We start from the raw sequence: 57,284 nt of genomic DNA on the forward strand, positions 1-57,284 counted from the left end.
TTATTGTTCATAAAAAGTGCAACCGCTCATACCACCGTCATGACGATTTCTTATGATGGAAAATGGCCGCCTTATAGCTATCAGCTAAACTCAGGCAAGACCAAAGGCATACTCGTTGATATTGTCCGTATCGCTTTATCTCAGGCTGACTTACAAAGCGAAGCCGTTAGTTTTCCAGCAGAGCAAGCCGAAGCGCTTGTCAAGGGGAAAATTATTAGTGCGCTGGCTACAGTCCCTAACCAAAAACAACGTGAAGAAATGGTCGCCTCAGACCCTATATTCACAATTCATTCAAACGCATTTGTTTTTAAAAAAAATAAAAAGCTAGCTGACCTTAAAGAAATAGCATCATTAAATAGTCTTAAAAAGTTCAAAGTGTGTGATTACAAAAATAATGCATGGGCAAGGCAACAATTTAAAATACATAAGATAAAAGCACTATTTACACAAGATCAAACCGAGTGCTTACGCCAAATTGCGCTAGGGCGTTATGATTTGACCATCAGCCCCAAAGAAATTGGCGATCAATTATTAATGGCGATGGGATTGAGAAAGCACTTTATTGCTTTGCCATACAACTATCGCTCTTTAGCTGTTGTTCTCCTTGTCGATAAACACTCTGAGCTTGCCGAAAGCCTCCCTAAATTTAATCAAGCCATTAAAGAGATGCGCAAAAATGGCACCATTAAAAAAGTAATCGACTCCTACATTCAATAGTCGTTATGCTGTAATATTAGCCCCGTTCTAGACGCTCATAGATAATTGGATTACCCTGTCTCAATTAGTAGTAATTTCGATTAAATTTATGAGATTGTTTATCTATGAATATCAACCTTAAAATCGCAGAAGAACTCAAAGTCAAAGAATGGCAAGTCACCGCAGCAATCAATTTACTCGATGAAGGTGCCACGGTCCCCTTCATTGCCCGCTACCGTAAAGAAGTCACTGGTACTCTCGATGACTCTGAGCTACGTACTTTAGAAGAGCGTTTGCGTTATCTTCGTGAGCTTGAAGAGCGCCGCGAAACTATCTTGAAAAGCATTAGCGAGCAAGAAAAACTCACTCCTGAGCTAAAAGCAAAGATTCTTGAAGCAGAGACCAAACACCAGCTTGAAGACCTTTACTTACCCTTCAAGCCCAAACGTCGCACTAAAGGCCAAATTGCAATCGAAGCCGGACTCGAGCCATTAGCTGATGCCCTCTTTAATGACCCAAGCTTACCCCCAGAAGTCGAAGCTGAAAAATATATCAATAAAGATCAGTCCATTACTGATATCAAAAAAGCATTGGAAGGCGCTCGCTATATTCTCATGGAGCGTTTTGCAGAAGATGCAACGCTTATTGAGAAAGTGCGTCAACTCTTACAAAACTCCGCTGAAATTCAATCAACAGTCATCAACGGCCAAGAAGAGGCCGGTGCTAAATTTAAAGATTATTTCGAGTTCTCAGAAAAAATTACCAAAATTCCCTCTCACCGTGCATTAGCATTATTTCGCGGGCGCAGTGAAGGGGTTTTAAATCTACAACTATTACCCGAACCTGCGCCAACAGAAACAGGATCAGCTCAAAGTGAAATACTCATTGCCGATCACTTAAACTTTAAACACCAAAGTCGCCCAGCAGACTCATGGCTACAAGAAACCATCCGCTGGACTTGGCGCATTAAACTACTCACACGCCTAGAATCAGAATTTTTTACGCTTATTCGTGAGCGCGCTGAAGAAGAAGCAATTAAAGTTTTTGCAACAAATTTAAAAGATTTGCTCCTTGCTGCTCCGGCAGGTGCTCGCCCAACTCTAGGCCTGGACCCAGGCCTGCGTACAGGCGTTAAGGTTGTTGCCGTCGATGCTATCGGCAAACTCGTCGAATATACGACTATCTTCCCTCATGCCCCCAAAAAGCAATGGGATCAATCCATTCACATCATCGCCGAACTCATCAAAAAACATAGTATTGAGCTGGTCAGCATTGGCAATGGCACCGCATCCCGCGAGACCGATCAACTTGTTTTGGCGGTTAAAAAACAATTTCCAGAACTAAAATTCACACAAATTATGGTTTCAGAAGCTGGCGCTTCGGTCTACTCAGCCTCAGAGCTTGCAGCTCAAGAGTTTCCAGAACTCGATGTCTCTTTTCGTGGCGCAGTCTCTATTGCTCGCCGCCTACAAGACCCACTTGCAGAGCTTGTAAAAATCGAACCTAAAGCCATCGGTGTCGGCCAGTACCAACATGATGTCAATCAAGTTCAACTCGCTCGCTCATTGGATGGTGTTGTCGAAGATTGTGTGAATAGCATCGGTGTTGACGTCAACATGGCTTCAGCGCCACTGCTAACTCGCATTGCCGGCTTAAATAACACGATTGCCCAAAATATTGTCAATTACCGTAATGAGCAAGGGCCTTTTAAAAACCGCACCGCTCTTAAAAAAGTCCCACGCTTAGGCGCGAAAACCTTCGAGCAGGCCGCAGGCTTCTTGCGCATCAATCATGGCGATAACCCTCTGGATGCCTCTGCTGTTCACCCTGAAACCTATGCCGTTGTAAAGGACATTGCCGCCAAGAACGACCAAAATATTGCAGGACTCATCGGTAACCATAACTTTCTTAGTCAACTCAAAGCGCATGATTACATCAATGATCAATTCGGTGAACCCACCATTAAGGATATTATCAACGAACTCGATAAACCAGGTCGCGACCCTCGCCCAGAGTTTAAAACGGCCACCTTTAAAGAGAATGTTCATGAGATCAAAGACCTCACAGAGAACATGATTTTAGAAGGTGTCGTGACGAATGTGACAAATTTTGGTGCCTTTGTCGACATCGGTGTTCATCAAGATGGCTTAGTCCATATTTCCGTACTGGCTGATCGTTTTGTCAGCGACCCCCGTGAAATTGTTAAAGCCGGCGATATTGTCAAAGTAAAAGTCGTTGATATCGATATTCCTCGTCGCCGCATCGGCCTATCGATGAGGCTCAATGACTCAGCCACTCAATCAAGTACTAGCAGCAATAAGGGGCAAAAAAGTACAGAGAGCAAAGCGAAAACTGGCCCATATCACAAACCAGTAAAACAGCAACCGGCACAAGGTGAATCTGCTATGGCAGCCGCATTTGCCAAACTCAACTTAAAAAATCGTTAAATAAACAGTACGTGCCTTGGAGTTTCAACAATCCGGGGCACATTGCAAATAGTAATGAATACGCTCCTTAATAAAATCTGGGTTCTTTTTTATAAAACTTTCAAAGGCGCTCTTAAAACGGTTTTTAGCTTCAATATCAGTTTGAAGATTCATGGCAAAATAGACTTTTCTGGAAATCAGTTTTTTAAAGACACGAAACTCGTTTAATTTAAATCCTGATTGCTTCAGCAACCAACTTCCTGCGTAAAAGCCGTAAGCAAAACCGTCGGTTCGGTTATTTTTCACCTGACTCACCATATTTTTAAAATCATAGCTGTAATGAATATTGGCAATAGGTACACCCAAACTCAACAATCGAGAAACCGAAGCATCATCTTTGATGGCGGAGTACTGATAACTATTTGCTTTATTTGGATCTAATGTGCGGCTACTTTTGATAAAAATGGCACCAGGAGAGTCAGTAATAGGCCCAACCCAATAGAAAAAAGGTTCGCGCTGGTCGACTCTTGCTGCAGAAAACACAACAGAACCCGGCATATGTAAAGCTATGTTATAGGCACGCGTCCAATTGACATGATTTATTTCATATTCACTTTGCTGATAACTTCCCTCTTTAAGCACTGCTTTCAACAAGTCGACGGACGCACCTGTCAGCTCACCTTGTTGATTTTTAAAGTTAAAGGGCGGGAAACTCTCTGTGTAAAAAGTTAATTTTTCTGCTGCAATCACAGTGACAGATATAATTGGCAATATGATAAAGCTCAAACAACTTACAAATCTCATCATCTCTAGCACACATGCAATTTTTAATTCTGGCTATTTACAGCTTAACAAAGCAATACGAGTTGCGCCTCTTCGCTAATTTTTTCAATTTATTCCTTAAAGCTGACAAATAGAGTGACTTTTGATAGAATCCGTTAGCAATTCTGTAACATTATGGGAAAACGTTGACGCTGCAAAGCAACATCACCCCATTTATAAAGTGAGCTGCAACATGATTGAATCCGTTCTCCACGGAGTCCTAGGGCTTCTTGGCTTTTGCCTACTTGCCCTTATTTTTAGTGAAAACAAACGTGCGATCAAATGGAAACCCGTCTGTTATGGATTAATCGCCCAAGTTGTTGTCGCCTTAATTCTCTTTTATATTCCACTGTTTAGCCTCTTTTTTGCCAAGATGAATGAAGTGATCATCGCCCTACAACAATCGGTGATAGAAGCCACCTCAACCGTCTTTGGCTACATAGGTGGCGGCTCTACACCCTTTGAGGTCAAGCCCGGCGGTAATACCTTTATTCTCGCGCTACAAGCACTGCCCATGGTCATTGTCATCGGTGCAATCGGTGCAATATTGACTTATTGGGGGGTGATTCCTTTTATCATTCGTCATATTTCTAAATTCTTACATCGCTTCGCCGGCATCGGCGGCGCACTTGGAACCGTACTTTCCGCCAATATATTTTTAGGCTACCCAGAAGCACAATTAACGATTCGCAGCTACCTCAAGCACTTAACACGCAGCGAAGTCTTTACCATGATGACCATGGGTCTTGCTGCCGTTGCAGGGACAGTAATGGGACTCTATGTGATCTTCTTGCAACCTATCTTTCCAAAAGGCGTGATCGGTTATGTCATCACTTCTGTCATCATGGGGATCCCCGCAGTCATCACCATCTCAAAAATCATGGTGCCTGAGACTGAAGAAACAACCACCAATCAAGCTGATTTAAAGCATGAACGTGCTTCAAGTGCGATGGATGCATTAACACAGGGAATCTTCGAGGGTGGTAAGACCTTGATGGCAATCATCATCATGATGTTAGCCGCTCTTGCACTCGTTAGCTTTATCAACCATGGCCTTGCTTTATTACCTAAAATTCACGGTCATGTAGTCAGCGTTCAACTATTATTGAGCTATATCCTAACGCCCTTTATGTGGCTAATGGGCATCCCTTGGGAACATGCTCAAATGGCAGCAGAATTGATGGCCACCAAGCTTGCAACCAATGAGCTGATTGCTTATAGCCAACTTGCAACCATGCACCACCTTGACCCTCGTATCCAGATTATGATGGTCTTTGCCATGTGTGGTTTTGCTAACTTCGGTAGTGTCGGTAGCATGCTCGGCAGTTTCACCAGCCTGATGCCAGAAAAGCGTAAAGCCATCGTTAACTTTGGCTTTAAGGCCATGCTTGCAGGAACCATCGTCACCTGCATGAATGGAACAGTTGTCGGTGCGCTATACAGTTTGGGTGTCCCCATTATTCACAGCTAATAAAAATGGCGAGTATACTCGCCATTTCTCTGCTTCAACGTGCATTTATTTCAACTTAGAAAGTCAATTACATAGCTTACTTATTATTGTCATCACTCTTTACTAATTCATGATAACGCGCCCAAAGCGTTTCCTCATTTTCAGGGTTATCCGGGTCAATAATAATACAATCCACCGGACAAACCTCAACACATTGTTGCGTTTCAAAATGCCCCAAGCAATGCGTGCACTTTGTTGGGTCTATCTCATAAATATCTTCGCCCTGATAAATCGCCTCATTTGGGCATTCAGGCTCGCAGACATCACAATTAATACATTCATCAAAAATCTTTAACGCCATGACTTTATACTACTTCTTAGCTACAGTAATCTAATTTTTCTTAGATAATAACTTTTCTGAAAACTTATGCTTTAATGCTTCAGCCACATTTGCAGGCACAAAGGCGGAAACATCCCCCCCTAAACTGGACACCTCTCGCACCAACGTCGATGAGATAAACGAATATTTCTCAGAAGGCGTTAAAAACATCGTTTCCACGTCCGGTGCGAGCTGGCGGTTCATCGCCGCAAGCTGAAATTCATACTCAAAATCAGAAACTGCGCGCAAACCTCGAATTAAGAGGTGGACTTTCTTCTTTTGCACATAATCAGCCAATAAACCTTCAAAAGCACAAATTTCAACATTTTCCAAATGTCTCAATGCGCCGGCTGCCAGATTCACCCGCTCATCAACGGTAAATAGCGGTGTCTTCGTCGGGTGTGTTACATGAGCAACAGCAACCACAACCTTTGAAAACAATCGTGCAGCACGCTCAACCAAATCCGCATGGCCGTTGGTAATTGGGTCAAACGTTCCAGGATAAATAGCCGTTACCTTCATCACACCCTCAATACTACAATAACAACAAAAAATGTGGCATTACCGCCGCGTATAAACACCGCGAAGATCATACCACATTTATCAATTATTATATCAAAGTTCAAAATAAAGCCTGAATTACATCGCTTCACTTCTCACCCTAGCTTTTATTTTAGCTTTTGGATTCAGCCAACATTTTCTCTTCAAGCAATACTGTATCTGCAGCAAAACGACGAATACCCTCAGCCAACTTCTCCTCAGCCATCGGGTTTTGGTTCATCGCCCAGCGAAAATCAGCTTCGGTGATTTTTTCAGGTTCACCATTCACTTCTTGTTGTACTAGAGCTTTTTCAAAGCCTGCTGTTTTTTTCTTGTAATTGACCTAATACTTTTGGTGGAATCGTTAAACGATCACAGCCAGAAAGCGCTAAAACCTCATCACTGCTGCGAAAGCTCGCCGCCATCACAACCGTGTTAAAATTAGCCGATTTAAAGCAATTATGGATATCACGCACTAAATCGATTCCCGGATGGCCTTCATAGGCAATGTTTTTCGCTTTATACCAATCCAGGACGCGACCAACAAAGGGGGAAATTAGATAAGCGCCGGCTTGAGCGCAAGTAATCGCCTGTTCTTTAGAAAAAATCAAGGTCATATTACAATGGATACCTTCTTGCTCTAGTACTCGAGCTGCTTCTATACCTTCCCAAGTGCTGGCAATTTTAATCAAGATACGATCTTTAGGGATACCATAATCGCTGTATAAGCCGATCAAGCGATGCGCTCGCTCGATCATCGCATCAGTATCAAACGATAAGCGCGCATCAATCTCTGTTGAGACTACACCAGGAATCAGCTGCAATAGCTCACGGCCGATGGTCACAGCTAATATATCCAAGCAAAGGCCTAAATCAAACCCTATGGGTGTTGTCGCACGATCAATCGCTTCTTTAATCAAAGGCGCATATTCTGGCTTTTCTGCAGCTTGATAAAGTAATGAAGGGTTCGTCGTCACATCTTTAGGTTGATAAGTGACAAAACTGGCGACATCTCCTGTATCTGCGACCACTTCTGAAAGCTGGCGCAGTTGCTCGAGCTGGTTAAGCTGTTGTTTTGATTCTGTGCTTTGAGCACACCCTTCGGTCATTCGATTCTCCTAACATAAAAAAACCCATTGACAATACTTCATTTCCTGTATACTACGGCATTGTAGTTTGTTGAGAGAGAAATGTAGATGTCAGATCAAAATAAAGTGCCCGCGGTTGTCATATTTCAACGTGCTTGGGGGTTATATAAACATGCCTTTACTCGGCTATTCCCAATTGCGTTCGCAACATTCGCGCTGATGGCACTTTACAAGTACACTATCATGACACAGTTCGCAAGCTCAAGTTCCGTGAAAAAAGCGATTACTGCAATCGTCATCTCGCAACTCGTATTTATCTGCATCCTTGCTTTTAGCCAAAACGCTCAGCTCTTTACATTAAAAGAGCGCTATATGAACGCTGACACGCCATTTAGTGCCATTGCTAAAAACTCAGCAGCACGCTTTATCTCTATGCTTGTGCTCACACTGATTTTATTTGTTGTCATCCAGCTTATCGCAGGTTTTGCAGCTCGCCTCGTTGCAGCCGTACTCCCCTCTGCAATAATTTTAATTTATTTACTTATTGTTCTTATCAGCGTTAGCTTTGTCTTTTTTGCGCCTTGCATTTTATTGTTTGAAAAACAAAGTATTATTAAAAGTATCCTCTTAAGTATCCAACGCTCCAAACCCATCTGGCGTAGTAATTTCTTTCTTTTACTGCCGCCCTTACTCGCTTATATGCTGTTAACGAGCATACTCACTAACATTAATCTATCGGTAGAAAGCCTCTCAGCCGCTGGCCTAGGCGTTGAGGAAGTGATTACTATTTTTGCCGATGCGGCGATCTTCCCATTTTTAATGACGTTAATCTTCACCCAATACACCCATTACTTACCCAAAACGAAGTCGACACAAGAAGAACAAAATAACAACGATGACCCACTTGCTTAACAAACTCAGCGTTAATTTAGCATAATAAAACCCTGCGAATAATTAATTTAAACAAAGGCCCTAACTTCAATGAATCAGCCTCAACAGCGTTCTAAACTAGAGCGCATACTCCCCAAAGGCAGTGGTTCGCTGTTTTTTATTCAAGTGTTTGCAACCTTGGGGTTTGCCGTTCTCTATTCAACGCTGGTCCTTTACATGACCGACAAACTTAAGTTTAGCGCTGTAGCTGCTGCCGGCATCATGGGCAGCTTTACCGCCTTTAATTATGCTCTTCACCTTTTAGGCGGCTACTGTGGTGGACGCTTACTCAGTAACCGTAATCTATTTACAATCGGCATGCTTTTACAGGTCATTGGCTGCTGGACGCTCGCCTCTGCAACAGCCAGTCACCTCTATTGGGGCCTCGCATTCTTCTTAACCGGATCTGGCTTAAATGTCACCTGCATCAATATGATGCTAACTCAACGCTATGCCCCGGAAGACAAAGCCCGTGAAAGCGCTTTTTTATGGAATTATAGCGGTATGAATATTGGCTTTATGATCGGTTTTATTGTCGCCGGCCACTTTCAGCTCACTCATGACTACCATTCACTATTTTTACTCACCAGCCTAGGTAATGCCATTACCCTGGTTATTCTCTTTTTCAATTGGCAGGGGGTTGCTGATCGCACCACTCAACTTAAAGAAGCAACACGCACAGAATTTACGCGCCGCTCGCTCGCTGGCCTTACTCTGATCATTATTCTCATCCCAATCATCAAAACCTTTTTAACTCACTCAAAGTTCAGCCACAGCCTGGTGCTCATTGTAGGTTCGATCATGGTCCTTGTGATCGCTTTCTTAGCAATACGCCAGCCTAACCTAGTTTCACGCAACAAGGTCTTTGCTTACCTCATTTTTTCTTTAGCCAGTTTAATTTTCTGGGTCCAAGCACTACTCGCCCCCATGGCATTGACTATCTTTGCTGAACACAATGTAAACCTCCATTTATTCGGCATACAAATTGCCCCTCAATGGCTACTTAATGTCAATACCGTTGTCATTATTATCGGCGGCCCATTATTAACCTTTTTGTTTAACTATCTGCGTGATAAAAACATTCATATCTCGCTTGCCACTCAATTTGCCTGCTCTTTATTACTCGCCGGTGCTGGAATTGCCCTACTGCCTATCGGCATTCATTTCGCAAGCACAAGCGGCTATGTCAGCGTTGTTTGGGTATTACTCAGTTACGGCCTACAGTCTGCTGGGGAGCTTTTTATGGGCCCGATTGGTTATGCCATGATCGGTCAACTCGCACCTAAAAACCTACAAGGCGTCATGATGGGAACCTGGATGATGGTCTCCGGTGTCGCAGGCGTTTTAGCAGCGCAGGTTTCAGCCCTTGCAGTCGGCTCACATACAAATACCACAAACCCTCTCATCACCAACCCTGACTATAGCCATACTTTCAATATGCTGGGTTGGGCATCAATTCTTATCGGTATATTGCTGCTTTTTGCTGTACCAAAAATTAAAAAATCTCACCCAAGAGCATTTGGCTTCAAAAGTCAGTTAAAGTAAGCTGTATCTCAAGCTATCCAACAATGTTTATTTCAAAAAGTAGAAAAGATAGAGATAACTATGAAAACTGCCATTGATTCTCCCATTGGCCCGCTGGCTATTACTACCGATCAAGAGGTGCTCACTGAACTGCGCTTTGCCAACCCAGCTGAGCTAAAAAAGCAAAAATAAAAACTCTATTCCAACAACCCATAAAAAGATTATTGCTGAGCTAAAACAATATTTTAAAAATTCAGATGCACAATTTTCAATTCCGCTTAAACTCGAAGGCACAGAATTTCAAAGGCGTGTCTGGCAAGCTTTGCAAGAAATTCCACGCGGACAGACTTTAACCTATGGCGAGCTGGCCAAAAAACTTCAAACAGGCCCACGTGCTATCGGTGCAGCATGCAGAACCAATCCTATTCCGGTGATTATTCCATGTCATCGCATTGTCTCTAAACAAGGCATGGGTGGTTTTCATGGCAAAACCTCAGGCAAATTTTTAACTATTAAGGAGTGGCTGCTGCAACACGAAGGTGCTTTGTAATAAAATCGACATTGATATGTCGAGCCACTTGCTCAACTGAAAAAGGCTGTAAGTATGGAATTGTTGCAACTAAAGGAATGGGTAAAAGTGCTTGAAGTGTTTTAATATTTTCAGACAAATAAAGCATATTTTGATCTAAAATATTCGCCACCCAGCCTAAACAAGGAATATTTTCATGCTTCAGTGCTTTCATGCTCAATAAAGTATGATTTAAACACCCCAAGCGTAAGCCAACGACAAAAATAACCGGCCAACCTAAAACTTTTATAACATCTAAAAAAGTTTCTTTGTCATTTAGAGGCTGCATTAAGCCACCGGCCCCTTCTAAGATAACTATATCCTTGTGATCAACCAAGCTGCTTTTAGTTGCTGCAACTAAACGCTGTACGGATAAAGATTCACCCAATTCATTAGCAGCCAGGTGAGGCGAAATAGGCGGCTCGTAACAAATCGGGTTTATTTTTTCATAAGGGATACTCCCTTGCACTAACCTCTCATACGCCTCGGCATCTTCATTCTTAAAAACACCATTGACTTCTCGCCCACCAGCGGCAATCAGCTTCAACGGCTGAACGTCGAGGCCCGCTGTAAGCAAGCGATATACTAGACCTGTGCCAAAACAAGTTTTGCCGATCTCAGTATCTGTACCAACAATAATCACCCCTTGCATGCTGTTTTCCTTATTACTTTTTCTTTCTTAAACTTTCAAGTGAAACTAAAACCTCACCCGAATTTAGCTGCTGTTTTTGCTCAGGAACCCAAGCATGACCATAAATCACCTCAAAAGTCGCTGGTAATACGCCCTCGCTATTACGATATTGCTCATAGGATTTTTTCATCAGCTCCAGTGCACTACGACTCATTAAGCCACGACGCTTATGCTGAGCATGATTATTCGCCCCAATAGTTTTTAAGTCTTTCATCAAGCCCATCACATCCGAGTAAGTCATTTGAATATATTCCATATCCATAACAGGGTCAGAAAAGCCTTGTTTTAGCAACATATCGCCAATATCATGCATATCAATAAATTCATTGACATGTGGATAATGATCTACCGCGCTAAAACTTGCTTTTAATTCTTTTAAAGTATCAGGACCAAAGCTTGTGAAAGTAAATAAACTGCCTGGTTTTAACACTCGCCAAACTTCACTGAACACTTTGGGCAAATCGCTCACCCAATGCAAACAGCTACTGCTCGTCACTAAATCTAGACTTTCACTAACAAAAGGTAATTGCTCGATATCTGCGGCTAACCAGTTATTTTTTTTAAATAATTTATCCTGAGCACGCGCTTGTTTTAACATTTTTTCAGCTAAATCAAGGCCGATCACCTGCGCTTTAGTAAAACGGGACTTCATATGGCGCGTCAGTACACCCGTTCCTGAGCCTAAATCAACGACTTTTTCAGGGCTTAAGTGAACAAAATCCAAACGTTCATCCAAACGCTTAGCAATTTCTAACTGTAAAATTGCTGCATCTTGATAGTGATTTGCCGCCTGATTAAAGGCGTTACAAATTTCCTGCTTATTAAATTGTTGCTTTATCATAACTATACATTCTCACTTGAGCCACCAGCTCATGCAGATGAGATAATAACGGTAAATGAGCCGCTCCCATTATTATCTGATAATTCAAACCTGTCTTTTGATAGTAAGACGCAGTAAATGGCGCAATCCTATCACAATCGCCATAAAGGTGCAGTTGTGGTTGTTCAAAGTCCGCTTCAACCCCTCTAAAATCAGCCGTCCTCAAAACCTCCAGGCCTTGACTTAACGCCTCAACACTCACATTATCTTGAATAAAATGCTTAGACCATAGACCAAAATCACTAGGCTTTTTGCTGCCTTGAATTTGTAAGGCGCAAAACCGTTGCTTAACTCGCCGAACATTTTCAACCAAAGCTTGTTTAAACGCTAATAATTGCTCAGGCGCTAAACCATTCCAACTATCACTTTTCACAAAACAAGGCGGACTCGCAATCGTTATCAATGCCTGCACTTTATCCGGAGCAATCATTGCCAATTGCCGTGCAATTAACCCTCCTAAAGACCAACCAATAACAAGACTACTCTCAGGAATATCATTAAATAAGCTTGTAACTACTTGCTCTATCGTTCCAAAAGAGTGGTTTTGCGCCTTGCCATAACCAGGTAAATCAATAGGATAAAAATTAAAATCAGCCGATAACTCAGCAATAAGGGGCTGCCACACCCAAGAAGATGCTCCCCAGCCATGAATTAAAACCACATTTCTTTTTTTCATCATGATTTTAACTCTTGCAAACGTGCTAAAACTTCAACTAAACCTTGAATATCGGCCTTGCGATGCGCAGCCGTGATAGTAATGCGCAAACGCGAGGCCCCTTCTGCCACCGAAGGCGGTCGCATCACGGCCACCCAAAAGCCATGCTTTTTTAATGCTTGCTGCCAGTCTAAGACTCCCTGCTCAGTCTTTAAAATAATCGCCTGAATAGGCGAACGTGAGCCTTGATGATAAATAACGCCCAATTGGTTACAGTATCGATGAAAAAGCCCGATATTCTCCTTTAATTTTCCACGCAGCTCATCACCTTGTTCCGCACGAATCAAAGCTAAACTCGCTCGAGCCGCCGCGGCAAGTGCAGGAGGCTGGGCGGTTGTATAGATTGCACTTCTTGAAAATTGCGTTAAGTAATCAATTAAATTTCTTGAACCTGCAACAACCCCTCCCATAACACCAAAGGCCTTCCCTAAACCGGCAGTTAATAAATAATCTTCTGGCATTTTTTCTAGATTCACATCACGAGCATAAGCTTGAATCAGCCCTTGGCCTTTTGATCCTATAATGCCCAGACTATGGGTTTCATCAAGCAATAAATTCAGCTGAAATTGCTTTATTATTTCAACTAGCGCATTTATCGGCACGGTATAGCCATCCATACTAAACAGTGCTTCACTCACGACCCAAAGGTGTCTTGCCTTAGCCTTTTCAAGTAAACGAGCAAGTTCTAGCATATTGTTATGAGCAAAGCGCTGAATACGTGCATGAGCCTGCAAACTACCATCTAAAAGCGATGCATGATTGTCTTTATCATGAACCACTAATTGCTTGCGTGACAATAGCGCAGTTAACGCACCAACATTTGCCAGATAACCCGACGAGTAAAGCAATACAGCATCCACCCCCAACCATTCAGCAAACTCTTCTTGTAAAGCTTCATGTTCTGGATGAAAACCACTAACTTGTGCTGATGAGCCACTACCCACGCCATATTGATTAATCGCCCGTGTTGCAGCCCGCTTAAGTGCATCATGCTGGCTTAGCCCAAGATAATCATTGCTAGCGAAATTCACATAATGCTTATTATCAATCTGGCAGCTTGCATGTTCTAATTGCACCATGCTCTGACGTACACGCAGGCGCCGTTTTTCTTTATGAACAGCCAGTTGCAAATCAAGTTCTGCATCTAAAGCCATTAGGCAGACTCTAACTCAACTTCCTTTTTGTTAATACCAAGCTTGTCGAATAAGGCATAATCTTGCTCATAATGACGAGAGGGAACCGTTAATAGCTTTTCTCCTGAGTGGATCGAATTCGCCCCGGCAAAAAACACTAGACTATGCATTTCATCGTTCATCAAATGACGGCCTGCGGTGAGTCGAATCATTGATTCAGGTAACATAATCCGTGCGACAGCTACGGTACGAATCACCTCAAAAGAGTCAATAATTTCCCTATTTTCTAGCGGTGTGCCTTTAATCGGAATTAACACATTAATCGGTACACTCTTAGGTTGCTCTGACATATTCGCAAGCTCCATCAGTAAGCTTTCACGATCATGCCGTGCTTCACCTAAACCGACAATGCCACCACTACAGACATTAATCCCAGCATTACGCACATGAGCAATCGTCTCTAAACGATCATCAAAAGTACGCGTTTTAATAATCTCGGGGTAATATTCACGTGATGTATCTAGGTTATGATTATAATAATCTAAGCCGGCATCTTTCAGTTTAGCGGCCTGATCTGCTGAAAGCATACCCAACGTCACACAGGCTTCCATGCCCAGCTCTTTAACTTCTTTGACCATATCAACTACAGCATCAAGCTGCTTCTCTGGTGGACAACGCCAACCCGCGCCCATACAAAAACGCGTCGCTCCTGCCGCTTTCGCTTTCTTTGCTTCTTCTTTTACCTTCTCAAGTGATAATAACTTTTCACGCTCCAAGCTTGTTTTATAGTGGCCACTTTGGGCACAATATTTACAATCCTCCGGGCATGCTCCTGTTTTTATGCTGAGCAACGTGCTCACTTGAACTTCATTAGGATCAAAAAACTGACGATGAACAGTATGGGCACGAAACAGCAAATCATTCAGCGGCAAATTAAACAAGCTAGCAACTTCGCTTTGTTGCCAATCGTGACGTATAGAAGACTTCATAAAACACCCCAAATTTCATCAAAAACTGTCAGGTAGACTAAAGCATGAAACCCATCAGTCAACTTTTATATTTTCAAAAAAGTTTACAACAAAGTTTCCACTATCGCGAACTTCCTCTTTCCACATCATTGTGTACTCTGCCAAATGCATACAAAATATTATGATCTGTGTAATGACTGTCTAGGCGATCTTTCTTTTATTCAAGACGCCTGTCCACGCTGTGCCTTGCCGATGATGACAGACAACGCACTCTGTGGCACCTGTCTAAACTCTCCGCCGCCCTTTCACTATTCACACAGCTTGTTAGAGTTTAACTGGCAAAGTCAATTTCTCATCCATCACCTTAAATACAAGAAAAACCCTGCTTTTGCGAAACTATTAGCCACTTTATTTATTCAACATCTCAATATAGATATCTTTCCAGATGCTTTACTTGCTGTCCCCTTACATAACAAACGCTTAAAACAGCGTGGCTTTAATCAAAGCCAACTTATTACTAATCAATTGGCAAAGCATTATCGTCTGCCTATAATCAACCAAGTGGCTCGTATAAAAAAACACAATCCCAAACAGGCCTTAACAAGAATCAACGGAAAAATAATTTAAAAGATGCCTTTCAGATCACAAAACCAATCAATAAAAATTTTACTCACATCGCCATTATTGATGATGTCATGACTACAGGGGCAACTGTTGCTGAACTCAGTCAATTATTAATGAATAGTAATAATTACATAGAAAAGATAAGTGTCTGGACATTAGCAAGAACGATACAACCCTAAACTTAAATAATACTGTTAATTACCTACTTAATCTAGAATCACAAGTGTCTTGCGACGCTCTAAGATACTCAATGCCAATGCCGCACTAAATAATGACAGGAATTAACATATTTAAAATATGCTAAACGCATGATGATCAAAAAATCTTATAACAATAAGTCATTTATATTAATTTTATATTTAAACTTTAAACTGGCTATCTTCTAATTCGCATGGTTAATATCAACTTCACCACGCGACATTATTTCCTCTCCCTCACAACGGTAAGGGTAAGCGTAAGGGTCATAACCGCCTTCACATATCGTATCGCCACCAGATCGAGTCATTGTCAGTTTATCTGTCATCTGAGAGTCCTGGCATTCATCAGCAGTTGAAAATATACTCTCATCACCCATTGCCTGAACACAACGCTGAACATAAATATAAGGAGCAACAACAACAGCAGCCTTTATCCTATAGTGATGGTGAGATGCCCAAAAGCACTTCCAGCCACTTCCCTTATCCGCTTGGCCATAGGTCGCAGACTGATGTGGGCCGAGAATAATCGGAGTTCTTGAACTCTTTGGGTAGTACATACAATAATCATCATCAAAACTAATTTTAATAGGAAGGTTAGTGTTGTTTTTAATGGTCAATGTGATCGAAGCAATCGACAAATGCCCCCACGCAATTAAAATCAAAGAAAATAAAATATTTCTCACCACGATTCTAAAACCTTTAAATGCAAAAAAAATTTAAAACTTATAAAATAAAATAGCTGCTACTTATCAGTAGAAAACAAACTAAAAATAAAATTTAATTTCAATTAAAACATTAATAAAAATTAACATCGAAAATTTTTAAGTCAAAAACAAACAGCTGGAAGTATTATAAATCACAACTGCAACACTTTCAATTGCAACCCAAGCCCAAATTTATATTGTGACACATTAGATTAGCCAGAATATGACTCTGCCAAATATATCAATCGCTTGGCTAAAGCAGTAATAATAGCGTTAGTACAATCACAGGTCCCAAAACAACACCAATCGCACGCCACAACGCTGAATTATAACCAAGCTTAGACGCAATGAAATGAGCAATCAGCCCTGAAACAATAGCACTTATAATAGCAACAGGTAACACACGCCCATCCTTCTACTTTCTTTTTTCCAGCCTTTGAATACGATGTTACCTTGCTCCTTACCAGACTGCAATTCAGTTAATGTCTAAATATTTCTCGAGAGAGTATTAATATTAACCCTAACACCTGCAGCAATAAAGCAACCTTCTTCCAGCGTGACTGGCTCATTTGCAAGGCAACGATCTCTTTTTCTAGATTAACACGCTGTAAATAACGATCATTGATAAAGTCTAAACTCGACTCACGATACTCACCCAGTACTTTCTTTAGTAACTGGTTATATTGACTCATCGTTTGTGTTTGTGGCAGCTGCCCTTTAAATCTTAAATCTTCAATCAGTTGTTTCAAGTATTCTTTTAGTCCAAGGTTTGGCCGCTCCACCCCTGAGAGCAAGATCACCAGTTCAGAAAGCAGAGCGCGCTGAGCCTGTGCTTGACTATTCAGCCACTTTTGCTCAATGACATAATTTAATTCTGTGACTTTGCCACGCTTTTGCGCAAGCTCTTGATCCATATTCACCACGACAAACTGCTCTAATAAAATAGAGACCAATGTCATCATTAATCCCAATAAAATCAACCAACGAGTATAGTGAGCCGTCCCTATGATCACTTGATTAACACACTTATTATTCATCTTTATGATTAATATAAAGCATAGTCATTAAACCAAGACTTGGCAGCGTCTACAATAGCCTCTAAACTAAACAAAATTTATAGATGAGGTCTTCCATGCAACACAGCTTTAAAAACGCCCATGTCCTTATTATCGGCGACGTTATGCTTGATCGTTACTGGTCAGGCCATACCTCAAGAATCTCTCCTGAAGCCCCAGTCCCTGTGGTCCGTATCAATGACTTTGAAGAGCGTGCTGGTGGCTCAGGCAACGTTGCATTAAACATTACCTCGCTGGGTGCACGTGCTTCTTTAATCGCTTTCACCGGCCAAGATGATAATGCTCGCAGCCTAGAAAAACTTCTTTCTGAGCAAGGTGTTAACTGTCTATTTCAAAAAGTAGCTGTGCCAACCATTACTAAATTACGTGTATTAAGCCAACATCAACAGCTCATTCGCCTTGATTTCGAAGATCAATTCAATGATATCCCAAACGATGAAGCAATTTCTAATTTCGATATTCAGCTGGGTGATTGCAATGCGGTCATCTTCTCAGACTACGGCAAGGGCACTCTTGCTGATATTCAGACCCTAATCAAAAAAGCCAAAAAAGCCGAAAAAACCGATTTTAATCGACCCGAAAGGCTCAAGCTTCGATCGCTATAAGCATGCGACCATCATCACACCTAACTTTAAAGAGTTTACCACTGTTGTCGGTAACGTGAGCTCTGATGAAGAACTTGTTGAAAAAGCACACTCATTAATTCACCGCCTGGACCTTGAAGCCTTACTCATCACCCGAGGTGAAGCTGGCATGAGCCTCATCGAAAAGCAAGGCCGCACCACCCATATTCCAACGCAAGCTCAAGAAGTCTTTGATGTCACAGGCGCTGGCGATACCGTGATCGCATCCTTAGGTCTCGCCCTTGCTACCGGCTATGACCTACGCACCGCCATGAACATTGCCAACGCAGCCGCCGGTGTTGTCGTTGGCAAGTTAGGCACATCTACAGTATCTCTAAAAGAACTAGAACATGCACTCCATGATCACAGTATTCCGCCACTAATCACAGGCATTGTCAGTGAAGAAGAGTTACTCTCAGCAATTAAAACAGCTCACTACCAAGGTGAAAACATAGTCATGACCAACGGCTGCTTCGATATTCTTCATGCGGGACATATTGATTACCTACAAAAAGCCCGCGCAAAGGGGGATCGTTTAATTGTTGCCATCAATGATGACGCGTCGATTCAACGCCTAAAAGGTGAAAGTCGTCCCATTGTTCCACTCGCCCAACGCATGCAATTACTCAATGCTCTCGAATGCGTTGATTGGGTTGTTCCCTTTAGTGAAGATACCCCAGAGCGCTTAATCAGCGCTATCTTACCCGATACTCTGATCAAAGGTAGTGACTACAAGGTGCATGAGATTGCTGGCAGCAAGCAAGTGTTAGAAAACGGCGGCGATGTCATCACTATTGATTTGGTCCCAGGCTGTTCAACATCGGCCATCGTTAAGAAGATCCAACAGCAAACAAGTTAATTTTCAGTCAGAGCGCCAAAGATTTGGGGCTCGACTTCTAGCTGAACACCAAATTTCTCCCACACATCACTCTGAACACATTGAGCTAACTCTAGAACCTCATCTCCTGAGGCTCCACCATGATTGACTAACACCAACGCCTGCTTCTCATACATGCCCACCGCGCCCAATGCTTTACCTCGCCAACCCGCCTGCTCAATCAGCCAAGCTGCGGGCACCTTCACTTGATCAGCAACACCCGCTGCGAAGCTCGGCAAATCAGAATATAACGACTTCAACTCGCTAAACAAAGCTTGATTGATGCAGGGGTTTTTAAAAAAGCTGCCGGCATTTGGTAACAGCTCAGGATCTGGCAACTTGGAGCGCCTTAGCTCACAAACAACGTTGCGAATACGATCAGCGCTTAAGGGTTGGTCAATCATGGCTGAGTTTAAGGCTTGGTATTGTAATTGCGGCCGCCAAGCACAAGGCAACTTTAAAACGACTTTTAAAATAATATAGCGTCCAGGCTCCTCTTTAAAAATACTATGACGATAAGAAAAACAACAATCATTCGCATCGAGATGACAAAATCGTTGCAGCTCTCTATCCCAAGCCAGTAAGCTGGAAAAATAATCTTTTAATTCAATTCCATATGCCCCAATATTCTGCACAGGGGCAGCTCCTACGGTTCCTGGAATTAAGGATAAATTTTCAAGTCCAGGATAACCTTTAATTAAAGTTTCTTGAACTAATTTATCCCAAATCACACCCGCCTCTGCATGAATATACACCGCCTCATCATCCACACGATAATAGATATTATTTAATTCCAAATGAATGATGACGCCATTATAATCTTTTGAAAAGACAACATTGCTCCCTGACCCCAAAACTAACCAGGGCAAAGTATTTAAACGATAATGCCGGCTCAACTCAACAAGCTCATCCATCGCATTAATTGTAATAAAATAACGTGCAACTGCAGGTAAAGCCAGTGAGTTATAAGCTTGTAAAGAAAAATTTTCAATAATATTCACAGGGACTTCCACAATATAATTTGTTTAAGATTAACATAATTATCATAAATGAAAGCGGTAAAAAATAAAAATTGACTCGAATAAGGCTGCCTTAATAATCAGCTCATACACTTGAGTTTAATATTTTGGTACTTTCACGAAGAAGTTAATTTTATGCCTATTAACCAACAGACATGGACTATCCAGACGTCTGCATTTAGACTGCAATCCTCACTTTATTCTATAAAAAATAAAGCAAATAAGCGCCGGCATTACAATCAAGAACAGGTCTCAAGCACTGGACTTTACCAGGTTAAGCTCACAGGCGAAGAGTTGTTGCAATATGACCTTGCTGTATTATATAGCATTATTCATAAAGGCCAACAAACTGATTTAACAACACAAAAAGTCGATATTAATATTGCACAAATCCTCCAGGCATTACAATCCTCTGATGGTTCATCGCAGCGCCGTGCCATTTATAGGTCAATAGAGCGCAACGCACAAACAGAACTATTCATTCAAGGTCCTGAAAAAAACTATAAATTTAAGCAGATCGAACACTTTAATTTTAATAATATCACCAAAAATTATGAGATTACCTTAGCAAGTGAGCTCTTTGAACTTGAACAAGAATGTCCTTGCCAAATTGATATTTTTACTCGCAATCAACTTGCACAAGGACTCACCAGCTGGCTTTATGGATTTATTATTAGCTCTCCTCAAGTAGCATTGAGCCTTTCTATGGATCAACTGCGTATATTGTGTGGTGCTGAAATTAAAAACCATTATGCATTTAAAAGCTGCGTCGCACGCTCCATCGATGCGTTGCAGAAAATCAACCTCATCGAGCCTAACTGGTCCATTGACCAGCAAAACATCTTAAAACTCACAAAAAAACAAACTTCAAACCTAAAACAAATCGCTTAAAGTTAAAACTATCTAAGATAGTTTTAACAAAGGCAATAAACTCGAAAGCACAAAAGGAATATAAAAAAGCGCAATTATCGTACTAAGCACCACAACCATTGCCGCTTTATCAGGCACAACACGAAAGCGCACGGCTAATGCCACAGTATTTGCAGCCAATGGAACCAGTGAAATTAATAATAAAATATGCTCACTTTCCTCAGAAAGCAAATTAAATTCATAGCGATTTAAAAGCACAATAACACCTGAAACAATTGGCCAAAATATAAATTTTGAAAATAAAAGTACACTTGCCAATTTGATATCAAAGCTGGAACGACTCATATGCGCCATACCAAAACCAACCATCAGCATACCTAATACACTATAAGCACCGACAAATAAATCAGCAACATGCTCAGCACTTAAAGATAACGGCACCTTGAGACTATTAAATACCAAGCCCAGGGCAAACGTATAAATAACAGGCATTTTGAGCATTGTCTTAAGACTATCCATCACACTGTAATGGCCTCGCGCCATTAAAAAAACGCCAATTGTCATCTCAAAGAGCAAAAATCCAAAATTACCAACAACAGCTAATCCCAAAGCACTCGTACCAAAGACAGCAGTCACGACCGGCAGGCCAAAATAACCACTATTCGCACAGCCCGCAGCAAGTGCAACTAAATTACGGCGAATATCTTGCCAAAGAAAACTCGCCAAAAAATAAAAAACAACAGAAGATATCACACAAATAAAAAAAATCACAAAGGGTAAGGCTAAATTACCAACACTTAACTGCACACGGTATGCACCAATGAACACAACAACAGGATTAACAATATAGATTAATAAATTAGCAACACTTTCCTTAGTAACATCCAAATGCCTAGATGCTAAAAACCCTAAAATAATAATAAAATAAAGTGGTATTATTTTAATTAATAGCAAAGTAAAAATAACTCACTCCTTAATGACAAGAAAATCAAATATTAACGCCCACCTGTAACATCAATAAAACTCCCTGTACTGTAGGATGCTTGATCAGATAATAGCCACAAAATAGCATCCGCTACCTCTTCAGCTGTCCCACCGCGTTGCATCGGCACCTGGCTTTTTAGCTTACTTACACGATTAGAATCTCCAGACTGTTCATGAATATTCGTATCAATAACCCCCGGACGCACCGCATTCACACGAATACCATTTGCCACAACTTCTTTAGCGAGTCCAATAGTCATCGTATCAATCGCTCCTTTAGAAGCCGCATAGTCAACATACTCGTGCGCAGAACCTAAACGGGCTGCCGCTGATGAAACATTAACAATTGCACCACCTTGCCCGCCATTCGCTATCGACATCCGCCTAATCGCTTCACGTGCACATAGAAAATAACTAGTGATATTCGTTGTTAGAATCCGATTAATCCGTGTAGCACTCATTTTCTCAACAGGCATCATCTGATCTAACACACCGGCATTATTAACTAAAGCATCAACCTTACCCAAGCTTTTATCAACCTCAGCAAATAAACGCACCACATCATTCTCATCACTGACATCAGCTCGCACAGCAAGCGCAGAGCGCCCCATTTTTTGAATTTTATCAACAACCTCAAAAGCAGCTTGCTCATTACTTAAGTAATTAACACAGATATCATATCCTACTGCTGCCGCTTTTAGCGCTGTTGCCGCACCGATGCCTTGGCTGCTGCCCGTGATAACCATCACTTTTGTCATTTCAGTTCTCCAAAGATTATGTATTTATAACACACCTATTTCTAGAGCGTTATAGACCCTGATCATAACGAATTTCGTTAATATTGTCACCGATGATTATCCATACTTTTTCAATGCTCTTTTATTTTAAAGAAATAAAATTTTTTAGCTGCCAGTTAATAATATCGCGAAATATACAGTCAATAATTATTATAGAAATAAACAGACAATTCACTATTATCAATAAATAGCCTATATTTCATTATCATGAAAAAACTATCAAGAATAACATTTAATTAAACATTAACATAACATAACAAAATCCTATAATCATGATTTAAATTTTAATAAATTTCCAAAAATAAACTTTATTACATTATTTTCTTTAAATATGCACCTTAATTTATTCGTTGAAATTACTTTTTTTAACTTCATCACTGTTGTAAGCAATCGGTATAATTTGGTTTAAAATCTCGCCATGCACACCTTGAACAGGCGCTGCATTAATAGAGTAAGCAATATAACTATCTAAACAGGGGAAGTAGGCTAATAAAGACATATAACCTGAGGTTAACCCAGGCGTATAATACATTGGTCCATAAGGGCTATTTATCTTAAAAACGCCATTACTATATTCAGCGCCTTTACCAGTTTGTGCAAAATCTTTAAAATAAGCTTTATAATTTTCAAACAAACTAAATGATCGGCAGATATTTCCAAATCCTACTGGGACGTGTTAATTTGAATGCACAAAATGAGATAATGCGTATTTAAGGAGTCGCTGATAATGGAAACCATTTTGAACTGGCAAGGCTTTCAAGCAGAAGCAAAAGGCACTGGTATATCTAAGCCTCTTAGTGAAAATGTCTCACTGCTTGGCTCGCTACTTGGCCATGCTGTTAAGGAGAAGGCCGGCACAGAGTTGCTCGATGATGCAGAAAAACTCAGACTACTCTGCAGGGATGCTGAAAAAAACACCGATTTTAATCAATACAAAACGGCAATAGAAAAAATCCAGCGTTTAAGCACCGATGAACATAAATGGCTGCTCAAGGTATATACACTTTTTTTTCACTTAGTAAATGAAGCTGAAAAGCAGGAAATTATTCGTGTTAACCACGAACGGGCCATTAACGCCACAGCCGAAACACCTCGGGTTGAGTCCATTGCTGATGCCATTTATCAACTTAAAGAAAAAGGCCATTCGCTCGATGAAGTACTCAGCCTACTCGGCCAATTAGATATTCAACCGACCTTAACCGCTCATCCAACCGAAGCGCGTCGCCAAGCTGTGCTCAAAAAGCAAGCAATTATCACTAACCTACTAGGATCACTTCAAAAAGGCCAACTCACTCCCGAAGAACACGACCATATCATTCATCAACTTTATGAAAATATTAACCTGCTTTTATTCACGGATAATGTCCGCAGTGAAAAAATCACCGTGCCTGATGAAGTTCAAAATGGCCTTTATTTCTTAACCACCAGTATTTGGGATACATTGCCCAAACTTTACCATGATGTAAGTTATGCTCTTAGAACCTACTACCAATATCAACCCAAGACTTTGCCTAGCTTTATTCGCTATCGCTCTTGGATCGGTGGCGATCAGGATGGCAACCCGTTTGTCACTCCCAACGTTATTCAAGAAACCCTAAAAAAACACACTACAAATGCAATCCAACGCTATTTAACCACTCTAAAGTCACTCTGGCATCAGCTCAGTATTTCAAGCCGTCAAATTGCTACACCACAAAAACTTATTGATTCTATCGATAAAGACGCTAAAGTCATTGACCTTGCCGATGATCGCTTGCCAAGCTTTAAATACGAACATTATCGTCTTAAAATCAGTTATGTGATGGCACGCTTGAAAGCCAAGTTGCGCTGCTTAAAAGAAGGAACAAATGAGGCGTGTGACTTAAGCACGATGGGCTACACTACGCATTTTTTCTTGCAAGATCTCTATTTATTACGCGATTGCTTAAAAGAAAGTGGATTTAGTACTCTCGCTCAGAACAGCCCACTTGCTGATGTTATTACTCAAGCCGAAACCTTTGGTTTTCACCTCGCTTCACTTGATGTTCGTCAACACAGTCAAGTTCATGAAGTCACTGTCAGTGAAATCTTTGCTAAAGCCAACATCTGCGAAGACTATAGTGCACTTGAAGAAAAAGAAAAGGTTAAATATATACTCAAGGAACTTGAAAATCCACGACCATTATTGCCTCATAATGTAGAACTCTCTGATAAAGCGACTTCAACTCTAGCCACATTTAATGCGATTGCCGAAATTACTCACCACGAACCCGAAGCGATTGGCAATTATGTCATCAGCATGACTCACCAATTAAGTGATGTATTGGAAGTTTTGTTACTGGCAAAAGAAACAGGTCTTTGGTGCTATCAAGAGGGTAAAGTCGAGTCAAACCTAGATATTTCCCCCTTATTTGAAACCGTTGAAGATTTAGGCCATGCCGATCATGTTATGGAGTCGCTATTTTCTGCACCTTTATACCAAGCTCATCTGGCTGCACGCAATAACTTACAAGAGGTCATGCTTGGCTACTCAGATAGCAACAAAGACGGTGGCTATTGGATGGCGAACTGGTCACTGCATAAAGCGCAGATTAACCTTGGCCAAATATTCAAAAAATATAATGTACAGCTGCGCTTTTTCCACGGCCGTGGAGGCTCCGTCGGTCGCGGTGGCGGCGGTCAAGTTCATAAGGCGATTTTAAGCCAGCCTAAAGAAGCGCATTCAGGTAAAATCCGCTTTACCGAACAAGGCGAAGTTATTTCTTTTCGCTATGGCATTAAGGCACTCACTCACCGCCATTTAGAGCAAGTGGTTCATGCAACACTCTTGGGCATGACCGGCTATCAATGTGGTGATAGCTGCTTAGATTATAGCCATGATGAAAAAGGCTTTAAGCTGATGGAGCAAATGTCCACAACTTCAATGCAAACCTATCGTGATCTCATCGATCATAATGAGTTTTGGGATTGGTTTATTAATATCACGCCCATCGAACATATCAGCCGTTTACCTATCGCCTCGCGCCCAGTTTCACGAAAGTCTGCCACTGAAGTTGACTTTGATGGCCTGCGTGCAATTCCTTGGGTATTTTCCTGGACACAAACCCGTTATAACATTCCTGGCTGGTATGGGCTAGGTAAAGGTTTACAAGCTATTTTAAAAAACAATGATAACCTTGCTTATTTACAAGAGCTTTATCGCTGCTGGCCCTTTTTCCAATCCGCTCTTGATAATGCTCAACGTGAAATGGCGCGCGCTCATTTAGAAATAGCGGCTTATTACGCAGAATTTCAACCGAGTAAATTCCATGACCAAATCAAGCGTGACTATCAAGAAGCCGATGAGGCCGTTAAACTCATTACCGAACAAGCTGAATTGCTCGACAATCAAAATGTCCTACAAAAATCAATTCAATTGCGCAACCCTTACACAGATGTTCTTAGTTTATTACAGCTTTCTTTATTGCAACAACTTGAAAAAGAACCGACTGAGGAATTAAAAGAATTGATTTTAATCAGCATTAACGGTGTCGCCGCAGCAATGCAAAATACCGGCTAATTTATGATATTAATTTTTTTGAATTAAAAATCCGTGCCTAGCCCTAATCGTTCTAGGTACTTTACCTTTAACGTATTTTAATAGACAATCAATATCTATCACTATGACAAAAAAACAGCAGTAATATTATAAGGATACTGTGATGAATTTAGTTTTTAAGTCCCTCCCAAAGATCACCAAGCCTTGCTCTATTATTTTCTCAGACTTTGATAGCACGTATTTTAATCATTTAGCAACAGAGAGAGAGTTAATAGAGGCAAGAGATTTTGAAGATTTTTTAATTAAATTCTGTCAAGAGAAAAATGTTTTATTTGGCTTTATTTCTGGCGCACCTAAGCAATACATCATTAATCATTTACAAGCAAAAAAATTATACTCTGCTCCCTCATTTTATTGCATCCTCTTATGGTAGTGAAATTCACTATTATAGCCAAGATGAGTTAATACTCGATCCAAATTGGGACAGACAGTTTCCTAGCCATGATCAAGTTGAAGAAAACTTAACTCAATTTATTAATCAGGTTAAAGCTGCCGGCCTAGAGTTAAGCTATCAAGGCCCTTGGCAACAAACACATTATAAAAGAAGTTTTTTCTTATCCCGAGAAAACCACTCAGAACAGCAAGTGCAGCACATATTAAGCCAATATTGCCCTAAATATAAACTGGACTTTAACCTCAGCCACGCCAATCCTGATAATGGTGACCCAGGTTTAAGCTATGATGTTGATTTCTTCCCCAGAGGCTGTGGTAAAGACAAAATTGTTCATTATTTATGCAATAAATTTTCAACCGACTCGGAAAATACGCTTGCCTTTGGTGATAGCGGTAATGATATTGCGATGTTACAAGCTGTCAAGCACGGTTACCTTGTCGCCAATGCCACAGCAGAAGCCAAACAAAAACACCCAAATCACTTAAACAAAACCTTTACACAAGGTATTTATCAGGGCTTACTAAAGCATTACCCATAAAAATAAACGCTACTGTTCCTATACATTTTTTACTTACTGACCATTGATTTATATAAATCTATATCTTTATTTTTGTATATCGCCACCATAAGAAAATTACTATTAAATAAACAACCTATTAAGTAATAATAATTTTTTTAGCTAAAGCAACAGCACTCCCTGCCGATATATAGCCTGTGAAGGATCCAATTGCCAAAAGTGATGCTTTAAATGTCAGGCAACCTGTTAAAAGGTATTAGGGTAAGGCCATGCAAATCAACAGTTTACTCACACAGTTTTTTAATCCCTTTCAAACCGGTGTGCATAATAGCAATCTAGCCCCTCGAGAAGTCAAAGAGCAAGAGCATCGCCCATCCCCACCACAAGAGTTGCAACGCTTTAACCAATCATTTTATAACTCAAAGAGCTATCAACGTGATGAAGCCTTTTCACTGGAGTTAAAAACTCAAGACGGTGATCTAGTCACCGTTAATTTTGAACGCAATGAGCGTGCTGAAGAAACTTTTGGCTTTAAGCGTAATGAAGAGGGTCACAGCCACAGTTATTCGCTCAATGAGTCCTTTAAAGAGCAATATTCTTTATCCATCGAAGGCCACCTCGACAAGGACGAGCGTGCGGCGATAGAAGAGCTTGTCAGTAGCCTCGCCGATGTTGCCGATACTTTTTTTCGAAGGTGACGCCCGTAATGCCTATCAACAAGGCTTAAATTTAGGCTTTAACACCAATGAAATTGCCAATTTCTCTGTCGATTTTAATGTTTACGAACAGCGCACTGAAATCAGCCAATACCGTGAAATTGCTCAGTATGGTTATGGCGAACAAACCGATAGTCACCTACCTGAATCTGTTCATCAAGGTATCCGCCATGCTGAAACTTTTTTTCGAATCTTTCAAGGCGTTAACAACTCAAGCTCAACAATTAAGCTTATCTTCTGATGGCAATAATGGCATTCGTGGCTTATTGCAAAGCATAATCCAACATGATGAACGCCACCGAGAAGGGGACTTAGACATCATCAATAAATTGCTCGCCAAAGAAAACGAGCCAACGGCAGTGGGGAGTGGTGAGTAGCCTCAGCCAACCCTACTCACCTTTTTCAGTAATGACCTACCACATTAAATCATCAGGCACATCATAACCGGCATAGTCATCATTCGGATCGACTTCATCTTTCTCACAAATAAAAACAAACACTTCAGAGTCAAAGCCTTTAACTTTCTCAGCGGCTTCTATCGGAATTAAGTTAGGCTTGTCTTCAAAAACCACAATCGCAAATGTCTGATTTAAAATGCCATTACGTTGCACCTGTGAAACATCAATTTCATACGCTTTATTATTATAATTAAAGTGATAACGCTGATCTGCTTCTTTTGGGTCAATATTAAGACGATGGGCCTTTAGGATATCAGTCACTTGCGCTTTGCGCGCCCGTTTTTCTTTCTCAAGCTTGCTAAAATCAGTCTTTTGAACACGCTTTTGTTCAGCTTGCTGCTGTTTTTGCTCGGCCTGTTTCGCTGCAAGTTCGGTCTTGGCTTTTTTGGAGAGTTTATTTTGTTTTGCCGACTGTTGCCTTTTTTCTTGAGCGGCCTTTTTTGCAGCACCTTTGGATACCGCACCACTTTTAACTAATTGATCCCTTAAATTCATCGTATTAACACCCCCATATTACAGCCAATCGCAATAAAACCGCCGCAATTATATCACCACCTCATTAGATCCCCAAAGCCCTTTACAAGTGCCAGAAAGCTTAGCCTTGGCACTGTTGATGACGAAAGCAATCAACCGTATGATCGTTAACCATCCCAGTCGCTTGCATAAAGGCATAACAAATCGTTGAACCGACAAATGAAAAGCCTAACCGTTTGAGCTCTTTTGCCATTTTATCTGAAACTGCTGTCTTTGCCGGTACCTGCTTAACGTTTTTCCAGTCATTTTGAATGGGTGAACCATCGACAAAATCCCAGATATAATCTGAAAAATCAACACCCTGCTCTTTCATCGCCAAAAGTGCCTGAGCATTTTTAACTGCACTCATCACCTTTAAGCGATTACGAATAATCCCAGGGTCTTGCAATAGTTTTTCAATTTTTTTATCGCTAAAACGCGCAATTTTCACCGGATCAAAGCCTGCATAGACACGATGGTAATGCTCACGCTTTTTTAACACGGTAATCCAACTCAAGCCCGCTTGTGCGCCTTCTAACAATAAAAACTCGAACAGCGTACGCTCATCATAGACAGGCACCCCCCAAACTCGATCATGATAGTCTTGATATAATGCATTATCTTCAGGCACCCAGTTACAGCGTGTTTTTTTCACTCTTTACTTCCTTTATCTATTCCTATCAGTCATGAATCATAATTATTTCTCGCTTACTCTATCGCCCTTGACTAAAATTTGCTAGGATCATCGGTTATTCCATATATAGAGAAAACAAATAGAGGTTTTATTATGGCGGTGCAAAAATTTAAGCTCGAACTTAAATCAGCAAAAATGGTAACCCCAAGCATACGTCATATGGCGTTTACCCGTACAGATGGCCAACCACTCGATTACAAGCCAGGGCAGTTCATCAGTTTTTTATTCGATGTTGATGGTAAAGTCAAACGCCGCAGCTTCAGTGTTGCAACCATTCCCGGCCAAACCGATGAGATAGAAATCGCGATTTCTTATGTCAAAGGCGGCCTCGCCAGTGAGGCGTTGTTTAACCTCGAGTCCGGTCAAACTCTAGATGCAATGGGGCCGGCTGGACGCTTAGTCCTGCAAGACGACCCTGCTGAGCGCATCCTACTCACCGGCACCGGCACCGGCATCGCCCCCTATCGCTGCATGTTGCCACAAATTGCCGAAAAACTTGCCGCAAACCCTAAGTTAGAATTTAAAATTATCCTCGGCGTGCAATATCGCAAAGATGCACTTTATGCCGAAGACTTCCGCAGCTTTGCCGCACAGCATGAGCGCCTAGAGTTCCGCGTTTGTTATAGCCGAGAAGATTTAAGTCAAGATAAAGCCAATGATGAGTACTCCGGTTATGTCCAAGATCAATTCGATAACCTCGCCATGAACCCAGACAATGATATTGTTTATCTATGCGGTAACCCCAATATGATCGACGATAGCTTCACTAAGCTTACTGACATAGGCTTTGCGATGAAACAAGTGCGCCGTGAAAAATACATTTCTCCCAACTGATTCATACATTCCGCACTTTAATATTCAAAATTATCAAAAAGATAATCAAAAGCAGGCTCAACCGGGCCTGCATTATTTTTAAAACTTACACAAACTGTTAGACTTGCTTAACTCTCTTCAGCTCGAGTAATGGTATACTCGGAAAAATTAACAACACTGTTGAACAATTAATAAAATAAATTAAGGAGCTCCCATGCGTAGAAACTTTTACCTGGGCTTTGGTATTATTGTCCTGATTATTATTGCCCTACTGGTTCTCTGGCATGCGCCTTTCCCTATCTTTGCCGCTCTATTTATTATTCTCGCCTTAATCATCTTTCATGATATTAAGCAAAAATGACCATGCTATATTACGAAACTTCCCTATTTTAGGGCATATCCGCTATTTTCTTGAATTTTTTCGCCCAGAGATTCAACAATATTTTATTGCCGATAATGTCAGTGAGCGTCCCTTCGATCGAGAAACACGCTCATTGATTTATCAACGCGCCAAACACGAACGTGAAACCATCCCCTTTGGCACTCAACGTGAAATTAACTCACGCGGTTATGAATGGGTAGAGCAGTCTCTATCCCCTGTTGCTGTCAGTGAAATTGAACCGCGTATCAGCATTGGTGGCCCTCAGTGTAAACAACCTTACTCTGCAGCTTATCTCAATATTTCAGCGATGAGTTTCGGTGCCTTATCTAAAAATGCCATTCTCGCCTTAAACCAAGGTGCGAAACTCGGCGGCTTTGCCCACAATACTGGTGAAGGTGGTTTAAGCCCACATCATTTAGCCGGTGGCGGTGATATTGTTTGGCAAATTGGCACCGGCTATTTTGGCTGTCGAACCGAAGAAGGCCATTTTAACGCTGAACTTTTTCGAGAAAAAGCAGCACATAACCAAGTTAAAATGATTGAAATTAAACTCTCACAAGGAGCTAAGCCTGCCCACGGCGGCATCTTACCCGCGGCAAAAATCACCCCAGAAATTGCAAAAATTCGTCATGTGCCAATGAACCAAGATGTGATGTCGCCCCCTGCGCACACAGCCTTTAATTCGCCCGAAGGACTGCTCAAGTTTGTTGCCGAACTACGTGAACTCTCAGCAGGTAAACCGATCGGTTTTAAACTCTGCCTGGGTCGACGCAGTGAGTTCTTAGGTATTTGTAAAGCGATGGTTAAAACTAAAATTTTACCTGACTTTATCACCATTGATGGTGCAGAAGGCGGCACAGGTGCCGCCCCTGTGGAGTTTAGCAACCATGTTGGCACCCCTCTGAATGAAGGCATCGTTTATATTCATAATGCGCTGATTGGCATCGGTGTTCGCGATAACGTTCGCATTATTGCAAGTGGTAAGGTCGCCACCGGCTTTGATATGATTTCCAAAGTCGCCTTAGGTGCAGACCTTTGCAATGCTGCACGCCCTTTTATGCTGTCATTAGGCTGCATTCAATCCCAGCAATGCAATACCAACCATTGCCCTACCGGCGTTGCCACTCAAAATCCACGCTTAATGCGCGGGCTTGTCGTAGAAAGCAAGAAGTATCGCGCCGCTAATTTTCAAAATGCCACGGTGCATAGCTTTATGGAATTATTAGGCAGTATGGGAGTGACCACGCCACGTGACCTGCAACCTAGCTACATCCAACGTCGCACCGGCCCCGGTCAGGTTAAAAACTATACTCAAATCTATGGCTATATTCCTGAAGGTGCGCTATTAACAGAAGAGAAGCCTGAGCAATTTAAAGAGGATTGGGAGCTTGCCAGTGCCGAGCACTTTTAGGCTTCAGTCCTCGCCCAGTTATGTTAAAATGGCGCTCCTAAATAACATAACTTAGATAAGAAAAAACAAGGTTAGCATGCACACACCCGATCACCCAACGTACAAGTCAAACATGACACCAGCAGTTGCTGCGATCGGCGAGATGCAATTTGATGGGCTAACCTTGCCAGAAACCTGGTTTAATGTCATTACCACCATTAATGGCAAACCTGATATGGACGCTATTTTGCTGCTTGCTGAGATTGTCAGTTGGTACCGCCCCATCGAATCACGCTGCCCAGATACTGGCCGCCTCATCGGCTACAAGCGGCGCTTTCCCTTACACAAGTTACAGCGCAGTTATAAAGAACTCGGCGAGAAATTTGCCATCAGCACCAAACGCACGACTGATGCAATTTCACGCTTAGTTTCTATGGAATTGATCACACTCGAAGTTCAAGTTGAGGGTATAAAAAGTAAAAAAGTCGAGCGATTGTTCTTTGAGCCGGTACCTGCTGCCATTCGTCAAATCAGCAGCCACACACAAACCATGCCTGAGTACGTCTACCGCATCCCAAAAGAAGCCGAAGAACTTGACTTAAAAGCACCAAAGCCACAAAAAAAAGGCCTCTTCAATTGCTTTTGATACGTTTTGGGAGGCTTATCCAGAAGGCTTTCGTGATAGCCGCTCAACCATGTTTAACTTGTGGCAACGCCGTGGTTTAGAGAGTGAAAGCGAGCAAGTGATCAAAGATGTGTTAACACGTAAAGCAAAAGACGGTAACTGGGCAGAGAATATTATTCCGCGCATGCAAACCTACATTAACCAACGTCGCTGGGAAGCAGAGATTGCCCCAATCGCTCCACAAAGCACCTTTAATAACCGCTTTACTCCACGGGTGACTAACCCACTTAGTCAATCCTATTATCACGAGCAACAACAGATTGCAGGTTTTGCTGAAACTGTACGCAAAAAAATTCCACTTGCAAGTCAATCCACTCGCTTAACCAATAACGACGACAGCGGCGAACTTTACGAGCCTGGCATAGACTATGAGGAACAGTAGTATGCCAGAGACGCAAAGCATGGAAAGTGTCATCGCACTGGCCAAACAAGCCCAGGATAAACTCAAGCGCGAGAAGCAATTACATCAAGTGCGCCTGCAACAAAGTCGCCAACAAGCAAAGCCGCGTGTACGAAAAAAAAGAAAACAATAGTGATGCTGCAGCACCTAGCCCTAAATCTCTCTATTTATTTGCCCAATTTGATTTAATTTTCGGCGCACTCTGGGAACGCCAACACTATCAAGACCAAAATAAATTAAAAACCTATATCGAAAAATGGAACAATGTCCTCGAAGATATTCCACAACGCTATATCGAAGTTGCTTGTGAGAAAATGAGCATGATGCCCCGAGAAGAACTACGTTGGATTCCACGTTTCGGTGATTTTCTGCGTTTGTGTAGCCAAGTGCGCCCGCAAGAGCTTGGTTTTTTAAGCACGCGTTTAGCCTACGCAGAAGCCTACGCGCTGGTTAAACAACCACAAAAATTCCCTAACCGCCGTTGGAGTCATCCGGTCGTCTTCGCTACTGCAACTACACTATTCAACAAAGAAACCCCCAACCACAGCATTAATAAAAGTGAATATGCTATTTTCCGCACGCTTTATATCGAGAACATCAAACGTTTTTTAAATGGTGAATCTTTCCCTAACCCAACGATTGTCCAACGCAGCTTGTCTCATAAAGCCAAACGCAGCACCACACTTGGCAACAGCCACCTTAGTAAGCTCAAAGCAAAATTTTCTAAAGCTTAAATGTTAAAAATAGAAAAGAGCGTGAAAATACGCTCTTTTTCAAGAAAAACTTAAAACAAAAAGGTCGCTATCAATATTAATAATTAGAATTGACAAGCACTTTTTCACCCAAACTGCCATTATGTGGCATCGGTCGATTCGTCGAATTAAGTGATCTTAGCACACGAATACCTTCAGCACCTGCTTTACGCGCATCAACTATATCACCATCTGAATCACCATAATAAAGCTTAATTTTTAACTTTTTAATATAAGGCGTTTTAGAGCCATGTTTTGGTCCAGCAAAAATAACTTTATTCATATCCGCTTTTGGAATATGAAAATCCCTTTGTAAAATGGCTGTCACATCTTCAGTTTTGGTTGCTGGCCGACCGGTAATAAAATAAATATGATCACCACGCTTTAGGTGCATATTAATTAATTTAATTGCTGATTTTTTAGGAATAGAAAACTTATCCCAACCGTTATTCATTTTTTGCCAAAACTTTGGATTTTTCAAGTAAGCCAGACTATGCGGTGAAAACTCTTGCTTACCTCGATAAAAACCAGGGCTAGAAGATAACAGTGTATCATCAATGTCAAAACCAACATTCATCGCTGGCTTGCCTTTCAAGCTTTCAGCAATTTGAGCAACAGAGACCCAATGAATCGGCTGTCGATTTTCCAGCTGGCTCATCGTCACACCTGGATTCAATGACTGAGACTTCGCTACTGGTGCCGCTTGAGCGAACGAGGCAAAACCTAAGCCTGAAACTAGCATCAATACCCCAAGAGCATATTCTTTTTTTATCATTACTAATTACTCACACTTTCTCATTAAAAATCAATAAACTGCTATTTTTTAAAATAATAAATTGCCAACTCTTTTATCACTTGACCATTATTATTAACTCGAGCAATGCCAATGCCTAATACTTTAACCTGCGCCGGTTTGAAGTGTTCACCAAAGCGAGACATAAAATTAGTCAGTTGGCTCTGATTGCTCTTGGCTAATATTGTAATATGCGGCTGAAAATTACTAAATACATTTGGACTGCCATAACGCTTAAATGCTTCAAGTTTATTTGGATACTTTAAGACCCAATTGGGCAACTTAGGGTTAGCAGCTCGAAGCGGCTCTGCTGCAAGAGTCACCTCATCGGCTAAACGTTGCAACTTACGGCTATTTTTCACCTGCAGCATCAACCAGTTGTTTTTTGTAGGCTGTAACCGATCAAACTTTACAGCAAACGGCGACCAGCGGCTGGCTAACCTTTTCACTTGTTTTTTTAAAGAATCAAGCGTAGTTGCTGGGTAGCCTGTGAGATAAAGCGTAATATGCGGTAAATAACCTTGCTTAAATAATGACTCTAACCCCACCTGCTGCAACTCTTCACTAATTTTATTCACGGTATGATGCGCTGCTTTATCAGGCACTAGAAAAATATCATAACTTACACTTCCAGCCGCCATCGAGCTCTGTAAAACCACACAGCACAATAAAGCAATGCTAAAGAACATGCCTTTAAACATACAACTCCCACTGTAAGCGCAAATAAAATAGCCTCTACAATACAATAAGGAGAGTTATTTTACCAATATAAAAACCAGAGTATCATTAATAAACAGTATCAAGATAGGCAATCACTAAAGTATGTTAATGTGAACTATCAAACTTAAATTGAAATATTACTTCACTCACTGTGCAAAATAATTAATGGGGCTGACAGCTGCTAAAGTTCTTTGAGCAACTTTTTAAGATCAGCCCCGAAGCTCTCTATGGATATGCCATGAGCTGGAGCTTAGAAAAAGTAGCAAGATACCTATCCCCCTTGAAATACTAATCACTCCTTCTCAGTACATGAAAAAATCTTATCCTGCTTTCATAAAGTGCTTAGCTAAACAAGCCCAAGGTACTTCCTAGCAATTGCTATATGCGGGTATAAAGCACCTCGTGACCTCTCTAGTTGTAGCATTTTAAAACACGTTTCAATTTCGTTTTGACAGTTTAGACTTAGAGCTACAAGGCTTTAAAAAAAGAAGTGGGTTTTAGAGCATTTCGTTTTACCAACTTAACAAATAACTTCGAATTATATAATTTTCTCAAAATCTAAAATTTTACTGGATTGAATAACTAGACCAAGGTTCATTGGTATGCGTGATTCAGAAATTGGTTGTGTTGAGGTGGGTACTTCAACAACCTTTATTTCACCTGTAGCAGTATGCTGAGGGCCTGCATACAAAGTACCTAATAAACTTATTCGATTACCAATACAAACATTACCAGTTTCATCTACATAACTCCCAAAATTCGCAAGAAAAACTGGTGACCCACTCGAACCTGGAAAGCAGGCTGCATCTATCATAAATACAGGTTTCCCATTATACGGAATCTTAGCATGAGTGGCGGTTATTCCTCTTCTAACTATAGGTAAGTTATGCTTCTCATCCCAAATACCTGTTGGATAACCAATCATAACTATTTCTTCCATAACTGTCAGAGAGGTAAGCAGCTTTTCATTGGCTATGTCCTTCTCAGATAAATTAATAAAATAAGGCTTGATTCCTAAAGGCTTGATTTTAATTTGATTTAAAAGGAGTTTAAGAGGGAAAATAGCCAAATCGATACTTGGGTCAGGATGTAAAGTCCAATATGAAAGCCAGTTCTTATACTCTACTGGAAAATGATTTCCTAAATCTACCTTACCATCTGTTCCTTTCTGAGAAATATAAAACTTTCCATTTTTAGTATTATCAATAACGTGCCTGTTTGTAATAATATAAGAGTCTCCTTTAGTAAATTTGAAAAAAATAGCCTGACCCAAGCCTAAATTCTCCATCAAGTGAAACGCTCTCAAGCCTAACCGTGCTATGAATCAACTGCTCCATAATCCCAATACTGTTGCCCATATATTACTCCTTAGCAGCCTATATACACTCAATCAATAAACATTCTACAAAATAAGGCTATGCTTGAAAATAAAAGGCCAAGGAAACCACTGTGGAACTGTCTAGTTTAATATTGCTGCTAGCTTTTATCACAATTATAGCGACTGTAATATTCACACATTTATTTAGTATCAGGCTTAAATACGTGCAAGCATGGGGAGTACCAATCTCTGTTGCTTTTATAGGTATGCTAGGTTCATACATTGTTGTTCTTGAAGAAAGCAAAAGTAGGCAAGCTCTCGCAGAATTAGATAGAAGTTTAACTCAAAGAATATCAACGGAAGATAGAGAAATTAAAATACTCGATATTTTTATGGCAGGAATATTAAGTAGATATGATAAAAATAAAGAACTAGCTCTAAGAGTGCTATCATCGACAGACGGAAAAATTGCAGAAAACTTGGCTAAAGCTGTCGCCGATAGTGAAAGCCCAGACTCTAAGCTCCATACTCTAGCTAAAGAAATCATCAAAAAATATAAAGATGCGGGAAACTCGTTTCCTGTTGTATTCTCATCGAAAGACGAGCTTGCTGCCAAAAAAATATGCTGAAAATCTAAATAAAAAGAAGCTAAAGTATCGCTCTGAAGTTTATTTATCTGATAATGGTTATTATGCTGTAACCCTTGGCAGTGGCTTATCTCTCAAAAAAGCAGAACAGAGAGTTAAATATGCTAAGAGTAAAACTAACATTACAGATGCATATGTGCGCACTTCCGATAAGTTCGGCAGTAATTTAATGAAAAAATAATTTCAATTGTTAGTGGAAACTAAGTCAAAAAGAGAGTTTTATAAACTTTTCTGCTTAGCCTAAGCGGCCCATAGACAATGTAAACCAATACTCCCTGGGAAAGATAAAGCGACACAGCCGATAGGGAAGTTCAACAGAAAAGAGCAAGGTAGGAGTAACTCATGAAATAAAAAAACGAACTCATTTTAAACTTTTACAAAGGACGCGGCAATCTTGGCCTCAACTAGCTATCACGACCAAATCTACAATGATTGTACAATATAACTCATTTATAGCTTAAGATTTTGTGTACACAGCAATGTTTTTAATGATAATTAGGGACACGCTTTTTAGGTAAGCTGTTGATTTTATTGGTCGGGACGGTAGGATTTGAACCTACGACCACTTACACCCCATGCAAGTACTCTACCAGGCTGAGCTACGCCCCGAACCAGCGCTTATTATACCGAACCCGGTTTAAAAATAAAGCAATACACATCATTTAAATGATTAAATGCCATACTCTCATTCAAGGCAAACAAAAAAGCACCGTCAAGGTGCTTTTTTAGTGCTTTTGCTTAAAGCTCAGAGTTTACCCTAGCGCGCAATTTTTGCCCGGCTCTAAAGGTCACTACTCGGCGAGCAGAAACCGCGACCTCCTCCCCAGTTTTTGGGTTACGGCCAGGGCGCTCCTTTTTATCGCGCAGCATAAAATTACCAAAACCAGAAAGTTTAACGATCTGGCCTTTCTCTAAGGCATTTTGAACTTCTTCAAAAAACAAGTCCACGATCATTTTTGCATCTTGCTTGTTCACGCCAAGGTCCGCAAAAAGTTTATCCATTAATACGGCTTTTGTTAACGCCATCGAAATTACTCCCGTAATACTGCTCCGAAGGTCGTCATTAATTTGTTTTTAACCTTCTCTATGAGAGCTGCAACATCCTCTTCTGTAAGCGTGCGTGACAAATCTTGTAAAATCAAGCTAAGTGCAATACTTTTCTGACCTTTTTCAATCCCTTCACCCTGATAAACATCGAAAATACGAGCGTCTTGTAATTGCTCTGGTACAACCTCAGTCACTGCAGCAATGAGGTCAGCTGCATTTATCGCCTCATCAACTAATAAAGCCAAGTCACGTTTAATACTTGGATAGCGCGATAAAGCCTGGGCTTGAGGCAATTTAGCGGCTGAAATTGCTTGCAAATCAAGCTCGAATAAAAAAGCTTTGCCTTTAACATTCAGTTTCTGCGCTAAATGCGGATGCAACGCGCCTATCACCCCTGCACATTTACCATTAACCTTCACTTGTGCACACTGACCTGGATGCAGCGCACTATGTTCAGCGGCTTTAAAGCTAATCTCTGATTTTGTTAAAGCCAATAGTGCTTCAAGATCACCTTTTAGATCATAAAAATCAGCAGCAGTTTGACCACTCCAATGCTGCGAGGAAGCGGAGCCAAAAATTACTCCAGCAATACGTTGGCGTTCTCGCTTCTTACCCTCAACCAATCTAAAACAAGTTCCTACTTCAAATAAGCGCACACGTTCTTGCTGGCGCTTTTGATTGTGCAGCAGTGATTTTAATAAGCCTGGCAATAAGCTTGTACGCATAATTGCGAGTTCTTCTGATAAAGGATTGGCAAGGCGCACAAATTCATCATTAGGGCAGACCAAAGTCTGTAGCTTTTCATCTAAGAAGCTGTAGTTCATCGCTTCAGAATAACCACGATCAACTAAAGTCTGACTAAATTGCTGCACAGTCAGTTGATACTCAGAAAATGCTGGAACTTCAGCCGGGCGCTCTGGTGTATGCAAGGGAATCTCATCATAACCATGAATACGCACAATCTCTTCAATCAGGTCTTCTTCACGTTCCATATCAAAGCGGAAAGAAGGCGCACCGACATGCCACCCGTCTTCGATGCGTTCCACACTCATACCTAAGTGAGTTAAAATGTCTTCAACTTCTTCATCCGCAATGCTCACACCTAAAATCTTCTCAATACGAGGTTGACGCAATTTGATTTTAGCCACTTTCGGTAAATGCTCAGACATCTCAGCTTCGATACAAGGACCAGGCTCCCCCCCTGCGCTATCAATAATTAACTGTGTCACTCGCTCTATTGCTAAACGTGTTAAACCTGGATCCACTCCACGCTCAAAACGATGAGAAGCATCGGTATGCAAACCATAACGGCGCGCGCGCCCTGCAATTGCTTCGGGCTTAAAGAATGAGCTGGTTAAAAATAAGTGCTGAGTATCATCACTAACACCTGAGTGCTCCCCCCCCATAATACCCGCGATGTCTAAAGGCTCATGATCATCCGCAATGACCAGCACATCAGAATTCAAAGTAATCTTAGACCCATTAAGCAAAGTAATTTCTTCGCCTTCAGTCGCCATACGAATCTGAATGCCACCTTTCACAGTTCCCAAATCAAAAGCATGTGTCGGTTGACCTAATTCGAGCATGACATAATTCGTCACGTCAACCGGCAAAGAAATGCTGCGTATACCAGAGCGGCGTAAACGTTCGATCATCCATAAGGGTGATTTCGCGTTTATATCGACATTTTTTAAAACTCGACCAATACAGCGCGGAGCAGCCTCTGGGGCTTTTAATTCAATTTCAACCGTTTCATCATGAATGGGCGCAATCAGCTCTACATGTATTGGCGTTAGTGGGGTGCGATTTAATACACTCACTTCACGCGCAACACCTGCAACACTTAAGCAATCTCCACGATTCGGTGTTAAGTCCACATCGATACTGACATCATCTAAATCTAAATATTCGCGAATATCTGTACCGACAGGCGCATCTGCAGCAAACTCAATAATATGACCTGGCTCATCATCAAAATCCAAGCCCAACTCACTCGCCGCACACAACATGCCATAAGAATCTACACCACGCAGTTTACTTTTTTTAATTTTAAAGACTTTACCATCAATAGGAGGGAGTATCGCACCAATTTGAGCTAAAGCCACTTTAATGCCCTGACGTGCATTAGGCCCACCGCAGACAATTTGTACAGTCTCATTGCCGGTATTCACCTGACAAACACGCAAACGATCTGCATCAGGATGCTGCTCACAATGTGTAATTTCTGCAACAATAACCTTAGAAAACTCGGCAGCAACAGGTTCGATGCCATCGACCTCTAGACCGGCCATAGACAGCTGGTCACATAAAGTTTGCGTTGAAACTTCAGGGTTCGCCCAAGTGCGCAACCATTTTTCACTTAATTGCATCGTGTTCTCCCCCTTAAAATTGACCTAGAAAACGCACATCATTTTCAAACAAAGTGCGTAAATCAGTAATACCATAACGCAACATCGCTAAACGCTCGATACCCATTCCCCAAGCAAAACCTTGGAATTCTTCCGGATCGATATTTACATTTTTTAAAACATTCGGATGCACCATACCGCAGCCTAAAACCTCTAGCCAGGCCTTTTCACCATTTGGTTTAGTAAATTCTATATCCGCTTCGGCAGAAGGCTCCGTAAACGGAAAGTAAGATGGGCGAAAACGTACGCGCAGATTTTCATCTTCGAAAAATTCTCGCAAGAAGTTCACTAGCATGCCTTTTAAATCTGCAAAACTCACTGAATCATCAACCCATAGGCCTTCAACTTGATGAAAATTCGGCGTATGCGTTGGGTCAGAATCACAGCGGTACACTCGCCCAGGCGCAATCACTCGAATCGGCGGCTTCGTCTCTTGCATGGTCCGAATTTGCACCCCTGAGGTATGGGTGCGCAATACATCGCCATTGCCAAAATAAAAAGTATCTTGCATCGCCCGCGCCGGATGATGTTTTGGAATATTTAAGGCTTCAAAATTATGAAAATCATCTTCAATTTCCGGGCCTTCTGCAACCGCGAAGCCTGCACGACCGAGCAAATAAGTAATTCGGTTGAGCACTTTTGTGACGGGGTGAAAATGGCCCATATTCTGACCACGGCCTGCCAGAGTCACATCAATTTTTTCAGCTCCCAATTGGGCTTGCATCTCTTGCAGCTTTAATTCTTCTAAACGATTATTTAAGACGTGTTGCAATTCGCCTTTCGCGACATTCACCGCTTGACCAACTTTAGGGCGTTCCTCAGCAGAAAGCTTGCCTAATCCTTTTAACACCTCGGTTAAACGGCCTTTTTTTCCCATGTAGTGAACACGGATCTCATCCAATGATTGAGTAGATTCTGTTTCTTGTATGCGCGTGATTGCTTCAGATAATATTTCATCGACCTGTTGCATGCTTCCCCCTTGTGCGATCAAACCGGCGCGGGTTAAACCCTATAATATAAAGACAAAAAAATAGGGGCACATCTGCCCCTATTTTCTGCCTGAGTCTTTCACCAAACGTGAAACGACTTAGTGTGCAAGTGCTGTTTTAGCTTGCTCAACCAATGCTTTGAAACCGGCTTGATCAAAGACTGCAATATCAGCCAATACTTTACGATCGATTTCAATAGACGCTTTTTTCAAGCCATTGATGAAGCGGCTATAACTTAAACCACTTTGACGAGCTGCTGCATTAATACGGACAATCCACAATGAACGGAACTGACGCTTTTTCTGGCGACGGTCACGGTAGGCGTATTGACCCGCTTTAGTGACAGCTTGTTTAGCAACACGGAAAACTCGGCTGCGTGCGCCGTAGTAACCTTTTGCTGCTTTCATTACTTTCTTATGACGCGCGCGTGCGATTACACCACGTTTTACTCTAGCCATTCTCTATCTCTCCACAATTAACAAAGGATTACTTATCACACAACATACGAGCAACCATGTTTTGGTCACACGCTGCAACTAAATCAGTACCACGTAACTGACGTTTAGTTTTCGTTGATTTCTTTGTTAAGATGTGGCGACGAAAGGCGCTCTTACGTTTGTAGCCGCCCGCTGTTTTTTTGAAACGCTTCGCTGCACCGCGATTTGTTTTTAACTTTGACATAATTCAAAACTCCGCATTTTGAGTATTACTGTTTCTTTTTGGGACCAATTACCATTACCATTTGTCGTCCCTCGAGTTTTGGGCGATGCTCGACGATCCCGTATTCAGTCAGGTCCGCTTCTACACGCTTTAATAACTCAAGACCGAGCTCCTGGTGGGCCATCTCACGGCCGCGAAACCGGAGGGTCACTTTTGCTTTGTCCCCATCGTTGAGGAAACGGATCAGGTTGCGTAGCTTTACCTGGTAGTCTCCCACATCCGTCGAAGGACGGAACTTCACTTCTTTCACTTGCATCTGCTTTTGCTTTTTGCGTGCAGCGCTACGTTTTTTGTTCTCTTCAAACATGAATTTACCAAAATCCATAACGCGGCACACCGGAGGCTTAGCATTTGGTGAAATTTCCACCAAATCAAGCGATGCTTCCTCAGCATGCTTCACAGCATCCCGAGCACTCATCACTCCCACTTGTTCCCCATCAGCCCCGATCAAACGAATTTCTTTTTCACGAATCTCGTCATTAACGCGCGGCTTCTTTTGGTTCTGTGTGCTAATAGCTCTATCCTCCTAGTGAGACAGTCCACGGTTTTCAACGTCTTTGCCCAGATGCCGAGCAAAGTCATCGAGGCTCATTGAGCCCAAATCTTCACCTTGTAAAGATCGTACCGCCACTGTTCTCGATTCAACTTCACGGTCCCCAATCACCAATAGATAAGGAACACGTTGTAATGTGTGTTCACGGATTTTAAAGCCTATCTTCTCATTTCTCAAGTCTAATCGTGCTCTAAAACCCAATTTTTGTAAATTTTCTGCGATTTCGGTCGAAAATTCAGCTTGGGAGTCGGTAATATTCATCACCACCGCCTGTGTCGGCGCCAACCACGTCGGTAAAATGCCGGCATAGTGCTCAATCAAGATGCCCATAAAACGCTCAAGTGATCCAAGCATCGCTCGATGTAAAACTACCGGATGACGGCGCTGGCTGTTTTCATCAACATACGTCGCATCCAAGCGCTGTGGCATCATGTAATCTAACTGAATAGTACCGCACTGCCAACGGCGGTTTAAACAATCGCGCAAGTGAAATTCAATTTTCGGCCCATAAAAAGCCCCTTCACCTGGCAAGGTCTCAAACGCTATGCCAGCCGACTCTAATGCTGCGGCCAGCTCTTTCTCTGCATGATCCCAGGTTTCATCATCGCCGATACGCTGATCAGGGCGCAAAGCTAGCTTTACTTCAATGCCTGATTGCTCAAAACCAAAGTCTTGATAAGTTTCAAACACTTGTGAAGCAAATTGTGCAACTTCATCACGAATCTGATCTTCACGGCAGAAGATATGGCCATCGTCTTGCACCATCGAACGTACCCGCATCAAACCATGCAAACCGCCCGAAGGCTCATTACGGTGACAGCAACCAAATTCCGCCATACGAATCGGCAAATCACGGTAACTACGTAAGCCTTGGTTAAAAATTTGTACATGGCACGGACAATTCATCGGTTTAATCGCAAATTCACGATTCTCAGACGAAGTTAAGAACATGTTCTCTTTATACTTATCCGCATGGCCCGAACGCACCCACAGGCTACTATCCACCACTTGCGGCGTATGCACTTCTTGATAACCTTGCTTTTTCAATTTTTCACGGACATAACTGACTAGATTTTGATAAATCGCCCAGCCTTTCTCATGCCAGAACACCATGCCCGGCGCTTCTTCTTGCTGGTGAAATAAATCTTGTGCCTTGGCGATTTTACGATGGTCACGCTTTTCCGCTTCTTCTAAGCGATGCAAGTGCTCTTTAAGCGCCTTTTTATCTCCCCACGCCGTGCCATAAACACGCTGCAACATTTCATTATTCGAATCCCCTCGCCAATAAGCCCCAGCGAGTTTCATCAGTTTAAAGGCTTTAATTTGCCCCGTTGACGCTACATGCGGGCCACGGCATAAATCGGTAAAATCACCCTGGCTATATAAAGACAAAGTCTCATTTTGATCAATGGCCTCGATAATCTGGACTTTATAATGCTCACCCAGCCCATCAAAGTACTTAATCGCCTCATCACGGCTCATCTCTTGACGTGACACAGGAATATTTTGTTTGACCAGCTCTTGCATGCGCTTTTCAATCGCTTTTAAATCTTCTGGTGTAAACGGGCGTTTATAAGCAAAGTCATAATAAAAACCATCATCAATCACCGGACCAATGGTCACCTGCGCGTCTGGAAATAATTGCTTGACCGCTTGCGCAAGCAAATGGGCGGTAGAGTGGCGGATCACCTCTAAGCCTTCTTCATCCTTACTGGTCAGCAAGGTCAATGCCACATCTTCACTAATGGTGGTGCTGGTATCAACGAGTTGTCCATTGATTTTTCCTGCAACTGCAGACTTCGCCAAACCTGGACCTATATCTGCAGCGACGTCAGCAACAGTCACCGCGCGCTCAAAGCTACGCTGACTCCCATCTGGAAGCGTCACAATCGGCATGCCTTACTCCTGAAATTTAGTTATTCTCTAGTAAATAAATCATTTTATCATAGCATTAAAGCAACAGACAAAAAAAGCGCCGAAAGGCGCTTTAAATCTGGTAGTCGCGATTGGATTCGAACCAACGACCCCTACCATGTCAAGGTAGTGCTCTAACCAACTGAGCTACGCGACTTTAAACTGTCATTTAATCTTGGTAGTCACGATTGGATTCGAACCAACGACCCCCACCATGTCAAGGTGGTGCTCTAACCAACTGAGCTACGTGACTATCGGCCTGCTAATATACAGCAAGATCAGGGGGTTGGCAAGGAAATCGAAAAAGATGGAGCTATAGTCCTAAACAAGTGACAAAGGATATTCTGTTGATGTAGACTGTCGTAGCTTTCCATATTAAGTTAAAACCAATAATTTGTAGAAGGTTCTGAAGTTTTGCTCATGATAAAAAAAACCATCAAGCGCATAAAAGGTTTGCTCAGAGCTAAAAATAAGGGCTTACTCGAAGATCTTCACTCTTACAACAGACTCAACGACACAGGTTCTTTCAAAATAGATTTTGATAACTTATACCTAATTAATGAAAAAAAAGATTCAGCAGGAACAGCTAAAGGCCATTACTTCTGGCAGGATCTATGGGCAGCCAAAAAAATTCTACAGCGCAGCTCCAAAAAAACACATAGATATAGGTTCTCGCATAGATGGTTTTATTAGTCATCTACTTGTTTTTAGAGCAGTCGATGTTATCGATATTCGCCCGATGAACAGTCAAATAAAGAACCTCTCCTTTATACAAGATGATGCAACCTCTCTCAGCAACTTCAAAAGTGATAGCATTGAATCTATATCAACACTACATGCCGCAGAGCACTTTGGACTAGGTAGATATGGCGACCCAATTGATCCTTCTTCACATATAAAATTTATAAATTCTTTAAAAAGAACACTCGCACGCGATGGGAAACTATATTTTGCTGTACCTTGCGGACAAGAAAAGCTTTATTTTAATGCCCACAGAGTTTTTAATCCATACACAATTTTGACTCTATTTGGGGAGTTAAAGCTTCTTGAGGTTTCTGCTGTCCTAGATGATGGAGAGTTCTATGAAAATATAGATATCGATATTCTTGCAAAACAGAAATTTGGTTGTGGTCTGTTCGAGTTTACAAAAATTTAAGAGTACTTTTATGATCAACCCTCCCCCAGTATTTATCATTAACCTAGAAAGGTCACCAGAGCGAAAAGCTCGCATATCACAATATTTACAAAATAAAGGCATTGAATTTAACTTTATTAAAGCTATTGACGGCAAACTATTAACAGACAAAGAGTTAGAGCATTGGTACTGTAGCAAGTCATCCATGCAGTTTATGCAACGTGAACTGATCAAAACAGAAGTTGCATGTGCACTTAGCCACATCAACTTGTATAAAAAAAGTAGTAGCAGAAAAAATCAGCGGCGCTGTTATCCTAGAAGACGATATTGAAGTTACCGATAACTTCAAAGACATTATATGCCAAACTCACCTGAATACGGACGCAACTTTACCTGAAGTGGTGCAATTCAACTACCATAAATACTACTTACCCCTACTAAAAAAATGAAATATTTCAAAAATATAACGCTTACCCAATAAAACCTATCTGGAGTAGAGCGACAACCGCCTGTGGCTACTACATCACCTATAAAGCTGCTCAAAGTTTACTAAAGTACTATGGCAAGGTTTGGCACGTTATTGATCATTGGAACCGCTTAGTCGACCAACAAACCGTTCAACTTTCGTGCATCGTCCCTTTTTGTGTCAGCCAAAAAGAAGAAATCGAGTCTGATATAAAATTAGAAAACACCATCAGACTGAAACGATTACCTAAGCATTATCGCAGAAAATACATGAGACAAATCCTTACGAAAGTAGGCATTATAAAAAAACAAAAAGGGCAACCTAAAATATACCCTTAATATTACACGGCTTCCTTCTCAAATATACAACCAATCATCAGGAAAAATATTTGGTTTTTTCTTATTGTTTTCACCTGAAAACCATTGGTTAGGGGCAATCACCATGCCATTTTTATCAGACAACCATGCCGGCCACCAACTAAATGTGCTATTTGCAATCACATGATGCTTGCATTGTTTCATAAGCATCATATCATAAAAGCCTTGTTGCCCATCATTATGAGCAATGATCTCAGCATTTTTTTCTGAAAGCGAAAGTGTTGCAATATTCTCTCTTACCCAATCTGGATCATCAGAAAACACAAAGAACAATAAGCTCTCACCATAATGCTCTCGGAGCCAAGAAACAGCCTTAACATAGTAATCTTGCGAACAAATACCATGAAGTTTATTCGCATTAGCATTCGCAATATAATCACCACGGCGGATGTGCAGAGCGACAGAGTGATGACCAGCAGCGGCTATTTTTCTTTTCACTTCTTTATTGTCATAATCACTAAAAGATAGATCAAAATCTTTTTGTAAGTCTTGCCTAATTGCAGAGAAATAATCAATATTTTGCCAATAGCCATCTAGAGAAACATTTTTTAATCCTTTAAATTGATCTAGTGCTAAAGGCTGGCTTAGTTTATATTCTTGTAACTTTAATGATTTATTCGGTATCGAAAACAGCGTTGCGAGCTTGATTGCTGCTTTTAATTTCATCTTGAAAAATAAAAATTCTTGCTTTGTTATTTCTTGAATCGGCAAAGATAAATTAAACTTATCAACATCTAAATTTCTGGGAAAATCTTTTCCTTTAGTATGAAACTCAAGTTTGAACTTAACCGGCTGCCCTGTCATCTTCGATAATTGCTTGGCAAAAGCATATTGGTACATCTGATTACCCAAGCCACCATACAAACTCATCACAATCATGTGCTTTCACCCAGAAAATCTTGATAGGCTTTCCGAATCCCTGATATTAAATCATGCTCTGGCCACCACCCCATATTTCTCATTTTATCGCTTGACATCAATTTCCTAGGTGTGCCATCTGGTTTTGCTGCATTCCATTTTACATCACCCGTATAGCCAACAACTTCTTTTACAGTTTCAACTAGCTCTTTAATAGAGACATCTTCTCCATAGCCGACATTGATCAATGGCGGTTGATTTTCATCAGAGATTAAATCAATAAAATCTTTATCTCCCATACCCATTAAAAAAACACAGGCCTTTGCCATATCATCAGAATATAAAAACTCTCGGCGAGGCTTACCTGTACCCCATGCTTCAACAGTTGGAGCATTACTTGCCTTAGCCTCATGGAACTTACGAATTAAAGCCGGAAGCACGTGAGAACTTTTTAAATCATAATTATCACCTGGGCCATACAGGTTAGTTGGCATTGCTGCTAAATACTGTGTCCCATATTGGCGATTATGGGCCCAACACATTTCTATCCCTGCAATTTTCGCTAAAGCATAGGGACGATTTGTTGGCTCTAGCGGACCAGTAAGCAAATACTCTTCTTTAATTGGCTGAGGACAATCACGCGGATAAATACATGAACTTCCTAAAAATAATAGACGCTTTACATTATTTTTATAGGATGACTCAATTACATTTTGCTGAATAGCTAGATTCTCACGAATAAAGTCTGCGGGGCAAGTATTATTTGCATGAATACCACCTACTTTAGCAGCTGCTAAAAAAACATAATCTGGTTTTTCCTAAAGCAAAAAACTCACGCACAACTGTTTGCTGTGTTAAGTCAAGCTCATCATGGGTTCTCAACAGCAAATTATCATGACCTTGGTTTTTTAGTTGCCGAACTAGTGCAGAACCCACTAAACCCCGATGCCCCGCGACATAAATTTTTCGCTGATTTTTCCATCTTACTCTGACCCCCAACACACCTTAAAGCCCTTATCTTTTAATAGTGCATTTTTTTTAGCTTCTTCAAAATCAGCCTGTACCATCTCCTTCACCAGCTCCTCAAAAGTAATTCTCGGCTGCCAACCTAATTTTTCATGCGCTTTGCTAGGATCACACAGCAAGGTTTCTACTTCAGTAGGCCGAAAATAGCGCGGGTCTACCGCAACAATAATATTACCCTTACCATCTTTAGCAACTGCATTTTCACCTGAACCTTCCCAGCTTAAGCTTATACCCAGTTCTTGAGCAGCTAAATTCACAAATTCACGCACTGAATATTGCTTACCCGTTCCTATCACAAAGTCTTCTGGACTCTCTTGCTGTAGCATCAGCCATTGCATTTCTACATAATCTTTAGCATGACCCCAGTCACGCTTTGCCTCCACATTGCCTAAATATAAGCACTCCTGTAGCCCTAGCTTTATTTTTGCTAAGGCACGGGTGATTTTCCGGGTAACAAAAGTTTCACCACGGATTGGTGATTCATGATTAAACAAAATGCCATTACAGGCATACATGCCGTAGGCTTCACGATAATTCACCGTAATCCAATAAGCATACAACTTAGCCACAGCGTAGGGAGAGCGCGGATAAAACGGTGTTGTTTCTTTCTGAGGCACTTCTTGCACTAAACCATATAACTCAGATGTAGAAGCCTGATAAAATTTAGTCTTCTTTTCCAAGCCTAGAATACGAATGGCCTCTAAAACTCTAAGAGCACCCAAGCCATCTGCATTAGCCGTGTATTCCGGTTCTTCGAAAGAAACTTTTACATGACTTTGTGCCGCTAGATTATAAATTTCATCCGGCTGCACTTGCTGAATAATACGGATCAAACTCGTCGAATCTGTCATATCACCATAGTGTAAATAAAAAGGCTTCCCCCGCTCATGAAGATCGTGATAGAGATGGTCTATACGAGCAGTATTGATCAATGATGTGCGCCGCTTAATTCCATGAACTTCATAACCCTTTTCAAGCAAAAGTTCAGCCAAGTAAGCGCCATCTTGTCCTGTAACACCGGTAATAATCGCCTTTTTCATAACACCCCTTTAAATTACACTGTTTTTTGCCGACCATAATTTAATATGCTCGGGAATATTATTAGGCTCACATTGGTTGTTGTGATCATTACCATTCTGCCAACTCTCAATAATGTCAGAGACTAAATGACTAGGAATACTATCAACACATGTGCACTTTCTACTCTTATCGTTACACCCTGCACATTCCCTTTTAGGTGCAAGTGCCACTGCTAATTCACCAATAGGCCCCCAGCGTGTAGGTGCATGTATTTTAGTCGCAGGATACAAGCCTAAGCAATATTTTCCAAGTGCAGCAGCAATATGCAATGGCCCGGTACTTGCAGCAAGCATACCATCTATTTTTGCAAGAAAGCATACCAGCTCATTGAGCGGTAATTTACCGCATGAATTCAGCACATCTCTGTTACAGTTCTGAATAAATTGATGGCAAAGCTCTTGTTCATGTTTAGAGCCTGTTAGAATAACTTGGAAATTATCCGAAAGCTTTTCTGCTAATTCTATATATTTCTGAACTGACCAATTCCTACCTCCCGCAGACTCAGCACCAATATGCAAGACTAGCTTAAACTTATCTTTTGATAGTAAATCATTAATATTAGTTTGAACCGTATTTTCAGGCCGCTCTAGCTGAATCATATCAACAAGGCGAAACCGGTCTTTCGTTTGCAGCTTTAATGGCTTCAATAGCTCCAAGTCATACTCTGCTTCATGCTTAATCGAAGCACTACGACCACTGTTTACTAACTTGTTGCAAGAAAGAAAACTATATAGCCGGTGCGAAGTCGCTATACGTGTTTTTATTCCAGCCTTTTTTACCCAATACATGATATAACGGTGAGGCCGAGTATGGATCACAACATCCAAGTTCATTTGCCGTAATTGCTCGATCATCTGCTCATTAGTATAATACTCAGCTTCCGCAGAAATATTCAAAGCTTGAAATTCATCAACATGCGGTGAACATTGTACGATATCCTGTATATAGGAATCTCCAATAAAAACCACTTTAGCACTAGGCTCACTTTTTTTAATCGCTGCAGCTACAGGCAGAGCAACAACCGCGTCGCCTATTTTGCACTGTTTGATAATCCCTATCCGCTTATTCGCTATATTCACCTAAAAATCACTCAATCTTGCTTATTATTTTTTAACAGCATCATTTTAATGTGTCTCGAATACGTTACTTGAGCCATATAGCAACATAAAAAAAAGCCAGCTCGCCCATCCAAAAAGCCCTTTTTAAAGAAATAATTGCGCATAAAGCTCCAAAAACTGTGAAAGCAGGCTGACTTTAAATTAATTTTCTTGTATTTATACACTCGCTCAGAGGCTTCAACCGTTGTGTAGCTATTCATCTTTGCCAGAGCTTCTTCATAATCTCGATAAGAGTAGTGAATTAAAGACTCTTTAATCAGCCCAAGCTTTTCACCCTCAGCAATATGCAAATTTTCATGAATTGGCAGATCATCAAAATATGCCTTACCGTTTTGCACTAGCCGAGTAATAAAGTTATTTGCCCATAATTTCTGATGCTTAATACGATAGCCACAAAAATAATTCTCTCGACGTATTTCATAACCATGCAAGAGTGATTCTTTTGGCTGAGCTAGCATTTTTTCTATAACTTTCCTAAGCTCTGGACTCACACGCTCATCTGCATCTAAAGACAGAACCCAATCACAACTCGCTTTCGCTAAAGCACGTTGTTTCTGTTTACCAAAACCCGGCCAATCTGTTTCATAAAGCTGAACATTTTTTTCTCGACAAATATCTTGAGTGCCATCCGTACTCCCTGAATCTAGTACGATAATTTCATCTGCCCAAGACACAGAATCAATACAAGCACCTATATCATGCGCTTCATTCTTGGTAATGACAATAACACTCAACGATGCCATAACAATTCTCTAACTCACCTAAACCTCCATAGTCTACGCAGCTTAGTGACTATTTCAAGCCCGCTTCACCAATTCTTGCAATCGCGCCACCTCATCACGAAGCTTGGCAGCTTTCTCAAAATCCAGCTCTTTGGCCGCTTGCCACATCTGTTGTTCGGCTTCCGTTAGTCTCTTATTCAGTGCTTTTACATCATGTTCATCGACGATAGCCTGATGTTTTTTCTTACTGTTACTCGATGCTCGCGCGCCTTCCATAACATCTGCAATTTTCTTCTTAATACCTTTTGGCTTAATCCCATGCTTTTTATTAAAGTCTTCTTGTTTAGCACGTCGACGCTCAGTTTCAGCAATCGCTCGCTCCATAGAACCTGTGATTTTATCGGCATATAAAATCACCTGCCCATTGACATTCCGCGCCGCACGGCCCATGGTCTGAATCAATGAACTTTCAGAACGCAAAAAGCCCTCTTTATCAGCATCAAAAATCGCAACCAGGGAGACTTCTGGAATATCCAAGCCTTCTCGAAGCAAGTTAATACCCACTAGCACATCAAACACGCCTAATCGCAAATCACGAATAATTTCAACACGTTCAACAGTCTCTACATCCGAGTGTAAATAACGTACTTTAACGCCATTTTCTTCCAGATATTCGGTTAGATTCTCTGCCATCTTTTTAGTTAGCGTTGTAATTAAAACACGCTCAGATTTCTGCGCTCGCATTTTAATTTCTGACAACACATCATCGACTTGGCTTGCCACAGGGCGAATATTGATTTTAGGGTCCAAAAGTCCTGTCGGTCTGACCACTTGCTCATGAATTAATGCATCAACTTGAGCTTCATATTTGGCCGGCGTAGCTGAGACGAATACCATTTGCGGCGCAAGCTTTTCAAACTCTTCAAACTTCATTGGGCGATTATCCAAAGCTGAAGGTAGGCGAAAACCATATTCAACCAAATTTAATTTTCTCGAACGATCGCCTTTATACATCGCCCCTAATTGCGGCACGGTTACATGGGATTCATCGATGACAAGCAGTGCGTTATCGGGCAAATAATCAAAAAACGTCGGTGGCGCATGCCCTGGAGCACGCCCAGATAAATAACGTGAATAGTTCTCAATACCACTGCAATAGCCTAACTCGATCATCATTTCAATATCAAATAGCGTTCTTTGCTCTAAGCGCTGTGCTTCGACGAGTTTATCTTGTGAACGTAAATTTTCTAAGCGTTCTTTCAACTCATCTTTAACCTGATCGATCATCTCTAAAATACGATCCCGCGAGGTGACATAATGGCTTTTTGGATAAATCGTTGCACGCGGTACTTTCCTTAAGACTTCTCCCGTTAATGGATCAAATAAAGTAATTTTATCAACTTCATCATCAAATAACTCAATACGTACGGCTTCTTTATCAGAATCCGCCGGATAGACATCGATGACATCTCCGCGCACCCGATAATGTCCACGTTCAAAAGCCATATCATTGCGGGTATATTGAAGCTCGGCTAAGCGCCTTAGAACACTGCGTTGATCGATTTGCTCGCCCTCTGAAATATGCAGCATCATTTTCAAATACATCCGCGGATCACCCAAACCATAAATGGCTGAGACAGTCGCAACAACAATAACGTCCGAACGTTCTAATAAGGCTTTCGTTGCCGATAAGCGCATCTGCTCAATATGGTCATTAATCGAGGCATCTTTCTCGATAAAAGTATCCGAGGCCGGCACATAAGCTTCTGGCTGATAATAATCATAATAAGAGACAAAATATTCAACCGCATTATTCGGGAAAAACTCTTTCATCTCACCATAAAGCTGGGCAGCAAGAGTCTTGTTATGAGCTAAAATCAAAGTAGGCCGCTGCACCTGCTCAATCACATTAGCCACAGTAAACGTCTTACCTGAGCCGGTAACGCCTAACAGCGTTTGGTGCATGAGTCCATCATTTAAGCCATCGACAAGGCCGGCAATGGCAGCGGGTTGATCACCTGCAGGAGAAAATTTGCTTTGTAATTGAAACTGTTTTGCTGCCATTTTTCAACTCTTTTATGTTATCGTTAGTACAGATTTTACACCAATAAGATTAAAAAATTTAAGGAATAAAAAACCATGAAACCCGCATCACGTCTTGCTCAAATCAAGCCCTCTCCAACCCTGGCTTTGAATGCTAAAGCCAAAGAATTACGTGCTCAAGGCCAGCCAATTATCAATTTAAGCGTCGGCGAACCTGACTTCGACACCCCAGAGCATATCAAACAAGGGGCTATCGCCGCAATTAACGCTGGTAAGACCAAATACACCGCCCCGGACGGCACACCCGAGTTAAAAGCTGCGATTATCAATAAATTCAAGCAAGAAAACCAACTCGACTACCAACCGAGTGAAATCATCGTCTCAGCCGGCGCCAAACACAGTTTATATAACATCGCTCAAGCATTGATTGATGAAGGCGATGAAGTGATTATTCCAGCCCCTTACTGGGTGTCTTATCCAGACATTGTCATGCTCGCAGGCGGTAAACCCGTTATTGTTGAAGCAAGTTTTGAGCAAAATTTTAAAATCACAGCAGAGCAACTTGAAAAGGCCATTACACCTAAAACTAAATTCGTCATCATCAACAGTCCTTCTAACCCAACAGGCATGGACTATAGCCTAGCTGAGTTAAAAGACTTAGCTGATGTTTTGAAAAAACACTCTCATGTAAACATTATCAGCGATGATATTTATGAGCATATCCGTTGGTCAGATCAACCTTTTGTGAACATCCTCAATGCTTGTCCTGAACTTAAAGACCGTACGCTCATCGTCAATGGTGTTTCCAAAGGCTATGCGATGACCGGCTGGCGCATTGGTTATATCGCAGGGCCTAAGATTGCCATCACGGCTATGCGTAAAATTCAATCACAAAGCACCTCTAACCCTTGTTCTGTCGCTCAAGAAGCAGCACGTACCGCGCTAGAAGATAGCACCAGCATTTCTTGCATCAATGAGATGGTCAAAGAATTTAAAAAACGCCATGACCTCGTGACTAGCCGCTTAAACACTATTTCTGGCATGCGCTGCTTAGGCGTGGAAGGAACCTTCTACGCCTTTGTTAACGTCGATGGCGTGATTGCTGGGCGAGATGATATTAATAGTGACTCTGAGCTTGCTGAGCTATTACTAAACGAAGCTAATGTTGCTAGCGTGCCTGGCAGCGCTTTTGGAAGCCCTGGACATTTACGCTTATCTTATGCCTTAGATGAAGCGACTTTAACCCAGGCTTTAGATCAGATAGAAAAAGCATTGAGTTAACATAATTGCACACCAAATCGGCAGTGCTAATATTACGTGCTGCCATTCATACAGACCCTCAATACTTTTGAAAACTAAAAATCACAATGACACAACAAAGATTAAATATTATTTTTATTGCTGACAGCTTGCATGGCGGCGGTTCAGAAAGAGTTTTATTAAACACAGCAAACATGTTTCAAAAGTCTGGACACAACTGCCATATTCTCTTAGTGAGACATATCATAGAAATGGCGCTGCCAGAAAATGTTCAAATCCATACGTTCAAGCTCACCGATTACTTGCGCCCTAAATTTATCCAAGAGTTTTGTATACAAAAAAAATCAAAAAATTAGAAAAAAAACTAGGCAAGATCGATCTCATTTTATCAAACTTTACCAGCACGCGGCCCTTTCTTTCTAAACGTCTAGAAAAAAACACTTATTACTGGCTACACTTTGACTATAAAAATTCTCTAGAGAACAAGAAAAAGCAGTCTAAAAAAGAATTCATCAAATTCAAAAAAAAATTATATAAAAAACATACTGATAAAAACATCATTTGTGTGTCTAGAGGCGCAGAAGAAACTTTACTCAATTATATCCAGGCCAAACCAAGCTCTAGCCAAGTTATTTACAACCCTTTTGATATCAATCAGATTCGCAGCTTAGCACGAGCAAGTAACCCCGAGATCCCAAGCAAACCCTACATTTTACATCCTGCACGCTTTGATATCGCACAAAAGCGTCATGACATACTTTTCCAAGCATTCTCACAACTAAAAACAAATCACTTGCTTGTTTTGCTGACCAAAGAAAGTGAAAAACTAACCGCCTTGATAAAAGAATACAAGTTATCAGATAGAGTCATTGTATCCGGCTTTCAGCATAACCCTTATCCCTGGTTCAAACAAGCGAATTTAACTGTCTTAAGCTCAGACTGGGAAGGACTGCCTTCTGTAATTATCGAATCTCTAGCCGTCGGCACACCAGTTGTATCAACAGACTGCCCCTCAGGCCCGAGAGAAATATTAACCGAAGAACTTTCTCAGTGGTTAACCCCGATAAGGGACCCCGAATCTTTAGCACAAAAAATAGCAAAAGCCCTTGAATCAAACATTCAAATTCAATCAACAGCAATCACACCATTTAGCGATAAAGAAATACTAAAACAATATATTCAACTGACACAGCCAATAACATCATGAATATCTTATTTATTAGCAAAAGCCTAACAGGCGGCGGCTCCGAAAGAGTACTTATCAATATCGCACATATGCTAAAAGAGCGAGGGTTCACCTGCCATATCTTACTTTTAAACAAGCAAATAGAATTTGAAGTTGACTCTGATGTTTCAATCGACACTGCCCATTGCGCCGCTAAACTCAGATTTAAACCAATACATGAAATTTGTTTGGCAACTAAAATTTTACAATTAGAAAAAAAATCGGCGGCTTTGACCTTATACTTTCTAACTACACAACCACTGGGAAAAGTTTTCTCCCTAAGCCTCTGAGGAAAAAACTCTATTACTGGCTCCACCTTAACTACAGCGCTGAGCTCAATAGAAAAAAAAGCATTTCAAAACAACATCTCCTTAAATTTATGCAAAGCCTCAATAAGCGTTTTTCAAAAATCAGGTCATCTCGGTCTCAGAGGGAGCTAAAACAAGCTTAGTTAACCAAGCAAAGTGCTCTCCTGATTTTATTCAAACGATTTACAATCCATTTGATATAGAACAAATTAGAGCACTTTCAAAGGCATTACCTCCCAACATTCCAAGGCAACCTTTCTTAATTCATGCCGCACGCTTCAATCACGATAAACGTTTTGACTTACTTCTTGAGGCCTACTCCAAGCTCAAGTCGAAACACAAACTTATTTTACTCACAGAAAACTGCCAAGAACTAAAAAGTTTAGTGAACCAATATCGCTTAAATGATCAAGTCATTATTGCTGGTTTTCAAAAAAACCCCTATCCCTGGTTTAAAGCAGCAGATTTAACTCTTCTTTGCTCAGATTTCGAAGCATTACCGACTGTACTCATCGAATCCCTCATCTGCGGCACCCCTGTTGTCTCCACTGATTGCCCTTCAGGGCCCAGAGAGATTCTAACTGGCGAGCTAAACCGATGGTTAGTGCCACCAGGCAATCCAGATGCTTTAGCCAATAAAATTGAAGAAGCGCTATCCACTGATATTGAAATCGACGAACAGCTC

Annotated in this window: 64 protein-coding genes, 3 tRNA genes and 1 pseudogene (1 of these 68 cut by a window edge); 29 read left to right on the forward strand and 39 right to left on the reverse strand. The window is 41.3% G+C overall.

The window, feature by feature from the left end:
- Positions 1-717, forward strand: a 717-nt coding sequence (locus BGC07_RS06335) for a substrate-binding periplasmic protein (protein ID WP_069312412.1), incomplete at its 5' end; no start/stop codon positions are given.
- 104 nt (positions 718-821) lie between these two features.
- Positions 822-3,143 (forward strand): Tex family protein, encoded by a 2,322-nt coding sequence (locus BGC07_RS06340; RefSeq protein ID WP_069312413.1) that lies wholly within the window; start codon positions 822-824, stop codon positions 3,141-3,143.
- Between the two features lie 24 nt (positions 3,144-3,167).
- Here the strand turns inward: BGC07_RS06340 and BGC07_RS06345 are convergent, their stop codons facing one another.
- A complete protein-coding gene (locus BGC07_RS06345) occupies positions 3,168-3,893 on the reverse strand; it encodes a substrate-binding periplasmic protein (RefSeq protein ID WP_158006883.1) in 726 nt (241 codons plus the stop codon).
- A gap of 154 nt (positions 3,894-4,047) precedes the next feature.
- Between BGC07_RS06345 and BGC07_RS06350 the strand changes: the two genes are divergently transcribed.
- Positions 4,048-5,415, forward strand: a complete 1,368-nt coding sequence (locus tag BGC07_RS06350; protein WP_235602989.1) for a NupC/NupG family nucleoside CNT transporter — start codon at positions 4,048-4,050, stop codon at positions 5,413-5,415.
- A gap of 76 nt (positions 5,416-5,491) precedes the next feature.
- Here the strand turns inward: BGC07_RS06350 and BGC07_RS06355 are convergent, their stop codons facing one another.
- The 4 genes from BGC07_RS06355 to BGC07_RS06365 all read right to left on the reverse strand — a co-directional run bounded on the left by BGC07_RS06355 (position 5,492) and on the right by BGC07_RS06365 (position 7,422).
- Entirely contained in the window at positions 5,492-5,755 is a 264-nt protein-coding gene (locus BGC07_RS06355) for a YfhL family 4Fe-4S dicluster ferredoxin (RefSeq protein WP_069312416.1), read from the reverse strand.
- Positions 5,756-5,785: 30 nt separating this feature from the next.
- Positions 5,786-6,295 (reverse strand): pantetheine-phosphate adenylyltransferase, encoded by a 510-nt coding sequence (coaD, locus tag BGC07_RS06360; protein WP_069312417.1) that lies wholly within the window; start codon positions 6,293-6,295, stop codon positions 5,786-5,788.
- Between the two features lie 151 nt (positions 6,296-6,446).
- Positions 6,447-6,602, reverse strand: coding sequence for a transaldolase family protein (locus BGC07_RS23840; RefSeq protein WP_268801623.1), 156 nt, complete (start codon positions 6,600-6,602; stop codon positions 6,447-6,449).
- Between the two features lie 22 nt (positions 6,603-6,624).
- Positions 6,625-7,422, reverse strand: a complete 798-nt coding sequence (locus BGC07_RS06365; RefSeq protein WP_268801624.1) for a transaldolase family protein — start codon at positions 7,420-7,422, stop codon at positions 6,625-6,627.
- An 87-nt stretch (positions 7,423-7,509) separates the two neighbouring features.
- On the opposite strand from BGC07_RS06365, the gene BGC07_RS06370 reads away from it, so the two are divergent.
- The 3 genes from BGC07_RS06370 to BGC07_RS21960 all read left to right on the forward strand — a co-directional run bounded on the left by BGC07_RS06370 (position 7,510) and on the right by BGC07_RS21960 (position 10,405).
- A complete protein-coding gene (locus BGC07_RS06370) occupies positions 7,510-8,313 on the forward strand; it encodes a hypothetical protein (RefSeq protein ID WP_069312418.1) in 804 nt (267 codons plus the stop codon).
- Positions 8,314-8,382: 69 nt separating this feature from the next.
- Complete coding sequence (locus BGC07_RS06375; protein WP_069312419.1) at positions 8,383-9,876, forward strand: peptide MFS transporter; 1,494 nt, start codon at positions 8,383-8,385, stop codon at positions 9,874-9,876.
- Between the two features lie 301 nt (positions 9,877-10,177).
- Positions 10,178-10,405, forward strand: a complete 228-nt coding sequence (locus BGC07_RS21960; RefSeq protein WP_235602990.1) for a methylated-DNA--[protein]-cysteine S-methyltransferase — start codon at positions 10,178-10,180, stop codon at positions 10,403-10,405.
- Here the strand turns inward: BGC07_RS21960 and bioD are convergent.
- The 5 genes from bioD to bioB are packed head-to-tail and all read right to left on the reverse strand — an operon-like array spanning position 10,368 to position 14,831.
- A complete protein-coding gene (bioD, locus tag BGC07_RS06385) occupies positions 10,368-11,075 on the reverse strand; it encodes a dethiobiotin synthase (protein ID WP_069312420.1) in 708 nt (235 codons plus the stop codon). The two genes, BGC07_RS21960 and bioD, sit on opposite strands and share 38 nt — an antisense overlap.
- A 13-nt stretch (positions 11,076-11,088) precedes the next feature.
- Positions 11,089-11,955 carry a malonyl-ACP O-methyltransferase BioC gene (gene bioC / locus BGC07_RS06390; protein ID WP_069312421.1) on the reverse strand — a complete coding sequence of 289 codons (867 nt, stop codon included), beginning with the start codon at positions 11,953-11,955 and terminating at the stop codon, positions 11,089-11,091.
- Positions 11,936-12,673 (reverse strand): alpha/beta fold hydrolase, encoded by a 738-nt coding sequence (locus tag BGC07_RS06395; RefSeq protein WP_235602991.1) that lies wholly within the window; start codon positions 12,671-12,673, stop codon positions 11,936-11,938. The genes bioC and BGC07_RS06395 overlap by 20 nt, the downstream gene beginning before the upstream one ends.
- A complete protein-coding gene (locus BGC07_RS06400; RefSeq protein ID WP_069312422.1) occupies positions 12,670-13,863 on the reverse strand; it encodes an aminotransferase class I/II-fold pyridoxal phosphate-dependent enzyme in 1,194 nt (397 codons plus the stop codon). Before BGC07_RS06400 ends, BGC07_RS06395 begins: the two co-directional genes overlap by 4 nt.
- Positions 13,863-14,831, reverse strand: a complete 969-nt coding sequence (gene bioB / locus BGC07_RS06405) for a biotin synthase BioB (protein WP_069312423.1) — start codon at positions 14,829-14,831, stop codon at positions 13,863-13,865. The genes BGC07_RS06400 and bioB overlap by 1 nt, the downstream gene beginning before the upstream one ends.
- A 144-nt stretch (positions 14,832-14,975) precedes the next feature.
- Here bioB and BGC07_RS21965 point away from each other — a divergent pair, with 144 nt between their 5' ends.
- The gene (locus BGC07_RS21965) at positions 14,976-15,437 is read left to right on the forward strand and encodes a ComF family protein (RefSeq protein WP_235602992.1); all 462 of its coding nucleotides are present in this window, start codon (positions 14,976-14,978) and stop codon (positions 15,435-15,437) included.
- A gap of 379 nt (positions 15,438-15,816) precedes the next feature.
- Here the strand turns inward: BGC07_RS21965 and BGC07_RS06415 are convergent, their stop codons facing one another.
- The 3 genes from BGC07_RS06415 to BGC07_RS06425 all read right to left on the reverse strand — a co-directional run bounded on the left by BGC07_RS06415 (position 15,817) and on the right by BGC07_RS06425 (position 17,372).
- Positions 15,817-16,317, reverse strand: coding sequence for a hypothetical protein (locus BGC07_RS06415; RefSeq protein WP_069312424.1), 501 nt, complete (start codon positions 16,315-16,317; stop codon positions 15,817-15,819).
- Positions 16,318-16,588: 271 nt separating this feature from the next.
- A complete protein-coding gene (locus BGC07_RS06420) occupies positions 16,589-16,738 on the reverse strand; it encodes a hypothetical protein (RefSeq protein ID WP_235602993.1) in 150 nt (49 codons plus the stop codon).
- 76 nt (positions 16,739-16,814) lie between these two features.
- On the reverse strand, positions 16,815-17,372 hold the full coding sequence (locus BGC07_RS06425) for a hypothetical protein (RefSeq protein WP_235602994.1): 558 nt from the start codon (positions 17,370-17,372) through the stop codon (positions 16,815-16,817).
- A 95-nt stretch (positions 17,373-17,467) separates the two neighbouring features.
- Between BGC07_RS06425 and BGC07_RS23845 the strand changes: the two genes are divergently transcribed.
- Together BGC07_RS23845 and rfaE2 are read left to right on the forward strand one after the other, a co-directional pair.
- Complete coding sequence (locus BGC07_RS23845) at positions 17,468-18,016, forward strand: PfkB family carbohydrate kinase (protein ID WP_394332110.1); 549 nt, start codon at positions 17,468-17,470, stop codon at positions 18,014-18,016.
- A gap of 13 nt (positions 18,017-18,029) precedes the next feature.
- Positions 18,030-18,893 carry a D-glycero-beta-D-manno-heptose 1-phosphate adenylyltransferase gene (gene rfaE2 / locus BGC07_RS23850; RefSeq protein WP_394332131.1) on the forward strand — a complete coding sequence of 288 codons (864 nt, stop codon included), beginning with the start codon at positions 18,030-18,032 and terminating at the stop codon, positions 18,891-18,893.
- Here the strand turns inward: rfaE2 and murB are convergent.
- A complete protein-coding gene (gene murB / locus BGC07_RS06435) occupies positions 18,890-19,912 on the reverse strand; it encodes a UDP-N-acetylmuramate dehydrogenase (protein WP_158006884.1) in 1,023 nt (340 codons plus the stop codon). The two genes, rfaE2 and murB, sit on opposite strands and share 4 nt — an antisense overlap.
- A 153-nt stretch (positions 19,913-20,065) precedes the next feature.
- On the opposite strand from murB, the gene BGC07_RS06440 reads away from it, so the two are divergent.
- Positions 20,066-20,821, forward strand: a complete 756-nt coding sequence (locus tag BGC07_RS06440; protein WP_069312426.1) for a hypothetical protein — start codon at positions 20,066-20,068, stop codon at positions 20,819-20,821.
- A gap of 12 nt (positions 20,822-20,833) precedes the next feature.
- On the opposite strand, the gene BGC07_RS06445 is transcribed toward BGC07_RS06440, so the two are convergent.
- From BGC07_RS06445 to BGC07_RS06455, 3 genes are all read right to left on the reverse strand, one after another.
- The gene (locus BGC07_RS06445; protein ID WP_235602995.1) at positions 20,834-21,688 is read right to left on the reverse strand and encodes an AEC family transporter; all 855 of its coding nucleotides are present in this window, start codon (positions 21,686-21,688) and stop codon (positions 20,834-20,836) included.
- Between the two features lie 107 nt (positions 21,689-21,795).
- The gene (locus tag BGC07_RS06450; protein ID WP_069312427.1) at positions 21,796-22,542 is read right to left on the reverse strand and encodes an SDR family oxidoreductase; all 747 of its coding nucleotides are present in this window, start codon (positions 22,540-22,542) and stop codon (positions 21,796-21,798) included.
- Between the two features lie 382 nt (positions 22,543-22,924).
- On the reverse strand, positions 22,925-23,215 hold the full coding sequence (locus BGC07_RS06455) for a hypothetical protein (protein ID WP_069312428.1): 291 nt from the start codon (positions 23,213-23,215) through the stop codon (positions 22,925-22,927).
- Between the two features lie 93 nt (positions 23,216-23,308).
- Here BGC07_RS06455 and ppc point away from each other — a divergent pair, with 93 nt between their 5' ends.
- From ppc to BGC07_RS06475, 4 genes are all read left to right on the forward strand, one after another.
- The gene (gene ppc, locus BGC07_RS06460; protein ID WP_069312429.1) at positions 23,309-26,119 is read left to right on the forward strand and encodes a phosphoenolpyruvate carboxylase; all 2,811 of its coding nucleotides are present in this window, start codon (positions 23,309-23,311) and stop codon (positions 26,117-26,119) included.
- A gap of 302 nt (positions 26,120-26,421) precedes the next feature.
- Positions 26,422-27,090 carry an HAD-IIB family hydrolase gene (locus tag BGC07_RS06465; protein WP_069312430.1) on the forward strand — a complete coding sequence of 223 codons (669 nt, stop codon included), beginning with the start codon at positions 26,422-26,424 and terminating at the stop codon, positions 27,088-27,090.
- A gap of 248 nt (positions 27,091-27,338) precedes the next feature.
- Complete coding sequence (locus tag BGC07_RS06470; RefSeq protein ID WP_069312431.1) at positions 27,339-27,767, forward strand: hypothetical protein; 429 nt, start codon at positions 27,339-27,341, stop codon at positions 27,765-27,767.
- Complete coding sequence (locus BGC07_RS06475) at positions 27,739-28,026, forward strand: hypothetical protein (protein ID WP_069312432.1); 288 nt, start codon at positions 27,739-27,741, stop codon at positions 28,024-28,026. Before BGC07_RS06470 ends, BGC07_RS06475 begins: the two co-directional genes overlap by 29 nt.
- Before the next feature lie 172 nt (positions 28,027-28,198).
- Here the strand turns inward: BGC07_RS06475 and BGC07_RS06480 are convergent, their stop codons facing one another.
- Complete coding sequence (locus tag BGC07_RS06480; protein ID WP_069312433.1) at positions 28,199-28,738, reverse strand: DUF2058 family protein; 540 nt, start codon at positions 28,736-28,738, stop codon at positions 28,199-28,201.
- A 100-nt stretch (positions 28,739-28,838) separates the two neighbouring features.
- Entirely contained in the window at positions 28,839-29,411 is a 573-nt protein-coding gene (locus BGC07_RS06485; RefSeq protein WP_069312434.1) for a DNA-3-methyladenine glycosylase I, read from the reverse strand.
- Between the two features lie 132 nt (positions 29,412-29,543).
- Between BGC07_RS06485 and BGC07_RS06490 the strand changes: the two genes are divergently transcribed.
- The 6 genes and pseudogenes from BGC07_RS06490 (at position 29,544) to BGC07_RS06505 (ending at position 33,854) form a co-directional block, all read left to right on the forward strand.
- Positions 29,544-30,284: an FAD-binding oxidoreductase gene (locus BGC07_RS06490; protein WP_069312435.1), complete on the forward strand. Its 741-nt coding sequence runs from the start codon at positions 29,544-29,546 to the stop codon at positions 30,282-30,284.
- A 193-nt stretch (positions 30,285-30,477) separates the two neighbouring features.
- A pseudogene (locus BGC07_RS06495) lies at positions 30,478-32,056 on the forward strand (FMN-binding glutamate synthase family protein).
- Between the two features lie 76 nt (positions 32,057-32,132).
- Positions 32,133-32,681: a hypothetical protein gene (locus BGC07_RS21975; RefSeq protein ID WP_235602996.1), complete on the forward strand. Its 549-nt coding sequence runs from the start codon at positions 32,133-32,135 to the stop codon at positions 32,679-32,681.
- Positions 32,682-32,730: 49 nt separating this feature from the next.
- Entirely contained in the window at positions 32,731-33,102 is a 372-nt protein-coding gene (locus tag BGC07_RS21980; protein ID WP_235602997.1) for a hypothetical protein, read from the forward strand.
- A gap of 1 nt (position 33,103) precedes the next feature.
- Complete coding sequence (locus BGC07_RS21985) at positions 33,104-33,253, forward strand: hypothetical protein (RefSeq protein WP_235602998.1); 150 nt, start codon at positions 33,104-33,106, stop codon at positions 33,251-33,253.
- On the forward strand, positions 33,228-33,854 hold the full coding sequence (locus BGC07_RS06505) for a replication protein P (RefSeq protein WP_235602999.1): 627 nt from the start codon (positions 33,228-33,230) through the stop codon (positions 33,852-33,854). The genes BGC07_RS21985 and BGC07_RS06505 overlap by 26 nt, the downstream gene beginning before the upstream one ends.
- 76 nt (positions 33,855-33,930) lie before the next feature.
- Here the strand turns inward: BGC07_RS06505 and aphA are convergent, their stop codons facing one another.
- From aphA to BGC07_RS06520, 3 genes are all read right to left on the reverse strand, one after another.
- Positions 33,931-34,647: an acid phosphatase AphA gene (gene aphA, locus BGC07_RS06510; RefSeq protein ID WP_069312436.1), complete on the reverse strand. Its 717-nt coding sequence runs from the start codon at positions 34,645-34,647 to the stop codon at positions 33,931-33,933.
- Between the two features lie 41 nt (positions 34,648-34,688).
- Positions 34,689-35,366 carry a 2'-5' RNA ligase family protein gene (locus BGC07_RS06515; protein ID WP_069312437.1) on the reverse strand — a complete coding sequence of 226 codons (678 nt, stop codon included), beginning with the start codon at positions 35,364-35,366 and terminating at the stop codon, positions 34,689-34,691.
- Between the two features lie 557 nt (positions 35,367-35,923).
- Positions 35,924-36,673: a S1 family peptidase gene (locus BGC07_RS06520; protein WP_235603373.1), complete on the reverse strand. Its 750-nt coding sequence runs from the start codon at positions 36,671-36,673 to the stop codon at positions 35,924-35,926.
- A 254-nt stretch (positions 36,674-36,927) separates the two neighbouring features.
- Here BGC07_RS06520 and BGC07_RS06525 point away from each other — a divergent pair, with 254 nt between their 5' ends.
- Positions 36,928-37,332: a hypothetical protein gene (locus tag BGC07_RS06525; protein ID WP_139121643.1), complete on the forward strand. Its 405-nt coding sequence runs from the start codon at positions 36,928-36,930 to the stop codon at positions 37,330-37,332.
- Between the two features lie 550 nt (positions 37,333-37,882).
- On the opposite strand, the gene BGC07_RS06535 is transcribed toward BGC07_RS06525, so the two are convergent.
- The 10 genes from BGC07_RS06535 to BGC07_RS06580 form a co-directional block, all read right to left on the reverse strand.
- Positions 37,883-37,959, reverse strand: a tRNA-Pro gene (locus BGC07_RS06535).
- 129 nt (positions 37,960-38,088) lie between these two features.
- Positions 38,089-38,376, reverse strand: coding sequence for an integration host factor subunit alpha (locus BGC07_RS06540; RefSeq protein WP_069312440.1), 288 nt, complete (start codon positions 38,374-38,376; stop codon positions 38,089-38,091).
- 5 nt (positions 38,377-38,381) lie between these two features.
- Positions 38,382-40,766 carry a phenylalanine--tRNA ligase subunit beta gene (pheT, locus tag BGC07_RS06545; protein ID WP_069312441.1) on the reverse strand — a complete coding sequence of 795 codons (2,385 nt, stop codon included), beginning with the start codon at positions 40,764-40,766 and terminating at the stop codon, positions 38,382-38,384.
- A 13-nt stretch (positions 40,767-40,779) separates the two neighbouring features.
- Positions 40,780-41,775: a phenylalanine--tRNA ligase subunit alpha gene (gene pheS, locus BGC07_RS06550; protein WP_069312442.1), complete on the reverse strand. Its 996-nt coding sequence runs from the start codon at positions 41,773-41,775 to the stop codon at positions 40,780-40,782.
- A 117-nt stretch (positions 41,776-41,892) separates the two neighbouring features.
- On the reverse strand, positions 41,893-42,252 hold the full coding sequence (rplT, locus tag BGC07_RS06555) for a 50S ribosomal protein L20 (RefSeq protein ID WP_069312443.1): 360 nt from the start codon (positions 42,250-42,252) through the stop codon (positions 41,893-41,895).
- Positions 42,253-42,280: 28 nt separating this feature from the next.
- On the reverse strand, positions 42,281-42,475 hold the full coding sequence (rpmI, locus tag BGC07_RS06560) for a 50S ribosomal protein L35 (protein WP_069312444.1): 195 nt from the start codon (positions 42,473-42,475) through the stop codon (positions 42,281-42,283).
- 25 nt (positions 42,476-42,500) lie between these two features.
- Positions 42,501-43,028, reverse strand: coding sequence for a translation initiation factor IF-3 (gene infC / locus BGC07_RS06565; protein WP_069312445.1), 528 nt, complete (start codon positions 43,026-43,028; stop codon positions 42,501-42,503).
- A 12-nt stretch (positions 43,029-43,040) separates the two neighbouring features.
- Complete coding sequence (gene thrS / locus BGC07_RS06570) at positions 43,041-44,963, reverse strand: threonine--tRNA ligase (protein ID WP_069312446.1); 1,923 nt, start codon at positions 44,961-44,963, stop codon at positions 43,041-43,043.
- A gap of 98 nt (positions 44,964-45,061) precedes the next feature.
- Positions 45,062-45,138: transfer RNA gene (locus BGC07_RS06575), tRNA-Val, on the reverse strand.
- Between the two features lie 19 nt (positions 45,139-45,157).
- Positions 45,158-45,234, reverse strand: a tRNA-Val gene (locus tag BGC07_RS06580).
- A gap of 306 nt (positions 45,235-45,540) precedes the next feature.
- On the opposite strand from BGC07_RS06580, the gene BGC07_RS06585 reads away from it, so the two are divergent.
- From BGC07_RS06585 to BGC07_RS23855, 3 genes are read left to right on the forward strand one after another with little or no spacing between them, the layout of a single operon-like run.
- Positions 45,541-46,137 (forward strand): DUF268 domain-containing protein, encoded by a 597-nt coding sequence (locus BGC07_RS06585; RefSeq protein WP_069312447.1) that lies wholly within the window; start codon positions 45,541-45,543, stop codon positions 46,135-46,137.
- A gap of 10 nt (positions 46,138-46,147) precedes the next feature.
- A complete protein-coding gene (locus BGC07_RS06590) occupies positions 46,148-46,447 on the forward strand; it encodes a glycosyltransferase family 25 protein (RefSeq protein WP_069312448.1) in 300 nt (99 codons plus the stop codon).
- A complete protein-coding gene (locus BGC07_RS23855) occupies positions 46,365-46,565 on the forward strand; it encodes a glycosyltransferase family 25 protein (protein WP_394332111.1) in 201 nt (66 codons plus the stop codon). The genes BGC07_RS06590 and BGC07_RS23855 overlap by 83 nt, the downstream gene beginning before the upstream one ends.
- Positions 46,566-46,938: 373 nt before the next feature.
- On the opposite strand, the gene BGC07_RS06595 is transcribed toward BGC07_RS23855, so the two are convergent.
- Genes BGC07_RS06595 through uvrB form a run of 7 tightly spaced genes read right to left on the reverse strand, consistent with a single transcriptional unit; the run spans position 46,939 to position 53,827 of the window.
- Positions 46,939-47,838: an alpha-1,2-fucosyltransferase gene (locus BGC07_RS06595; RefSeq protein ID WP_069312449.1), complete on the reverse strand. Its 900-nt coding sequence runs from the start codon at positions 47,836-47,838 to the stop codon at positions 46,939-46,941.
- Positions 47,835-48,590 carry a GDP-L-fucose synthase gene (locus BGC07_RS06600; protein ID WP_317135150.1) on the reverse strand — a complete coding sequence of 252 codons (756 nt, stop codon included), beginning with the start codon at positions 48,588-48,590 and terminating at the stop codon, positions 47,835-47,837. Before BGC07_RS06600 ends, BGC07_RS06595 begins: the two co-directional genes overlap by 4 nt.
- A gap of 10 nt (positions 48,591-48,600) precedes the next feature.
- Positions 48,601-48,819: an NAD-dependent epimerase/dehydratase family protein gene (locus BGC07_RS24135; RefSeq protein ID WP_317135122.1), complete on the reverse strand. Its 219-nt coding sequence runs from the start codon at positions 48,817-48,819 to the stop codon at positions 48,601-48,603.
- A complete protein-coding gene (gmd, locus tag BGC07_RS06605; RefSeq protein ID WP_069312450.1) occupies positions 48,801-49,883 on the reverse strand; it encodes a GDP-mannose 4,6-dehydratase in 1,083 nt (360 codons plus the stop codon). The genes BGC07_RS24135 and gmd overlap by 19 nt, the downstream gene beginning before the upstream one ends.
- Before the next feature lie 9 nt (positions 49,884-49,892).
- Entirely contained in the window at positions 49,893-51,002 is a 1,110-nt protein-coding gene (locus BGC07_RS06610) for a glycosyltransferase family 9 protein (RefSeq protein WP_069312451.1), read from the reverse strand.
- Positions 51,003-51,013: 11 nt separating this feature from the next.
- Positions 51,014-51,784 (reverse strand): glycosyltransferase family 2 protein, encoded by a 771-nt coding sequence (locus tag BGC07_RS06615; protein ID WP_069312452.1) that lies wholly within the window; start codon positions 51,782-51,784, stop codon positions 51,014-51,016.
- Between the two features lie 54 nt (positions 51,785-51,838).
- Entirely contained in the window at positions 51,839-53,827 is a 1,989-nt protein-coding gene (gene uvrB / locus BGC07_RS06620; protein ID WP_069312453.1) for an excinuclease ABC subunit UvrB, read from the reverse strand.
- 75 nt (positions 53,828-53,902) lie between these two features.
- On the opposite strand from uvrB, the gene BGC07_RS06625 reads away from it, so the two are divergent.
- The 5 genes from BGC07_RS06625 to BGC07_RS19355 form a co-directional block, all read left to right on the forward strand.
- Complete coding sequence (locus tag BGC07_RS06625) at positions 53,903-55,087, forward strand: pyridoxal phosphate-dependent aminotransferase (protein ID WP_069312454.1); 1,185 nt, start codon at positions 53,903-53,905, stop codon at positions 55,085-55,087.
- A gap of 86 nt (positions 55,088-55,173) precedes the next feature.
- Positions 55,174-55,422 (forward strand): hypothetical protein, encoded by a 249-nt coding sequence (locus tag BGC07_RS21990; protein ID WP_235603000.1) that lies wholly within the window; start codon positions 55,174-55,176, stop codon positions 55,420-55,422.
- Positions 55,395-56,273 (forward strand): glycosyltransferase, encoded by an 879-nt coding sequence (locus BGC07_RS06630; RefSeq protein WP_235603001.1) that lies wholly within the window; start codon positions 55,395-55,397, stop codon positions 56,271-56,273. Before BGC07_RS21990 ends, BGC07_RS06630 begins: the two co-directional genes overlap by 28 nt.
- Positions 56,270-56,581: a glycosyltransferase family protein gene (locus tag BGC07_RS21995; protein WP_069312455.1), complete on the forward strand. Its 312-nt coding sequence runs from the start codon at positions 56,270-56,272 to the stop codon at positions 56,579-56,581. The genes BGC07_RS06630 and BGC07_RS21995 overlap by 4 nt, the downstream gene beginning before the upstream one ends.
- Positions 56,582-56,861: 280 nt before the next feature.
- A protein-coding gene (locus BGC07_RS19355; RefSeq protein WP_235603375.1) for a glycosyltransferase crosses the window boundary here: on the forward strand, positions 56,862-57,284 show its 5' portion. 81 nt of this gene lie beyond the right edge of the window; 423 of the gene's 504 nt are visible here — the first part of the coding sequence; the start codon lies at positions 56,862-56,864; the stop codon falls past the right edge of the window.

The organism is Piscirickettsia litoralis (genome assembly GCF_001720395.1).
Lineage (GTDB): Bacteria > Pseudomonadota > Gammaproteobacteria > Piscirickettsiales > Piscirickettsiaceae > Piscirickettsia > Piscirickettsia litoralis.

Excerpts from the sequence above, each read along its gene's own strand:
- BGC07_RS06340 (WP_069312413.1), top strand. The coding sequence starts at position 822 with ATGAATATCAACCTTAAAATCGCAGAAGAACTCAAAGTCAAAGAATGG.
- BGC07_RS06355 (WP_069312416.1), bottom strand. The coding sequence starts at position 5,755 with ATGGCGTTAAAGATTTTTGATGAATGTATTAATTGTGATGTCTGCGAG.
- coaD (WP_069312417.1), bottom strand. The coding sequence starts at position 6,295 with ATGAAGGTAACGGCTATTTATCCTGGAACGTTTGACCCAATTACCAAC.
- BGC07_RS06365 (WP_268801624.1), bottom strand. The coding sequence starts at position 7,422 with ATGACCGAAGGGTGTGCTCAAAGCACAGAATCAAAACAACAGCTTAAC.
- BGC07_RS06370 (WP_069312418.1), top strand. The coding sequence starts at position 7,510 with ATGTCAGATCAAAATAAAGTGCCCGCGGTTGTCATATTTCAACGTGCT.
- BGC07_RS06375 (WP_069312419.1), top strand. The coding sequence starts at position 8,383 with ATGAATCAGCCTCAACAGCGTTCTAAACTAGAGCGCATACTCCCCAAA.
- bioD (WP_069312420.1), bottom strand. The coding sequence starts at position 11,075 with ATGCAAGGGGTGATTATTGTTGGTACAGATACTGAGATCGGCAAAACT.
- bioC (WP_069312421.1), bottom strand. The coding sequence starts at position 11,955 with ATGATAAAGCAACAATTTAATAAGCAGGAAATTTGTAACGCCTTTAAT.
- BGC07_RS06395 (WP_235602991.1), bottom strand. The coding sequence starts at position 12,673 with ATGATGAAAAAAAGAAATGTGGTTTTAATTCATGGCTGGGGAGCATCT.
- BGC07_RS06400 (WP_069312422.1), bottom strand. The coding sequence starts at position 13,863 with ATGGCTTTAGATGCAGAACTTGATTTGCAACTGGCTGTTCATAAAGAA.
- bioB (WP_069312423.1), bottom strand. The coding sequence starts at position 14,831 with ATGAAGTCTTCTATACGTCACGATTGGCAACAAAGCGAAGTTGCTAGC.
- BGC07_RS21965 (WP_235602992.1), top strand. The coding sequence starts at position 14,976 with ATGCATACAAAATATTATGATCTGTGTAATGACTGTCTAGGCGATCTT.
- BGC07_RS06425 (WP_235602994.1), bottom strand. The coding sequence starts at position 17,372 with ATGAATAATAAGTGTGTTAATCAAGTGATCATAGGGACGGCTCACTAT.
- BGC07_RS23845 (WP_394332110.1), top strand. The coding sequence starts at position 17,468 with ATGCAACACAGCTTTAAAAACGCCCATGTCCTTATTATCGGCGACGTT.
- BGC07_RS06440 (WP_069312426.1), top strand. The coding sequence starts at position 20,066 with ATGCCTATTAACCAACAGACATGGACTATCCAGACGTCTGCATTTAGA.
- BGC07_RS06450 (WP_069312427.1), bottom strand. The coding sequence starts at position 22,542 with ATGACAAAAGTGATGGTTATCACGGGCAGCAGCCAAGGCATCGGTGCG.
- ppc (WP_069312429.1), top strand. The coding sequence starts at position 23,309 with ATGGAAACCATTTTGAACTGGCAAGGCTTTCAAGCAGAAGCAAAAGGC.
- BGC07_RS06465 (WP_069312430.1), top strand. The coding sequence starts at position 26,422 with ATGTTTTATTTGGCTTTATTTCTGGCGCACCTAAGCAATACATCATTA.
- BGC07_RS06470 (WP_069312431.1), top strand. The coding sequence starts at position 27,339 with ATGCAAATCAACAGTTTACTCACACAGTTTTTTAATCCCTTTCAAACC.
- BGC07_RS06475 (WP_069312432.1), top strand. The coding sequence starts at position 27,739 with ATGTTGCCGATACTTTTTTTCGAAGGTGACGCCCGTAATGCCTATCAA.
- BGC07_RS06480 (WP_069312433.1), bottom strand. The coding sequence starts at position 28,738 with ATGAATTTAAGGGATCAATTAGTTAAAAGTGGTGCGGTATCCAAAGGT.
- BGC07_RS06490 (WP_069312435.1), top strand. The coding sequence starts at position 29,544 with ATGGCGGTGCAAAAATTTAAGCTCGAACTTAAATCAGCAAAAATGGTA.
- BGC07_RS21975 (WP_235602996.1), top strand. The coding sequence starts at position 32,133 with ATGCACACACCCGATCACCCAACGTACAAGTCAAACATGACACCAGCA.
- BGC07_RS21980 (WP_235602997.1), top strand. The coding sequence starts at position 32,731 with ATGTTTAACTTGTGGCAACGCCGTGGTTTAGAGAGTGAAAGCGAGCAA.
- BGC07_RS21985 (WP_235602998.1), top strand. The coding sequence starts at position 33,104 with ATGCCAGAGACGCAAAGCATGGAAAGTGTCATCGCACTGGCCAAACAA.
- aphA (WP_069312436.1), bottom strand. The coding sequence starts at position 34,647 with ATGATAAAAAAAGAATATGCTCTTGGGGTATTGATGCTAGTTTCAGGC.
- BGC07_RS06515 (WP_069312437.1), bottom strand. The coding sequence starts at position 35,366 with ATGTTTAAAGGCATGTTCTTTAGCATTGCTTTATTGTGCTGTGTGGTT.
- BGC07_RS06520 (WP_235603373.1), bottom strand. The coding sequence starts at position 36,673 with ATGGAGAATTTAGGCTTGGGTCAGGCTATTTTTTTCAAATTTACTAAA.
- BGC07_RS06540 (WP_069312440.1), bottom strand. The coding sequence starts at position 38,376 with ATGGCGTTAACAAAAGCCGTATTAATGGATAAACTTTTTGCGGACCTT.
- pheT (WP_069312441.1), bottom strand. The coding sequence starts at position 40,766 with ATGCAATTAAGTGAAAAATGGTTGCGCACTTGGGCGAACCCTGAAGTT.
- pheS (WP_069312442.1), bottom strand. The coding sequence starts at position 41,775 with ATGCAACAGGTCGATGAAATATTATCTGAAGCAATCACGCGCATACAA.
- rplT (WP_069312443.1), bottom strand. The coding sequence starts at position 42,252 with ATGGCTAGAGTAAAACGTGGTGTAATCGCACGCGCGCGTCATAAGAAA.
- rpmI (WP_069312444.1), bottom strand. The coding sequence starts at position 42,475 with ATGTCAAAGTTAAAAACAAATCGCGGTGCAGCGAAGCGTTTCAAAAAA.
- thrS (WP_069312446.1), bottom strand. The coding sequence starts at position 44,963 with ATGCCGATTGTGACGCTTCCAGATGGGAGTCAGCGTAGCTTTGAGCGC.
- BGC07_RS06585 (WP_069312447.1), top strand. The coding sequence starts at position 45,541 with ATGAAAAAAAAGATTCAGCAGGAACAGCTAAAGGCCATTACTTCTGGC.
- BGC07_RS06590 (WP_069312448.1), top strand. The coding sequence starts at position 46,148 with ATGATCAACCCTCCCCCAGTATTTATCATTAACCTAGAAAGGTCACCA.
- BGC07_RS06595 (WP_069312449.1), bottom strand. The coding sequence starts at position 47,838 with ATGATTGTGATGAGTTTGTATGGTGGCTTGGGTAATCAGATGTACCAA.
- gmd (WP_069312450.1), bottom strand. The coding sequence starts at position 49,883 with ATGAAAAAGGCGATTATTACCGGTGTTACAGGACAAGATGGCGCTTAC.
- BGC07_RS06615 (WP_069312452.1), bottom strand. The coding sequence starts at position 51,784 with ATGGCATCGTTGAGTGTTATTGTCATTACCAAGAATGAAGCGCATGAT.
- uvrB (WP_069312453.1), bottom strand. The coding sequence starts at position 53,827 with ATGGCAGCAAAACAGTTTCAATTACAAAGCAAATTTTCTCCTGCAGGT.
- BGC07_RS06625 (WP_069312454.1), top strand. The coding sequence starts at position 53,903 with ATGAAACCCGCATCACGTCTTGCTCAAATCAAGCCCTCTCCAACCCTG.
- BGC07_RS21990 (WP_235603000.1), top strand. The coding sequence starts at position 55,174 with ATGACACAACAAAGATTAAATATTATTTTTATTGCTGACAGCTTGCAT.
- BGC07_RS21995 (WP_069312455.1), top strand. The coding sequence starts at position 56,270 with ATGAATATCTTATTTATTAGCAAAAGCCTAACAGGCGGCGGCTCCGAA.